General features: G+C 43.7%; 48 protein-coding genes and 3 pseudogenes (1 of these 51 running past the window's edge). 8 read left to right on the forward strand and 43 right to left on the reverse strand.

Features of this window, described 5'->3' with window-relative positions:
* The 3 genes and pseudogenes from BN2425_RS11620 to BN2425_RS11630 all read right to left on the reverse strand — a co-directional run.
* Nucleotides 1-141: pseudogene (locus tag BN2425_RS11620) on the reverse strand (IS5/IS1182 family transposase); the annotation flags it as partial.
* A gap of 166 nt (nt 142-307) precedes the next feature.
* Nucleotides 308-1,366, reverse strand: coding sequence for a PrsW family intramembrane metalloprotease (locus BN2425_RS11625; RefSeq protein WP_042459359.1), 1,059 nt, complete (start codon nt 1,364-1,366; stop codon nt 308-310).
* A gap of 88 nt (nt 1,367-1,454) precedes the next feature.
* Nucleotides 1,455-2,336 (reverse strand): LysR family transcriptional regulator, encoded by an 882-nt coding sequence (locus BN2425_RS11630; RefSeq protein ID WP_042459361.1) that lies wholly within the window; start codon nt 2,334-2,336, stop codon nt 1,455-1,457.
* Between the two features lie 128 nt (nt 2,337-2,464).
* Between BN2425_RS11630 and BN2425_RS11635 the strand changes: the two genes are divergently transcribed.
* Nucleotides 2,465-3,526 carry a YeiH family protein gene (locus tag BN2425_RS11635; RefSeq protein WP_042459365.1) on the forward strand — a complete coding sequence of 354 codons (1,062 nt, stop codon included), beginning with the start codon at nt 2,465-2,467 and terminating at the stop codon, nt 3,524-3,526.
* Between the two features lie 155 nt (nt 3,527-3,681).
* Here the strand turns inward: BN2425_RS11635 and BN2425_RS11640 are convergent.
* The 3 genes and pseudogenes from BN2425_RS11640 to BN2425_RS23065 all read right to left on the reverse strand — a co-directional run.
* Nucleotides 3,682-3,804 (reverse strand): annotated as a pseudogene (locus tag BN2425_RS11640) (SdpI family protein); the annotation flags it as partial.
* A gap of 13 nt (nt 3,805-3,817) precedes the next feature.
* The gene (locus BN2425_RS11645; protein WP_081798055.1) at nt 3,818-3,955 is read right to left on the reverse strand and encodes a DUF1648 domain-containing protein; all 138 of its coding nucleotides are present in this window, start codon (nt 3,953-3,955) and stop codon (nt 3,818-3,820) included.
* A 51-nt stretch (nt 3,956-4,006) separates the two neighbouring features.
* Nucleotides 4,007-4,188, reverse strand: a pseudogene (locus BN2425_RS23065) (metalloregulator ArsR/SmtB family transcription factor); the annotation flags it as partial.
* Between the two features lie 202 nt (nt 4,189-4,390).
* Here BN2425_RS23065 and BN2425_RS11655 point away from each other — a divergent pair.
* The gene (locus BN2425_RS11655) at nt 4,391-5,761 is read left to right on the forward strand and encodes an amino acid permease (RefSeq protein ID WP_042459368.1); all 1,371 of its coding nucleotides are present in this window, start codon (nt 4,391-4,393) and stop codon (nt 5,759-5,761) included.
* 28 nt (nt 5,762-5,789) lie between these two features.
* On the opposite strand, the gene BN2425_RS11660 is transcribed toward BN2425_RS11655, so the two are convergent.
* The 20 genes from BN2425_RS11660 to BN2425_RS11755 form a co-directional block, all read right to left on the reverse strand.
* Nucleotides 5,790-6,488 carry a hypothetical protein gene (locus BN2425_RS11660; protein WP_042459371.1) on the reverse strand — a complete coding sequence of 233 codons (699 nt, stop codon included), beginning with the start codon at nt 6,486-6,488 and terminating at the stop codon, nt 5,790-5,792.
* Nucleotides 6,488-7,237, reverse strand: a complete 750-nt coding sequence (locus tag BN2425_RS11665) for a hypothetical protein (RefSeq protein WP_042459373.1) — start codon at nt 7,235-7,237, stop codon at nt 6,488-6,490. The genes BN2425_RS11660 and BN2425_RS11665 overlap by 1 nt, the downstream gene beginning before the upstream one ends.
* Nucleotides 7,200-8,120: an ABC transporter ATP-binding protein gene (locus tag BN2425_RS11670; RefSeq protein ID WP_042459375.1), complete on the reverse strand. Its 921-nt coding sequence runs from the start codon at nt 8,118-8,120 to the stop codon at nt 7,200-7,202. Before BN2425_RS11670 ends, BN2425_RS11665 begins: the two co-directional genes overlap by 38 nt.
* Nucleotides 8,117-8,497 carry a GntR family transcriptional regulator gene (locus BN2425_RS11675; RefSeq protein ID WP_042459378.1) on the reverse strand — a complete coding sequence of 127 codons (381 nt, stop codon included), beginning with the start codon at nt 8,495-8,497 and terminating at the stop codon, nt 8,117-8,119. Before BN2425_RS11675 ends, BN2425_RS11670 begins: the two co-directional genes overlap by 4 nt.
* 160 nt (nt 8,498-8,657) lie before the next feature.
* A complete protein-coding gene (locus tag BN2425_RS11680) occupies nt 8,658-10,355 on the reverse strand; it encodes a putative bifunctional diguanylate cyclase/phosphodiesterase (protein WP_042459381.1) in 1,698 nt (565 codons plus the stop codon).
* Nucleotides 10,356-10,594: 239 nt separating this feature from the next.
* Entirely contained in the window at nt 10,595-11,836 is a 1,242-nt protein-coding gene (locus BN2425_RS11685) for an ATP-binding protein (RefSeq protein WP_042459384.1), read from the reverse strand.
* Between the two features lie 142 nt (nt 11,837-11,978).
* On the reverse strand, nt 11,979-12,464 hold the full coding sequence (locus BN2425_RS11690) for a DUF456 domain-containing protein (RefSeq protein WP_042459388.1): 486 nt from the start codon (nt 12,462-12,464) through the stop codon (nt 11,979-11,981).
* Between the two features lie 113 nt (nt 12,465-12,577).
* Nucleotides 12,578-13,426, reverse strand: coding sequence for a MurR/RpiR family transcriptional regulator (locus tag BN2425_RS11695; RefSeq protein ID WP_081798056.1), 849 nt, complete (start codon nt 13,424-13,426; stop codon nt 12,578-12,580).
* Nucleotides 13,427-13,476: 50 nt separating this feature from the next.
* Nucleotides 13,477-14,424: a GNAT family N-acetyltransferase gene (locus BN2425_RS11700; protein ID WP_042459393.1), complete on the reverse strand. Its 948-nt coding sequence runs from the start codon at nt 14,422-14,424 to the stop codon at nt 13,477-13,479.
* A gap of 37 nt (nt 14,425-14,461) precedes the next feature.
* The gene (locus tag BN2425_RS11705) at nt 14,462-15,613 is read right to left on the reverse strand and encodes an exo-beta-N-acetylmuramidase NamZ family protein (protein WP_042459395.1); all 1,152 of its coding nucleotides are present in this window, start codon (nt 15,611-15,613) and stop codon (nt 14,462-14,464) included.
* Between the two features lie 172 nt (nt 15,614-15,785).
* Complete coding sequence (locus tag BN2425_RS11710) at nt 15,786-16,742, reverse strand: carbohydrate ABC transporter permease (RefSeq protein WP_042459399.1); 957 nt, start codon at nt 16,740-16,742, stop codon at nt 15,786-15,788.
* A gap of 12 nt (nt 16,743-16,754) precedes the next feature.
* Nucleotides 16,755-17,684: a carbohydrate ABC transporter permease gene (locus tag BN2425_RS11715; RefSeq protein WP_081798057.1), complete on the reverse strand. Its 930-nt coding sequence runs from the start codon at nt 17,682-17,684 to the stop codon at nt 16,755-16,757.
* 73 nt (nt 17,685-17,757) lie between these two features.
* The gene (locus BN2425_RS11720; RefSeq protein ID WP_042459401.1) at nt 17,758-19,086 is read right to left on the reverse strand and encodes an extracellular solute-binding protein; all 1,329 of its coding nucleotides are present in this window, start codon (nt 19,084-19,086) and stop codon (nt 17,758-17,760) included.
* Between the two features lie 108 nt (nt 19,087-19,194).
* A complete protein-coding gene (locus tag BN2425_RS11725) occupies nt 19,195-20,361 on the reverse strand; it encodes an anhydro-N-acetylmuramic acid kinase (protein ID WP_235714618.1) in 1,167 nt (388 codons plus the stop codon).
* A 69-nt stretch (nt 20,362-20,430) separates the two neighbouring features.
* Nucleotides 20,431-22,026 carry a beta-N-acetylhexosaminidase gene (gene nagZ, locus BN2425_RS11730; protein ID WP_042459405.1) on the reverse strand — a complete coding sequence of 532 codons (1,596 nt, stop codon included), beginning with the start codon at nt 22,024-22,026 and terminating at the stop codon, nt 20,431-20,433.
* A 15-nt stretch (nt 22,027-22,041) separates the two neighbouring features.
* Entirely contained in the window at nt 22,042-22,758 is a 717-nt protein-coding gene (locus tag BN2425_RS11735; RefSeq protein WP_042459408.1) for a PIG-L deacetylase family protein, read from the reverse strand.
* A 17-nt stretch (nt 22,759-22,775) separates the two neighbouring features.
* Nucleotides 22,776-23,825 carry a serine hydrolase domain-containing protein gene (locus tag BN2425_RS11740; protein ID WP_042459411.1) on the reverse strand — a complete coding sequence of 350 codons (1,050 nt, stop codon included), beginning with the start codon at nt 23,823-23,825 and terminating at the stop codon, nt 22,776-22,778.
* A 6-nt stretch (nt 23,826-23,831) separates the two neighbouring features.
* A complete protein-coding gene (gene murQ / locus BN2425_RS11745) occupies nt 23,832-24,740 on the reverse strand; it encodes an N-acetylmuramic acid 6-phosphate etherase (protein ID WP_042459493.1) in 909 nt (302 codons plus the stop codon).
* A 66-nt stretch (nt 24,741-24,806) separates the two neighbouring features.
* On the reverse strand, nt 24,807-25,760 hold the full coding sequence (locus BN2425_RS11750) for a GNAT family N-acetyltransferase (RefSeq protein ID WP_042459414.1): 954 nt from the start codon (nt 25,758-25,760) through the stop codon (nt 24,807-24,809).
* 120 nt (nt 25,761-25,880) lie between these two features.
* Complete coding sequence (locus BN2425_RS11755) at nt 25,881-26,846, reverse strand: N-acetylglucosamine kinase (RefSeq protein ID WP_074433055.1); 966 nt, start codon at nt 26,844-26,846, stop codon at nt 25,881-25,883.
* 297 nt (nt 26,847-27,143) lie between these two features.
* On the opposite strand from BN2425_RS11755, the gene BN2425_RS11760 reads away from it, so the two are divergent.
* The 3 genes from BN2425_RS11760 to BN2425_RS11770 all read left to right on the forward strand — a co-directional run bounded on the left by BN2425_RS11760 (nt 27,144) and on the right by BN2425_RS11770 (nt 31,965).
* The gene (locus BN2425_RS11760) at nt 27,144-28,928 is read left to right on the forward strand and encodes a SpoIID/LytB domain-containing protein (protein ID WP_052352846.1); all 1,785 of its coding nucleotides are present in this window, start codon (nt 27,144-27,146) and stop codon (nt 28,926-28,928) included.
* A gap of 299 nt (nt 28,929-29,227) precedes the next feature.
* On the forward strand, nt 29,228-30,640 hold the full coding sequence (glcD, locus tag BN2425_RS11765; RefSeq protein WP_042459420.1) for a glycolate oxidase subunit GlcD: 1,413 nt from the start codon (nt 29,228-29,230) through the stop codon (nt 30,638-30,640).
* Nucleotides 30,637-31,965 carry a (Fe-S)-binding protein gene (locus BN2425_RS11770; RefSeq protein ID WP_042459423.1) on the forward strand — a complete coding sequence of 443 codons (1,329 nt, stop codon included), beginning with the start codon at nt 30,637-30,639 and terminating at the stop codon, nt 31,963-31,965. The genes glcD and BN2425_RS11770 overlap by 4 nt, the downstream gene beginning before the upstream one ends.
* 78 nt (nt 31,966-32,043) lie before the next feature.
* On the opposite strand, the gene BN2425_RS11775 is transcribed toward BN2425_RS11770, so the two are convergent.
* From BN2425_RS11775 to BN2425_RS22515, 10 genes are all read right to left on the reverse strand, one after another.
* Nucleotides 32,044-33,519 carry an aldehyde dehydrogenase family protein gene (locus BN2425_RS11775; RefSeq protein WP_154663497.1) on the reverse strand — a complete coding sequence of 492 codons (1,476 nt, stop codon included), beginning with the start codon at nt 33,517-33,519 and terminating at the stop codon, nt 32,044-32,046.
* 82 nt (nt 33,520-33,601) lie between these two features.
* On the reverse strand, nt 33,602-35,164 hold the full coding sequence (locus tag BN2425_RS11780; protein WP_042459426.1) for a class I adenylate-forming enzyme family protein: 1,563 nt from the start codon (nt 35,162-35,164) through the stop codon (nt 33,602-33,604).
* Nucleotides 35,165-35,210: 46 nt separating this feature from the next.
* Nucleotides 35,211-36,347, reverse strand: a complete 1,137-nt coding sequence (locus BN2425_RS11785) for an acyl-CoA dehydrogenase family protein (RefSeq protein WP_042459429.1) — start codon at nt 36,345-36,347, stop codon at nt 35,211-35,213.
* Between the two features lie 21 nt (nt 36,348-36,368).
* A complete protein-coding gene (locus BN2425_RS11790; RefSeq protein ID WP_042459432.1) occupies nt 36,369-37,562 on the reverse strand; it encodes an acyl-CoA dehydrogenase family protein in 1,194 nt (397 codons plus the stop codon).
* Nucleotides 37,563-37,590: 28 nt separating this feature from the next.
* Complete coding sequence (locus tag BN2425_RS11795; protein ID WP_042459435.1) at nt 37,591-38,010, reverse strand: Zn-ribbon domain-containing OB-fold protein; 420 nt, start codon at nt 38,008-38,010, stop codon at nt 37,591-37,593.
* A 12-nt stretch (nt 38,011-38,022) separates the two neighbouring features.
* Nucleotides 38,023-39,186 carry a thiolase C-terminal domain-containing protein gene (locus tag BN2425_RS11800; RefSeq protein ID WP_042459438.1) on the reverse strand — a complete coding sequence of 388 codons (1,164 nt, stop codon included), beginning with the start codon at nt 39,184-39,186 and terminating at the stop codon, nt 38,023-38,025.
* Between the two features lie 37 nt (nt 39,187-39,223).
* Nucleotides 39,224-39,640: a MaoC/PaaZ C-terminal domain-containing protein gene (locus BN2425_RS11805; RefSeq protein ID WP_042459441.1), complete on the reverse strand. Its 417-nt coding sequence runs from the start codon at nt 39,638-39,640 to the stop codon at nt 39,224-39,226.
* 16 nt (nt 39,641-39,656) lie between these two features.
* Nucleotides 39,657-40,100 carry a MaoC family dehydratase N-terminal domain-containing protein gene (locus tag BN2425_RS11810; protein WP_195891930.1) on the reverse strand — a complete coding sequence of 148 codons (444 nt, stop codon included), beginning with the start codon at nt 40,098-40,100 and terminating at the stop codon, nt 39,657-39,659.
* A gap of 226 nt (nt 40,101-40,326) precedes the next feature.
* On the reverse strand, nt 40,327-42,066 hold the full coding sequence (locus tag BN2425_RS11815; protein ID WP_154663498.1) for a helix-turn-helix domain-containing protein: 1,740 nt from the start codon (nt 42,064-42,066) through the stop codon (nt 40,327-40,329).
* Nucleotides 42,063-42,380 carry a hypothetical protein gene (locus tag BN2425_RS22515; protein WP_154663499.1) on the reverse strand — a complete coding sequence of 106 codons (318 nt, stop codon included), beginning with the start codon at nt 42,378-42,380 and terminating at the stop codon, nt 42,063-42,065. Before BN2425_RS22515 ends, BN2425_RS11815 begins: the two co-directional genes overlap by 4 nt.
* Nucleotides 42,381-42,796: 416 nt before the next feature.
* Here BN2425_RS22515 and BN2425_RS11820 point away from each other — a divergent pair, with 416 nt between their 5' ends.
* Genes BN2425_RS11820 through BN2425_RS11830 form a run of 3 tightly spaced genes read left to right on the forward strand, consistent with a single transcriptional unit; the run spans nt 42,797 to nt 45,403 of the window.
* A complete protein-coding gene (locus BN2425_RS11820) occupies nt 42,797-44,086 on the forward strand; it encodes a hypothetical protein (RefSeq protein ID WP_052352847.1) in 1,290 nt (429 codons plus the stop codon).
* 9 nt (nt 44,087-44,095) lie between these two features.
* Nucleotides 44,096-44,869 carry a hypothetical protein gene (locus BN2425_RS11825; protein ID WP_052352848.1) on the forward strand — a complete coding sequence of 258 codons (774 nt, stop codon included), beginning with the start codon at nt 44,096-44,098 and terminating at the stop codon, nt 44,867-44,869.
* A 15-nt stretch (nt 44,870-44,884) separates the two neighbouring features.
* Complete coding sequence (locus BN2425_RS11830; RefSeq protein WP_042459449.1) at nt 44,885-45,403, forward strand: DUF5381 family protein; 519 nt, start codon at nt 44,885-44,887, stop codon at nt 45,401-45,403.
* A gap of 128 nt (nt 45,404-45,531) precedes the next feature.
* On the opposite strand, the gene BN2425_RS11835 is transcribed toward BN2425_RS11830, so the two are convergent.
* The 7 genes from BN2425_RS11835 to BN2425_RS11865 all read right to left on the reverse strand — a co-directional run.
* The gene (locus tag BN2425_RS11835; protein WP_042459451.1) at nt 45,532-46,926 is read right to left on the reverse strand and encodes a C40 family peptidase; all 1,395 of its coding nucleotides are present in this window, start codon (nt 46,924-46,926) and stop codon (nt 45,532-45,534) included.
* A 446-nt stretch (nt 46,927-47,372) separates the two neighbouring features.
* Complete coding sequence (locus BN2425_RS11840) at nt 47,373-49,619, reverse strand: FAD-dependent oxidoreductase (protein WP_042459454.1); 2,247 nt, start codon at nt 49,617-49,619, stop codon at nt 47,373-47,375.
* A gap of 257 nt (nt 49,620-49,876) precedes the next feature.
* Complete coding sequence (locus tag BN2425_RS11845) at nt 49,877-53,431, reverse strand: metallophosphoesterase (RefSeq protein WP_052352849.1); 3,555 nt, start codon at nt 53,429-53,431, stop codon at nt 49,877-49,879.
* A 114-nt stretch (nt 53,432-53,545) separates the two neighbouring features.
* Entirely contained in the window at nt 53,546-55,186 is a 1,641-nt protein-coding gene (locus BN2425_RS11850) for a type 2 periplasmic-binding domain-containing protein (protein ID WP_042459457.1), read from the reverse strand.
* 34 nt (nt 55,187-55,220) lie between these two features.
* The gene (locus BN2425_RS11855) at nt 55,221-56,129 is read right to left on the reverse strand and encodes a carbohydrate ABC transporter permease (RefSeq protein ID WP_042459459.1); all 909 of its coding nucleotides are present in this window, start codon (nt 56,127-56,129) and stop codon (nt 55,221-55,223) included.
* Nucleotides 56,130-56,140: 11 nt separating this feature from the next.
* Nucleotides 56,141-57,127 (reverse strand): ABC transporter permease, encoded by a 987-nt coding sequence (locus BN2425_RS11860; RefSeq protein WP_042459462.1) that lies wholly within the window; start codon nt 57,125-57,127, stop codon nt 56,141-56,143.
* Between the two features lie 56 nt (nt 57,128-57,183).
* A protein-coding gene (locus BN2425_RS11865) for an MBL fold metallo-hydrolase (protein WP_052352850.1) crosses the window boundary here: on the reverse strand, nt 57,184-57,671 show its 3' portion. Its footprint extends 397 nt past the window's final position; the window shows 488 of its 885 coding nt (coding positions 398-885); its start codon lies off the right edge, out of view; its stop codon occupies nt 57,184-57,186.

Genomic DNA, 57,671 nt, shown 5'->3' on the forward strand with positions numbered 1-57,671 from the left:
CTCTTCCCAGACATGCCGTTGAATGAGCTTCTGATGATTTTGGCTTTGAGTACATTGAGATAGAAGTGGGCAATCCTTACACTTTGCAGGATTGGAAAAGTACTGCCGATAACCTTCCTTAGTAGTTGTCCTATATTTAATCCAAAAATGGCATAAAAATTGACCCCAAAGGGGTCGGTTGGAATAAAAATCTATGGTAAAAAGGGTCATAATTAGAAAAAGGCACCCAAATGGGGACATTCGGAAGGCCTTTTGTCTACAATCTGAACTCCTCATTTCAATGAGGAGTTCTCATGTCTATGCTCGATTAAGCCGTTAATTTTCGATTCCCAATCTCCTTTAGCCCCGCACGGATGAGCAAGAAAACGACTACCCATGATGCAAGCGTTAAAAATATATGGCCAAACGGAAACATTCCTTTGATTGGCGTGTCCCATAAAGCATGCATCACCACAACCAGGGCAAAAACACGCCAAAATTTAAAGCGGAATAAAAATTTAAGGTTAAACGGCTGTTCCCCTTGAACTCGGCAGAAAGCCGCACCGGTCAAGGCTGCCCAGGCGACATGTCCACCGGGAGCAAAAAAGCCTCGCCACAGGATGGTATTAAAGAGATTTTGGCCGTCCCCGGACAACAGCGACCTTAATGCATATCCAGCCGTTTCAAATGCGGCAAAGCCTGCACCAACAGCAGCGCCAATTAAAAGCCCGTTCAAGATATACTTGTATTTTCGATATCTGACAAAGATAATGACTGTTATTGCTTTCGCCAGTTCCTCGGCAATTCCAATCGTGACCGGGTTGATAATATTTCGAAGAATGTCAAAAAACAAGAGCGCGGCTAGCATCGAGAGAATCCCGCCGACCAGCACATAATAAATCACCCGATAAAAGGCAATATTTTGCGGAGCATTCATCTCCCAGAAAAAGATCAACGTCGTAAATGGAACCGCAAAAGCGCCAACAATAATCAGTCCCGGTATAAAATTAATGTTGTGGAAATAGCTAACGCCTATGTAAAAACCAGCAAAGGCAAGCAGCGCGATGATAAACACTCTGGCAAACAGCCAAGGCTTTGGCCAGGTGTCTTTGACTTCTGTAATTCTCGGCGTCGTTAATGCCGTGCCTACAATAAACAGCCGCTCTGCCTCCAGTTCACTATGATTTCGGAACACACGCGAAAATACATTTTGAAATTTAGGCTCAATTGACCGTTCCAGCTTAGGAACCGCATCCACATAATGGGCGAATTCATAAAAAAAACTGGTGTCATCCTCAGGCGTATTCGTTTTAATAAACTTTTCGCCACAGCTTAAACAGAACTTCACCCCATCTGGATTCGAATAAACACATTGTGGGCATTTCAACAAAGTTCACCCCTCTATACCTTCATACAAAGAGTATGCCCCACTTTTGGATAAAGATGTAAAGTACAGGATGACCATCCCGTGCGTTTCATGTCAAATAAAGCTTCAGTGTTTGAATGAACTGCTGCACGGCCTTTGTTTCAAAAGAGGAGTGCCTCAATATCGTAAAATTTCGTTTATACGGCAGCCCGTTTGCCGGGATGATTCCCATATCACCATTACGCAGCTCTTTTTTAATTGCCCAGATGGACAGCAAACTGACCCCAAGGCCTGCCTCAACCGATTCCTTGATAATCTGCGTGCTGCCAAACTCCATGATTTTTTCGGGAGTAAGCTGTAAGTCTCGAAATAAGGTATCTGCTGCTTCCCTTGTCCCTGAACCTTTTTCACGCAGAACCCAGGTTTCATGCTCTAATTCCTGCAAGCTCACAGTTCCGGACCTTTTTACCAACGGATGATGCCCAGACGCCACAATCACCATGTTATCTTCAGACACAACCTCGGCATGATGCACCTTTCCGTGCAAATTTCCTTCCACAATACCGATGTCTAATTGATAGGTTTGTACCAAATCCGCAATCTCCTTTGTATTGTGGATTTGGATAGTCGGAGTAATCTCTGGATACTGCTGTAGCAGTCGGGCAATGATGTGCGGCAGAACATATTCACCAAACGTGTAGCTGGCTCCAATGGAAATTGGACCGCTTATTTTGTTCGTTATGTCATCAACCAAGTCTTGCATTCTGGAATAGAGTGACAGAATTTCTTTCGCATGATGATAGACAATTTCCCCTGCTTTATTGAGACGGACATATTTGTTGCTTCGTTCCAAAAGCCTTGTCCCGATGGTCTCCTCCAGAACCTTAATATAATGGCTGACCGCAGGCTGCGTCATGTGAAGCTCCTCAGCTGCCTTTGAAAAATTACCTAGCTCCACTACTTTTACGAACACTCTCAAATGTTGTTCCATCCACTTCCCCCTCTGGCTAGGCAAATTCATATATCAATTTACTTATTATCAATATTTTATATTATTATTTTTCTTATACATAGAAAAAGAGTAATCTAGAAGTACAAATTTTGCAATGAGGTGATGAGATGGAGAGCAACACATCAAAAGACCTGCCGCTTTCAGAGGGTGGAAAGCAGCTTTCAGGCACGCCCAAATCAACAGCTGCAGCCCGTTCATGGTTAGGGGGAGTGATGTTTACGCTTGTGTTGGCGGCAGGAGGATTTGTCCTGTCTGCTGTCCCTGGTTTTAACCGGGTCGGACCGATGGCCTGCTCCATCATCCTAGCCATCCTGTACCGTCATTTTTGGAGGTATCCTCAAGCTATACAATCAGGTATTCAATTTTCGGCGAAACACTTTTTACGGTTTGCCATTGTCCTATACGGGTTAAAGTTAGATATCCATCTCATTCTAGCATCTGGTCCAGTGCTAATCCTCCGGGATGCAGGTGTTATTATCTTTTCCCTTATGGCCACAGTCTGGCTGGGCAGAAAGGTAAAAGCAGACCGTATGATCTCGTTGCTTCTTGGAGTCGGTACGGGGGTATGCGGGGCAGCGGCGATTGCGGCGGTGGCACCAATTGTCAAAGCAAAGGAGGAAGACACTGCCATTAGCGTCGGAATCATCGCCTTGGTTGGAACTATCTTTTCAATTGTTTATACGGTCATCCGTCCGGTTCTTCCTTTGTCTGTCACTGAATACGGCATATGGAGCGGGAGCAGTCTTCACGAAATTGCTCACGCTGCGTTAGCGGGTGCCGTTGCAGGTATGGATGGTCTGACAATGGCCCTGCTGGCAAAGCTGGGGCGGGTCTTGCTGCTGGTCCCTCTATGTTTTGGCTTCATGTATTGGATGAAGCGGAAAAATAAGAACCATACTGTGGATACCAAGGTGGAATTCCCCTGGTTCCTCGTTGGCTTTATGATAATGAGCTTGTTTGGCAGTTTTGCATTAGGACGGTGGATTCCTGTCTCACCCATGATGATGGATGGACTGTCGCAGGCTACTACCTACATTCTTTCTTCTGCAATGGTTGGGCTGGGATTAAACGTAAACCTCCGACACTTACGAACAAAAGCACTCCGCCCTCTGGTAGCCATGCTTGTTACTTCAATTTTACTTTCCATTCTTACATTCTTACTTGTATAAAGCATGGGAATGTTTTTGTGCCTAAAAAAATAAATGTCCAAGGTCATTTCCTTTTCATTCAAATTTTGATAAAGAAATAGTAGGAAGATAAAACAATGGATGAAAAGCTGATCACAATAATGCCATTACGTAATATGCTTGGATGACGGCAGTCCTACTGGGACAAATAACAACAGTATGCCTGTTATAACAAAGATTTCCCCGCCTAACCGATGTGTTTTTTTCCATACTTCTTCACTGGCCAGAGTCCAAGGTGTACTGATGCCGACAAAGTAATTTTAATTTACGGACTTAAGTTTCGAAATAGTGGTCGGGAACCTCTTTGTAATTCCAGTGCTCCGCCACCTGATTCGGTAAATAAGGATATACTATCACCGTTCCAATGATGGTCAATAGTAGTAATGCCAAACCAAACCACTGCTTTTTCATTTCGTTTCTCCCTCCTCATCCATCGTCAGAAAATCTATAAATTAATCACTGCTGCCCCTTTTTCTCAGAGTCCACCAAACCTGCCTGCTTCAATAAATTCATAGTGTGAAATACTGGGCTTTGACATACTGAAATGGTCGGCAATTTCGCCGGCAGACAAAATCTTGTTTCTTTAACAAGTGGAGAATCTTTCTTCTGCTGGGATCAGCCAACACCTTAAAAGCATCATTGATAGCACTCTCCCTTTTCTTCTGAAAATGTTTTCCTTTGTTATTTAGATAATTATCTAAATATAGAATATTTTAACCCAAAAATATTGTCACCTCCCTCAATAAAAAAGGTGAAGCACGAGAACCGTCCCCCTGTTTCAACCTTTTTCGGAAACTATGCTATAATCGTGGGGGTCAAAAAGAGCTTTTCAAGGAGTATATCAGCATGAAAAACAACAATGAGTCAACAGAACTGCAGCGTGGTTTGGAGAATCGGCATATCACGTTAATGTCGCTTGGTGCTGCAATTGGAGTCGGCTTATTTCTCGGTTCGGCTTCGACCATTCATACAGCGGGCCCCGGAATCCTCGTGGCCTATGTGTTGAGCGGCATCGTCATTTTTATCATTATGAGGGCACTCGGGGAAATGGCGATTGAAGAACCCGTCGCAGGTTCCTTCACCCAATATGCCCACGATTATATCGGACCACTGGCCGGATTCCTGACGGGATGGAATTACTGGTTTCTTTGGGTCGTCACATGTATGGCTGAAATCACCGCCGTCGGCATCTATATGGGGTATTGGTTCCCTGACGTTCCACAGTGGATATGGGCGCTTGCCGCTTTACTACTGATGAGCATGATTAACATCCTAAGTGTCAAGGCTTTTGGGGAATTAGAGTTTTGGTTTGCTCTCACTAAAATTGTCACCATTTTATCAATGATTGTCGTCGGTGCGCTTTTAATCCTAGGTTTATGGAGCGGGATAGAGGCGACAGGGATTTCGAACCTTTGGGAGCATGGCGGCTTTTTCCCGAACGGACCAAAAGGGGTTGTATTATCCATACCTATGGTTGTGTTTGCCTACTTGGGGATTGAAATGATTGGGGTTACCGCAGGAGAAGTTAAAAATCCGGAGAAAACACTAGCACGGGCAATTGACACGGTGTTTTGGCGAATTTTGCTTTTTTATGTAGCATCCTTATTTGTCATTATGAGCATCTACCCGTGGGCCGAAATTGGCACAAAAGGCAGCCCGTTTGTGCTTACTTTTGAAAAAATCGGCATCAAAAGTGCAGCGGGGATTTTAAATTTTGTGGTGTTAACGGCAGCACTGTCGTCCTGTAACAGCGGTATTTTCAGCTCCGCCCGGATGCTGTACTCGCTTGCCCAGCAGGGTGAAGCACCCCAGAGATTGGGGAAAGTCACGAAGTCAGGGGTACCGGGAGCTGCGATAATCGTAACAGCTGCTGCATTGTTGATTGGTGTTGGGCTCAATTACCTGGTTCCAGCCAAGGTGTTTACCTGGGTGACCAGCATCGCCACGTTTGGAGCGATATGGACCTGGGGAGTGATACTCATCTCCCAGCTTCGCTACCGGAAAACTTTAAAACCTGAAAACATCCAACAGATTAAGTACAAGCTGCCGTTATTCCCATACACCTCCTACTTCGCCCTAGCCAGCCTTGTACTCATAGTGGGCCTCATGGTCTACAACCCAGACACCCGGATTGCCTGCATAATCGGCCCACTATGGCTCATCCTCCTCACAGCCATATACCGAGCGAAGCGCAGGGATGGTTCTCGTGCTTTATAAAATGAAGCACGAGAACCGTCCCCCTGTTTCACTCCACATAATGGACGTCAAGGTTTTCTGATATCAAGTCAAGGTTTTGTGGAATGGAGAGGTATAGGATGTTGGCGCCTCCTATGGAATAGGAGGAATAACCTGTACTGGAGCCCTCTTTGAATTGTTTGACTGAAAAGACACTGGTATAGGCGGAGAATTTTAGTTTGCCTGTCATTGGTTTGAGTATGAAAAGGGTGTCGCCTGACAGTTTCAGCTTCGGCCGGTCGAGCAGCTTTGTGATATCATAACCATCCATGCTGTATTTGGACCGATAGTAGGCGGCCTCAATTTTCCCGTCCTGATTGGCTTTTCTTTTCACCATAACTGGCATTATCATATTGTCATCTTGAAAAGTCAAATTCAGCCGCTGCTCCGTATAATCAAAGTTCCACTTCTTCTCTATAAACTCCGCATCTACCTCTTCGAATTTGCCGTCCTTAGCCATTCCATATAACCGTTGGCTATCCTTTTCAATATCTTGGTCTTTCACACGTTTCACTTCTACCGACCCCTGCGAAGGAAGCAGGATGCTGACCATCGTGGAAATGACTAACACCGCCAAATAGCCCACAAACAACCTCTTGATCCGCTTTTGGTAGGAATAGGTTCCCCGTTTCCCCCCACTTCCATTGATCCCCTTTGTAATGATTAACGTTAATCCAACAATTACAACAGCCAGTATTAAAAGGCTCATCAGGAGCGGACCTCCAATCGGTTGGACAAACCAGCCGAAACTAAAAACAGCACGCCGGCGGTCACCATTACTTTTACTGTAAATAGAAGAATAGAATGCTCTGAATGGTAAAATTTAAACACTTCTGCAAACACCCCGGCCCTTCCGTCCGCCAAATCCAAGAACAAACTTCCCAGAAAGGCTGCCGGAAGCAGCACTACGAAAGATTTATGGACCTGCACCAAGGTTCCTGCCAAATACCCCAACATACAGAAAAGCAGGATATACAGGAATGCCGAAAACATGCCCAACAGGACTTCCACTGGATCCTTCAATACGGGTGTATTGTTGATAAAATAATCGCTGCCAAACAGGTTCACAACGATGCTCAGTAAATAAAAAGACAGGATAGCGGTAATCGCTCCTATTAAACTTGCCGTCAACAAAAATAGCATATTTGATAGATTGCTTGTGAATCGATTGGTGACAAATAGAAAATCATCGTTACGGTAAGCCCTCGTGGTAATCAGAACGGCACTAATAAAGCCCCACAGCATAGTAAAAACCACTACCAAATCCGCCGAATAATAACGGATCTCCATATCCACCATGCCCCCACTTGTTCCCATCGTGGCCACTCCCGATAACGAAAATAGAACGGCAATCAATTGCAGGAAAAGAAGAGAAAAGAAAACTTGGATATATGCCTGCAATTTATAGATGTATTGCTTTTTAATGACCTCCGTCATCGTCATGCTGGCCAAAGACATCATCAATCCCCCCTGTTGATTTGCTCGTTAAATAAACACATAGGTCGCTTGTTGTGACCGGCGATAACTCGATCCCCACTTCACGGGAAAGCTGCCGTTCCTTAGCCGAGAAATCATTTTTCACAACCGTAAGCATCTGGTCATCGCCGACTTTTTTTGAATAAATGATTTGCTTGTCGTTCGTCCATTCCTTTACAACCGGCGCCTTTCCTTGAACGGTCATCGCCCAATCCTGCAGCTCAGCAACGGGCATATGAAGCAGCTGCTTGCCTTCTTTTAGAACCAAAATCTCCTCCAATAAATCCTCGATTTCATCCAAATAGTGGCTTGATAAGATGATGGTTCGGGGATGTTCGATATAGTCCTTCAACAGCGCACGATAGAAATCTTTTCGGACGGCGGCATCCATTCCGGTTGTTGGTTCATCAAACAAGGTTAACGGACAGCGGGCCGATAAACCGAGAATCATGTTAAAAGTGCTTTTCATGCCTTTGGACAGGCCATGATAATATTGGAATGGATGAAAGGAAAAGTAATTAAATAGACGATTGGCTAGTTCATGGTTCCAGTTGGGGTAAAAACTTCCTGTTGTCTGTAGGATTTCTTTTAGGGTTAGAGCGGTTGGCAGATTGACTTGGTCATGGAGAAAAATGATGTTCGCCGATACCGTTAAGTTGTTGAAAGGCTCCAGGGAAAACACCTTGACCTCCCCCGATGTTTGTCGCAAATGGCCGGCGATTATTTTTAACAGAGTGGTTTTTCCAGCCCCATTACGTCCAATCAGACCGGTTATTTTATTTTCCTCGATGGTGCAGCAAAGGTTGTCGAGCGCCTTTACCCTTCCATAAGACTTGGTTATTTCCTTACATTCAATCACATTCATTCTTCTGTCCCCCCTGTCATGGCTCCCTTAATCATCTCGATTAGTTCCTCTTTGCTCACATCGAGACGTCTGGCTTCTGCCGCTAATTCCTCGACTAAACCCGTTAAGGTTTGTGTTCTTCGTTTGGTCAGAATGATTGATTTTGCTTCATCTGAAACAAACATTCCAAGCCCCCGCTTTTTATAAAGGACATTTTCTTCTGCGAGTATATTTAACCCCTTAGCTGCGGTTGCCGGGTTGATATTAAATATTTCTGCAAGTTGGTACTGGGAATAGATTTTTTGTCCACTATCAAAATGGCCATTCAATATCTCGTTTTCTAGCCACTCCGCTAACTGAACATAAATCGGCTTCGATCCGTCCAGATTCAGAACCAAGGCAGGTCCTCCTTCCTTACCAACATAGTGCATTACTGTTGTAATGTAGTATATAATAAATGGTAATATCAGTCAATACTGGAAATAAAATAAAACAAAGGGACGGTTCCCTTGCTTCACTTTCCCTTTCGAAATGAAGCAGGAGAACCGTCCCCCGAGTTCATCCCCCTAATTCATAAAGTCGTTGAATGGCGTCTGCCGTTACTGGCATACTCCAGTAATAGCCTTGGCCTTCATCGCAATATTGTTGGAGGAGGTAATTTAGTTGTTTTTCGTTTTCTATACCTTCAGCTAACACATTGAGCTTTAGGTGTTTCCCCATACTGATAATGGTGTTTACTATAATTTCATCATCGATATCAATGTCATCTATAAACGACTTATCAATTTTTAAGGTGTCAATGGATAAACGTTTTAAATAGTTCAGGGAGGAATAGCCAGTTCCAAAGTCATCTATGGCTACTTTTATTCCCAGTCTTTTTAATTCAGTCAGGATTTTAGATGAAACTTCTACATTTAGCAGTGTTCCCTCTGTGATTTCAAATTCTAACAATTGAGGCTCTATTTGTGTTTCATTTAGAATTTGCTTGATGTCGTTCAAAAAGTCGTCAGCTGTAAATTGAATCGGAGATACATTTACGGAAACCCGCTGTAAATACACTCCGTTTTCCTGCCATCGTTTTAGTTGTTTGCAGACTGTTTTAAGAACCCAATTACCTATCGGAATAATTAATCCCTTTTCCTCCAGCAATGGAATAAATTCAGACGGAGAAACAGGGCCCACTTGTGGATTATTCCATCGCAGCAAAGCCTCAGCTCCTACCATCCTATGACTCCTCAAATCAATCAAAGGCTGATAGAGGATATAGAACTGGTTCTCAGTTAGTCCATGTTTAATTTCTTCCTCTAGCAAATAATATCTTTTCATTTGTGTATTTTGGTTAGGGGTAATAAATTCATACGTATTTCCCCCCAGTTTTTTGGCATGATACATGGCAGTATCTGCTTGTTGAATCAGTGTTTCCAAAAGATGACAAATATCATCTTTTGTTCCTTTTAAACGCTCTTTACTTATGCCAATACTTGTTGTCGTGATAATGATCTTGTCGTTAACATAGAACGGTAGAGAAACCTGCTCTTGAATTTTTACGACTACTTTAATAATATCCTCTTTGTCGTAAAGACCATTTAAGATGATAATAAATTCGTCCCCACCTTGGCGTGAAATGAAATCTGATCTTCTAAGACATAGTTTCAGCCGCCTGGCAGTTTCTTTTAGTACTAAGTCCCCAATTTGGTGGCCAAAGTTGTCATTAATTGATTTAAAGTTGTCGATATCCAAAAATAAAACTGTCAACTGGTTATGGCATTGAATAACATGCTCTGTAATCCATTTTTGGAGTAAATTGCGGTTTGGCAATAGAGTAAGTGAATCATAATATGCCATCAGCTTAATTTTCTCTTCATATTCTATCCTTTTCGTAATATCATGGCGGATGGCAATATACTGGTAAGGTTTCCGGTTTTCATTGAGGAAAGGAACAATGGTGGTATCTACCCAATAGTAAGTCCCATCTTTTGCTCTATTTCTAATTTCGCCTTTCCACACCTTGCCATTGCCAATCGTCCGCCACATGTCTTGAAAAAACTTTCTGCTATGATAACCTGAGTTGACGATATTTTGGTTGCTCCCAACTAACTCTTCTTTACTATATTTAGAAATTTCACAAAATTTGTCGTTCGCAAACTGAATCATTCCTTTGTTGTCTGTAATCGCAACAATTGAAGACTCATTTAGAGCTAATTCTATATCCCTTAATCTTTTTTGTGCCTTATCCAGTTCCACTTCCATTTTCATCAGCAGAATCCCCTTAAGCAACATTTCCATCATCTTTATTATATTAAAAGATGCACACTTTGTTTGTGATATAAGTCACTCGAAACTGTGAGCGTCATCCCACACTCGGCCGTTTTGGACAAAAAAAAAGCACAACTAGCTGTTATTAGCTTGTTATGCCATCCACACGGAGAATACACTGATTTAATTGAGGGTTCATCCTGCTGTTTAAAACGAAGCACGAGAACCGTCCCTCCGCTTCACTTTCTTAAAGGCAAGACAAACCGAAATAGGGTCCCGGTACCTTCTTCGCTTTCGACGTAGATTTTTCCTTCCATGGCTCTAATGATGCTGTAGACGACCATCATTCCGAGGCCAGTGCCTTTTGAGCCTTTAGTAGAGTAATAGGGCTCGCCTAGTCTTTGTACTTGTTCTTTGGACATGCCGATTCCTGTATCTTTTATGGTTATGCTAATAGAGGATTCTGTGGTTTGGGTTTCGATTAGAATGAAACCGCCGTGCGGCATGGATTCTATCGAATTTTTTATGACATTGATGAAGCATTGATGGAATTTTTGTCGGTCGCCATAGACATAGGAGCTGACAGCCAAATTCGTGATAATCTTTGCAGAGTGTTTATTGGCTGTCGGTTTTAGTATTTTGACAACCTGCTGCAATTCTCGATTTACATCAATTGACTCGATTTTATCCAAAGTTGGTTTTGAAAAAGTCAAGTAATCCTGAATGACCCGCTCGGCAGATTCAAGTTCTCCTCGTATAATCGATAAATATTCCTGCCTTTTGACCGGAGTGAGATTATGCTCTTGTAATAGTTGAACAAAACCAATCGCAGCGGTTAACGGGTTGCGGATTTCATGAGAGATTGCGGCTCCCATCTGCTCAACCGCATGCAGCTTCTCCGTTTGAACCAGTTCTTGCCTCATTTGTGCATTCTTACTTACAAACTCTACAGCATAGGAAATCATCCCAAGGCCCATAGAGGGAATCACTAGATAGGCAAAATAGGCATCCAGTCTGTTTTCTGGAGGGCTGACAATTTCTATAAAAATAATTGTGAGTATGTTTAAAAGAATTCCTGCCATAAGGGTTAACAACCACCGCCGTCTTGGGGATTGTGCCCAAAACCATGGATGGAGCTTCCATAAAAAAAAAGCGAGTGATAGGTATAAGAGCGTATTAAGTAGAAAACCGGCATCCAAACCGTAAAAGCCACGGATAACAATAACTGAAATGCAAAGTAAGGGACCTATTCCAAAATAGAGTCCGCCTATTAGTATAGGAATGGACCTTAAATCCAAATAGATATAGTTATCTTTATGATAAGAAAATACAAGACACGACGCTAACAGGGCCAGGAACCATAAATAGAGCCAAAACTTAGAAATCGCCTTCCCCTGTTTTTTCTCAACCCAAATTAAACTAAAAAACAAAATAATCATCAATAGCGATAGATTAAAGAAAAAATGTTTGGTAATTTCCATTGGGCACCCCTAACAAGTTGGACTAAAGGCAGAAGAGGAAAATCATATTAATCTAATTTTGGAATATTTTAAAAAATATGTCAATTAAAAATATCACAGGACGATTTTTGGCGATTTATACCAAGAACCGTCCTTTTGCACTTCATATAATAACATCTGCCACAAATACACCGATCATAATCAGTTGAATGACCGCTTTGGCCAATGTTCCACTTAAAAAGGCAATGAGTGTGGCGAATGCTACCTTTAATGCTTCTTGGAAGGGTTTCTTTTGCAGCCATTCAATGAGAAAAACCAAGACAAACGGCACAATAATGACGCCAAACGGAGGAATCACAAAGCTGCCCACGATCAGGCCAATAGTCGCGGCACGCATCCCCCATTTAGAGCCTCCTGCTTTATCCACAAAATGCAGATTTGCCAAATAATCAGCCAGAAACAATAAAACCGTCAACAGTACCAGCATCGTCCACGTAACCCAAGACAGCTCATTGGAATCAATTCCAAACTGATACACCAACACCCCTGCCCAAATCACCAACACTGACGGGATAATCGGGTAAACCAAACCAACAAAACTAAAGATAAAACACGCAATTACAACAACCCATAATAGTACATTAACCACTACATTCACCTCCACATACCATTATAACCAATTAGAAGCAGAGGGACGGTTCTCCTGCCCCACCCTACTTTTATTAAGCAGCGGAATTGATGCAGGAGAACCGTCCCCGTGTTTTACTTTTGTTTCGGTTTGATGTTATCTCTTAGGATGTCGATCATTTCTCTTGTTTGGTCCAGGTGTTTGATGGTTTCTTCGTATGCTTGTGATGCTACGCACATGAAGAGGATGTCGATGACGTGAAGCTGAGCAATTCGGGAAGAGGTTGCGCCGCTTCGGAAGGTTGGTTCTCTTGTGGCGGATGTGTATAGCTTGATGTCAGCCTGTTCCGATACTAGTGAAGAACCATATTTCGTCAAGCTGATAGTATGGGCACCTTTTTTATTGGCCAGTTCGAGAATTTTCGCGACCTCAAAGGTTTTTCCGGAGAATGAGATTCCCACTACGACGTCATTTTTGTTGGCGTTCGCAACTAATGTGGCGGCCATGTGGAAATCTGGAAACGCGGTAGCCTTTTTATCAATCCGCAGAAACTTTTGCTGTGCATCCTGGGCGATGATGCTGGAGGCTCCAACACCGAAAAAGTGAATGGTTTCCGCGTTTTGGCATAACTTCACGGCCCGTTCCAGCTCTTCATAGTCTAGTAGCTCCGCTGTTTCGCGAATCGTTTGAACACTATTGCTGGTCATTTTTTCAATAATCGATACAGCGGACTCGTTTGGCTCAATGTCACGGAACCCGACCGCCCTATTTTTTTGCAAATCTCCGGCAATACGAAGCTTGAGATCCTGAAAGCCTTTTAACCCAAGTGACTTGCACAGTCGGATTACGGCGGCACTGCTGGTTGAGCTTCGCTTCCCCAGTTCACTCGCGGTTAAAGAAATGGCTTCTTGTGGATGCTCTAGGATATATAATGCTATTTTTTCTTCAGATGGAGGAAGTTTCGGATGCATTTCTGATAGCATCACGAGTCCTCCTGTCATAAATGACATAGTCATCAACTCTCTTAGTTGGTTTAGATCGTTTTTTTCATTACATGAAACCGGCGTGTGATTTCAAATCCGGTGTTTTTGTAAAGGTATCCGGCAGAGCTTTTCTCGCCTGTCCAAAGAAACCAAGCGCCATGCAGCCCTTCAGAGCGCATCTTTTTCAAGCACTCATGCAATAAGATTTTCCCCAGACCCTTTCCTTGTTCATCAGGGTCCACGCCAAATGGGCCAAATCGGTCCGGTATTCCTTCATATCCACCATAGATGCAAAAGCCAACCAGCTTGCGGCCGCTTCTGGCAACCAAAATGCGATCCATCGGAAGGCCTTGCAGTACCCCTTCACGGATGGCACGGCCCCAATCTGGATTAAATTGAAGGTTGGCGAATTGGATCACTTCGTACAGATCCTGATCTTGAGCAGTTGCAAAAGAATACCCTTCCTGCTCGCGTTGTTTTTTCAGTTTGATTACCGCCTCGGAAGGAGCATAGCCAACCAGGCTGCGGTCCATCGCAACAGGCGAATACTGTTTTTCAAAACCTTGACTTAAAAGAAAGGCAAAGCCTTCTGGATAGGTTTGTTCATCGATTCCAGGCAAAATATAGTTGGGTGCATAGGAGGCAAAAAAGACATGTTTTCGGCCTTCGGAAGCAAGAAAATCAACGGCTGCCTTCATTAACGCTTCCCCTACTCTAGACCCTCGATAGTCTGGATGGACAAAAAAGAACGGAATCCAGCCATTTTCTGGTTCTAGGTCTGTACCGAACATCGGCAGCAGCCTTCTTACAGCATACACACAGCCAACCAATCTGTCATCTTCTACGGCCAAGCGCAGCCCTTTTGGATCAAAGTTGGCATCCAACAACACGAGATTGCGGAATCGCTTGGAAGTAATCGGGTCCTTTGTAAGAGTTTCGTTCCAAAGGTCGACTATTTTTCGTTCATCACCAGATTCATAATAACGATAGAATACCACAATTACTCGCCCCTTTTGAAATTCTGTGGATTGGTTTTTATTTATACAAAAGATACGGATTTCTGCGAATGTTGAAAGCCTCGGTCTGTTCCGCACAGTGGTCTAAAAATGCCTGGGTTTGACCGTTCCTGATTTGATCTCTTAACTGTTTGCTGCCAGCCAGCAGATCAAACATGTATCTTGGGTTTTCGCCGTACTGGACGAACTGGAAGTCATTCTGATACATGTTCGCAATCATTTCAATTAAGGTCAATCCGGTTTTTAAGGAATGGACCTTTCTCCGGTCAACCACGTGAATCTGCACCCCTTCGCAAGCCGCGTCCTTGTGTTTGGAGTAGGTTGGGACAAACGTGATGGGGCGTGCCACAACACCGGGCAATTGCTTTTCATTGAACGCCTTTGCCAAACGATAGCCATCGATAAAGGGGGCCCCGACATATTCAAACGGTCTTGTTGTTCCACGTCCTTCCGATAGATTCGTCCCTTCCACTAAACATGTACCTGGATACAAAGCAGCCATATCGATGCTTGTCGTATTCGGGGAGGGCGGCACCCAAAACAATCCTGTTTCATCATAATATTGTTCCCGGTTCCAGCCCTCCATTGGAATGACCGCAAGATTGCAGTTAAGTCCGAATTCATGCTTGTATAGCAGAGACAGTTCCCCGACTGTCATGCCATGCCTGTTAGGGATTGGATACAGTCCGACGAATGACCGAACGTCTTCTTCCACCAAATTTCCTTCCACGGCTGTTCCGGAAATCGGGTTGGGGCGGTCAAGGACAACAAACTTTTTCCCGTGTTCGGCACAGGCCTCCATCATATAGGCCATGGTGTAGATATACGTGTAATACCTGGCGCCAATGTCCTGCAGGTCAAAAAAGACGACATCAACGGGATCCAACATGTCTTTGCTCGGCTTCTTGGATGTTCCGTATAGACTATAAACGGGCACGTTTGTATAGGGGTCGACAAACGAATCGACTCCTTCGCCTTCTTTGGCACTGCCGCGGATTCCGTGTTCCGGTCCATACAATGCGGTCAAATGTAGGTCGGGATGCTCGTGGAATAGGTCGATTGCCGGGATGAGCTTATGATTGACTCCCGTCATGTTCGTGACAAGACCGAGTCTTTTTCCTTTGTACTCTGAGACATTTTTTTCAAAAAATACATCTAGACCAATTTTCATTTAGTATTCCTCTTTTCACAAACAGCGAACTTTGGATGATCCAGGCTTAACTACCTTCGCATGCTTTACTAACCGGCATGGGCGTTAGGCAGCTCCTCTAACTACCTTAGTAAGCTATTTCAAGCCGGGCCAGGCATTAGAAGACCTCCTATTAATTACCTTATCTATTGAATTATTCTTTCACGCCGCCCAAGGTCAAGCCTTTGACAAAGTGACGCTGGAATAAAATAAACACAATAATCATTGGTATGGAAGCGATCGCAGCCCCGCTCATCAACAGCTTAAAGCTTGCCAGGTTCGCATCCTGCAAGGTCTTTAAACCAACCGGCAGCGTGTAAAGATTCGCATCATTCAAAACAATGATTGGCCATAGGAACGAGTTCCAAACGTTCATAAAGGTGAAAATGCCGAGCGCGGCCAGGCCTGGTCTCGCTAATGGCAAAACGATACTCCAATAGGTTTTCCATTCACCGGCGCCGTCAATTTTAGCAGCATCCAACAGCTCATCCGGAACCGAATACATAAACTGCCGCATTAGAAACACACCAAATACCATCGACAAGTCAGGAAAAATCAGCGCCCAATGGGTATCCATAATGCCTAAGTTTTTCACCATCATGAACATTGGAACTAGAGTTACTTGCCCGGGAATCATCATCGTTCCTACGATCGCGTAAAAAATCAGGTTCTTTCCCGGAAACTGTTTCTTGGCGAGCACATACCCTGCCATCGAGTCAAATAACAATATCCCCAACGTTACCACGACGGAAATATAGCCACTATTTAAGAACCAGCGGCCAATGTTGTTCTTTTGGAACAAGGTCGTAAAGCCGGAAAAAGTATCCTTCACAATTGCATCCATGATTTCCCTGTGTTGGGCGGCCGCCTTGTCATCCCCGGCCTTTTCAGCATCACGGGCTTTGCCCCAGTGCTCGAAATATTCCGGGACACCCATCGGATACATTTTCGGCGGATTGGAGTCGACATAGGAAACCGATTGTTTCAAGTCTTCATCCTGGTATTTGCTTAATTGTAAGGATGTAGAAAATACCCAATACAACGGCATGAGGGAAACGATAGAAAAAACTAATAATGCTACATAGATGATGGTTTTGTTTAATTTCGCCATGGTGTTTCCCTCCTAATCGTCGTACCGAAGCACACGGAATTGAATAATCGAGAATATTAAAATAATCGCGAACAGGACAATCGACTGCGCCGAGGCATAACCGAATTCAAAATCACGGAAGCCTGTTTTATAAATTAAGTGGACAAGTGTTTCCGTCGCCGAACCTGGTCCACCGCCCGTCATCATGATGATTTGGGTAAATACCTGGAACGAGCCAATCGTGCTTAACAATACCAAATAAAGGGTGGTTGGCTTCAACAACGGGATGGTGATACGCAGCCATTTTTGAAACCCGTTCGCTCCGTCAATAGTGGCCGCTTCGTATAATGAGTGTGAAATCGAGCCCATCGCAGCGAGGTATAAAATGATTCCAACCCCAAATGGAATCAAACATTGCATGATGATCAACGACCAAAGCGCGGTTGAGGATTGTCCCAGCCAGTTAACCGGATCCATTCCAAACAATCCCAGCACATAGTTGAACAATCCGAAATCTTGGTTATACATCCAGCGCCAAACCATTGCCACAATAACCATGGAGGTAACGGTTGGCAGATAAAAAGCTCCTCGGAAGAAGCTCTGTGACCATTTGCCAAGGGGATGAATGAGAGAAGCAATAATGAGTGCACTTATGACATTAAATGGTACCGTTACGACGGTAAAAAGAAACGTGTTCTTTAACGCATCGTAAAAGGCACTGCTTTGAAAAACCTTCACGTAGTTTTCAAAACCGACCCACTCGCTTCCAAAAATTTTGTATTCCTGGAAGGATGATACGAATGCCCATACCACTGGTATCATAATAAATGCCACAAACAGGATTAGTTTTGGAAGTAAAAAGAGGTAGGCGGCATAGTTCTTTTTGATTTGGGTCCATACAGAAGTTTTTCTTGCCAAATCTACTGGTTTGGCTGCATTGGTTACCTGTTGAACGGGTTTCAAGTTAACTCCCCCAATCTTGATTGAAACTTGGCAGCCCCTGCATTACTCGCAAGGGCCCCAAGCCTGTTACTGCTTATTTCAGCAGCTCATCTACTTTCTTTTGAGCCTCATCCATCGCTTGTTTGGCGGTTTTTTCACCGTTAAATACAAGCTGTAGTTCTGTTTGGATGGCTTCATCAATTTTTTTCCATTCAGGATGGCGTGGAAGCATCACAACTTGTGAAGACATTTCCTGGGCACGTGCCATTTGTGGATTGTCTTTGTATGGATCTTTGTCAGCTGTGCTGATACGTGCTGGGAAGGTACCATATTTGGTGGCCATCTCGAATTGTTCATCCGTTGTATTGATAAACTTCATGAATTCGCCAACCATCATCTTCTTGCCAGCATCTTCCTGGTGGAACATCGTCCAGCCGCCTACACCGCCAATGGTAACTGGTTTGCCGGATTTTCCAGTTGGGTAGTTAGCAACAGCGAAATTGGTAGGGTACTTACCTTGTGCAGCACCAATTGCCCATGTTGCCCAAGGCTGCATAGCAACTGTTCTTTGCTGGGCATTGGCCCATGCTTGGAACGTGCCGCCAACATCAGCGCCGCCTGAAGATTCAGGAGAAACTTTATCTTTTAGTTTTAAATCAGCCAGGCGTTGTATCGCGTCAACTGCTTTCGGGTCATTAAAGGTAAATTTCTTCATATCCTTGCTTAATGGACTTCCGCCATCGATATAGAAGAATGGCCATGCTTCATAATAACCAGGCAGGATGTAGGTAGAGAAACCATATACATCGGTTTTGCCGTCGCCATCGCGGTCAAACGTCAATTTCTCAGCTGTATCCAAGAATTCATCCCAAGTCCATTCACCATTTTTCGGCGGTTCTACGTTACGCTCTTTAAATAGGTCAAGGTTCAACAGCATGGTGTGAACGGTCATGGAGTTAGGGATACCATATAGCTTGCCGTCATATTTGTAGGCATCAAGTGCATTTGGATAGAAATCTTTTAATTCTTCTTTTGTATAAAGATCATCAACCGATTCAAGAACGCCTTGGTCGATTTGGTCGATTGAAACCGCACTTCCGCTAATATCTACTGGTGCGATATCAGGCCAGGATTTTCCGGCAATGGATACGCCAAGTTTGTTTGGAAGTTCCGCCCATGGAACTTGGACAAGCTCGACCTTAACCCCTTTATGTTCTGCTTCGAATTCCTTGATTTTTGCTTCCATCCAGTGGAATTTATTATCTTTATCATCTGGCCAGCGCGGACCATCCCAAACGGTGATGGTGCCTGTCCAATCCTTGCCGCTATCAGTCTCTTTTGAAGCTTCTTTGTCACCAGAACATGCTGCTAGAGTTCCGACACTTAAACCAGCCGCAAGAACAAGGCTAAGCATTTTCTTCATTGGATTTTCCCCCTTAATGATTGTAAAATAAGTTCATTTTTCATTATCAAGCAACCATACACCGCTATCTTTCCGGCCCTCGCCCCCTTTCAATGTCCATCCTATCTTTTAATAGGCAATTTTCCCCATGATGACTGGATGTCTCGCCCCTGTAGCTGACGGCAGATTATTGAACCGTTTCATGAAACATTGATAACCGAGCAGGGCAAACACAGCGGCTTCCTTCGCGTCGCCTGAAATGCCAAGGTCATCAGTGCTGCCTATTTTGATCGCATCGGGCAGCTGGCTTCTCAACCGGTTCATCAAAGTCCGATTATGCCACCCCCCGCCGCTTACAAAAACTTCTTTAATGTGATGGCTTTCTATTAATCTGGCAATATCGGAAGCAAGCGTCCGTGCTGTTAACTCCGTGATGGTGGCTAATTTATCAGCAGCAGGACAGCTTGATTGTTCCCACAAGGTTTGGGCATACTCGATTCCAAACAGCTCCCTGCCCGTGCTTTTTGGGGGCGTTTGTTTGTAATAATCATGTGCTAGCAGTTCCGCGAGCCAGACTTCATCCACTGTTCCACTTGCCGCAATGGAACCATTTGCGTCAAAGGTTTGCTTTCCATCCGTAGCCCAGCCGGCAAAGGCGTCGATAATCATATTGCCTGGCCCTGTGTCAAACGCAAGAACGGGCTTTTCGCTATCTGCCGGCGGCAATACGGTGATATTGGCGATTCCACCGATATTCACCAATACCCGACCAAAGTCTTTTTTTCGAAAAAGCAGATTGTCGGCGTAGGGTACTAGCGGCGCACCCTGGCCGCCCGCAGCCATGTCCCTCGTGCGAAAATCGCCAACGGTCATGACACCGGTGCGTTCTGCAATCATGCCAATGTCGCCGATTTGCAGCGTCGAGGCAACAGAATGTCCGGCGATTTCCACTTTTTCAGGCTGATGGAAAATTGTTTGGCCATGGGAACTGATAAGATCGATATCGTCGAATGTGAGGTTAGCCTCGGAAACTACTTTTCTAGCAGCATCAGCGAACAGTTTACCGAGCAGCATGTTCATCGCTGATATCTCTTCGATTCGTGCGCGATTGGGATCGCACAGGCCTAATATTTTTCCTCTCATCCTATCTGTATAGGGCAGTGTGGTGAAATGCACCAGCTTCAGTTGCGGGGCGCCTGCTTCCTCTGTAACCGAAACCACAGCTGCATCGATTCCATCTAACGAAGTTCCGGACATCAGACCGACAACCATTTTTCCGCCAAGATTCTTATTCAATTTTCCTACCTCCCGCTTCAGAGTTCCCACCAAAAAGCGACATTTTTCTAGAATTTTCTAAAAATTCTATCACAGTGAAATGGTTACTGGCAACCGTCCTTTTACCTGTTCCTGCCCATAGATGGCTTTAGCGGCCATCTTTAGTGCCGGATACGAAAACTCGTAGGTGCAAATATACGCAGAGATATCTGGTAAATAGGTCAAATCATAAGGGCTCCTCGTGGCCACTACCACAATTGGCACACCTGTTTCGTACAGCTTTTCTACCAGCTTGGATTGAGCATCGCCCGGTTTCGCAGTTAACGTGCCAATGATGATGACGTCATAATCCTTTGCTGCCACTGCTGCCCTGTCGATTTCTTCTTCTGTCGCCGGATTGGATAACTCCAACACTTGTGCCTCCCGATCGATTTCCTTGATTGCTTCGCCAAGGTGCATCGACGAGTAGCGCTTATCCTCAACTTGCATGGTGTATTTATTTTCTGAATAAACCACAAGAACTTTTTGACTTCCGCCATTCTGCAATGGCAATAGACTCTTGTTCTTCACCAACGTGACGCCCTGTTTATAAACCTCGGCTGCCAGTTGTTCATGCTCCCTGCAGCCGACAACAGTTGGAACGGGCGCATCTTTTTCAAGGTTCAACCCTTGCCAATGAAGGTATTGCTCTTTCAATCTCTTAACTCGCGCAAAAGCAGCATCAATCACTGCTTCGTCGATTTCTCCGGCTTCCACAGCAGCGACAATTTTATCGATGGTATCTTTTTGCAGGTGATGCTGATGGGAAACCATGACCAGGTCCACACCCGCTTTAATCGCTGCCACACCACCCGCTGCGGTTCCAATTGTATTGGCAATTGCATTCATTTCCATGCAATCCGTTGTGACAACACCATTAAAGCCTAGCTGTTCACGGAGAAGTCCGGTGATTACTTTTTTCGACAATGTCGCCGGCACGCCTGGTTCGTCTTCAATCGCTGGAAAATACACATGGGCGGACATAATCGTATCAGCACCAGCTTTTATGCTTTCGACAAATGGTTTTAACTCGATCTCCTGCAGCCGTTCCATCTTGTGGGTAATGACTGGCAGATCCAGGTGGGAATCCACATTTGTGTCGCCATGCCCTGGAAAGTGCTTTAACGTGGTAATGACTCCAGCATCCTGCATGCCTTTGACAGCCATTTGACCAAACAAACTCACCTGTTCAGGCGACTCACCATATGACCGGACCCCGATGACCGGATTTTCAGGGTTATTGTTAACGTCTACTACCGGCGCCAGGTTCCAATTAATGCCCAAGGCTTTTAGCTCTTTTCCGGTAGCCAAGCCAATCTGATAGGCGTTTTCCGGCTGGCCGGTTGCCCCCAAGAGCATCGCGCCTGGAAAAATCGTTGCCCCTTCACCAAGCCGGCGGACCACCCCGTTTTCCTGATCGATGCAAATCAACAGCGGCTGTTCATGCCCCGCTTCCTTTGCTTCCCTTTGAAGCTCGCTCGTCAGATTCAAAATGTCTTGAGGAGTCCCTATGTTGCGGCCAAACAGGATAATTCCCCCGACATGGTGCTCTCTAATTAGTTCTTTTATTTCTTCGGAAGCTGCTGTTCCTTTAAACCCCGCAACTAACAGCTGACCGACTTTTTTGCGCAACTCGCTGCTATTCAAGATTTGGTGCCTCCTTTATAAATCAAACCCTGGAATGCTTGGTCCTCTTCTGATATTCGCTCCTGTCGGAAACTTCAACGTTTGGGCATAAGAGGTCCGATTGAGACAGCCTCGCATCGTGCCGAGTGCCTTATAATAGTCGTAATAACGGAAATCCTTTGAGTTCATGATGAACCAATATTGCGATAATGCTTCTAGGTACGTATCAAATTCATCGGTCACGTCCACATAAATATCAGGAATGTACCCCTCCATGTCCTCCCAGTTCTCGCTATGGAACATTCTTGTTAACGAATGCGGCGGAAGCCCTTCCAAGTCAAAGCCTGGAAGCGCACCCTTTAACCATGCCGCTTGAACAATTTTTGGACATAGTGCGTGGTCGGGATGCATGCTATTTTCCCAATGAGTAATGACGACATTCGGTTTTAGCCTTCTGAACAAGGTGGCCACACGAGAGATCGTTTCATCGTCTTCCTTTAATTCCGCGTCCTTATAATCAAGAGTAATGCTCTTTGCGCCCAGTACTGCTGCCGCTTTTTCAGCTTCCTTTATCTTTTGCTCGCGATACGCTTCGACAGATACCCCGGCCGGCGTGCCCTTTTCTCCAGCTGTTAAATGCAATAAAGTAACTTCATGTCCCGCTTTGGCATATTTATGGGCAATCGCGCCGGCTTGCAGCTCGACGTCGCCGCAATGGGCCCCAACGAGCATAAGGTGAATCTTCTCACTCATGTCTACTTCCCCCTTGGTCAATTAAAATGTGACCGGATGATGTTGTGTAATCTCGGCCGCAGCCGCAGAATAGGATCTTTTCTTCCAAAATGGACCCGATTGGTCAGTAAGATGACATGCAGCTGAATCTCCGGGTCAAACCATATGCTCGTGCCGGTAAAACCTGTATGACCGTAGGACGATTCCGAAAACAGATCGCCGCAGCTTGAATTCTGGGGACTTTTTAAAATCCAGCCTAAGCCCCTGAATTCCTGACTAAATGGGGAATAATTCTTTCGGGCAATCCTTAGTGATCCCTTGGATAAAATCCGCTGTCCGTTAAAAACTCCCTCGTTTTCAATCATCGAAGCATAGTTGGCCAAATCATGGACGGTTGAGAATAAACCGGCATGCCCGCTGATTCCGCCCATACTTTCGGTATTTTCATCATGGACAATGCCGAGCTTATAATCGTTTAGCTTGTCACTGTACTCAGTGGCAGCATATCTTGAGCGTTCGAATGATGGGCGAAACCCTGTTTCAGCCATGTCCAGCTTGTCGAACAGTTCTCTTTTAACAAATTCCTCAAACGGTTCACCCGTAACGATTTCCATCAATTTGTATAGCGTAATAAATCCGAGGTCACTATAAGTCATTTTCTCGCCGATGCCCGCCACAAGCTGATCGTCATAAATCCTCTCAAGAATTTGTTCGGTGTTTAAATTTTCACGAAAGTATTCATAGTGGGAAGCAAGGCCTGACGTGTGGGTCAATAAGTGTTTAATGGTGATTTCCGACTTGCCATTTTTTCCGAACTCTGGCAAGAAGCGGGCCACTTTATCATCAAGATGCCATTTCCCCAATTCCATTAACTTCAACACCATCGGCATGGTGGCAACCAGTTTTGTCAAGGAAGCCAAATCAAAAACAGTATCTGCCTGCATTGGCTCCTTAGACGGGTAAATGGCTCGATAGCCGACCGCTTCTTGCACCAAGCTTTGTCCTTGATGGGACACAGAAATCACTGCCCCAGGAATATGCTCTTGTTCGACTTCATTTTGAAGAAAATCAAGAATTTGCTCTTTCATGCAGGGTTACTTCCCTTCTTTTGCTAGTTCCACAGCCTGCCGGGTAAAACCATTTGCTTGCTGTATGGCGTCATTTGCCTTTTCTACGGAAACCCCCGCCATGATCATGACGATGGCCGGTTTTACTTTTTGATTGGTTTTATTGAGGGTCTCCTCTGCTTCTTCATAGGAAACACCGGTAATTTCCATAACAATCCGTTTGGCTCTTTCGACTAACTTTATATTACTTGCATGCAAATCTACCATAAGGTTGTCATATATCTTGCCAAGCTTTATCATCGTGGTCGTTGACAGCATGTTTAAAATCATCTTTTGGGCTGTTGCTGATTTTAACCTTGTGGAGCCTGAAAGAACTTCCGGCCCGACTACGACTTCCATTTTATGGTCAGCATGTTTGCTGATCTCTGCATTTTGGTTACAAGCTAACGAGATAGTGACGGCGCCAAGCTTTCGGGCATACTCTAATGCCCCAATGACATAGGGGGTTCTTCCACTTGCGGCAATTCCAACCACCACATCGGATGAGGTAAAGCCCCTGCTTTCCAGATCCTTTGCTCCCTGTTCCAGATCATCTTCTGCCCCTTCAACGGCAATAAACATCGCTTGTTCTCCTCCGGCAATGATCGCCTGCACCTGCTCCGGAGGGGTACAAAAGGTCGGAGGGCATTCCGCCGCATCCAGCACGCCAAGTCTGCCGCTCGTACCCGCACCAACATAAAATAGTCGGCCCTTTCTTTGGAGTGCCCCAACAATTGCTTCAATGGCTGCTTCGATTTGTGGCAAAGCCACTCCAACAGCAGCTGCAACCGTACTGTCTTCATGATTCATAAGCTGTATAATTTCAAGCGTTGAAAGCTGATCAATATTGCGTGACCGTTCATTTCGCTGCTCAGTTGTTAACGTCGTAATGTTCACATTCAAATTTCGACACACCTTTCCAATATACTTTATAACGGTAAAAGCTCTTGCTCTTAGAAAGGATTACAAGTCTTTATAAAAAGGCTGATACTCTTTCCATACTTGAAAGCCCAGCCTGCCATAAAATTCGGTTAATCCGGTCCAATCAATGACGATTATATGGATACCTCTTTCCCTCAAAAAGGATACAGCTGCTTCCACGATTGCTAATCCATAGCCATTTTTCCGCTCGGCCCGGTCGATTCCAAGCGGGCCAATTCCGCCTAGCGGTTCCTTAAACAGAGGCGCCCAGTATACATTTTGGGCGATAAAGGGAGAATTGAGATCGTTGATTCGGCAGAATCCAATGATGTTCCCCGCCTTTTTTATCACCACAAACTCTCTTCCATTGCCGCCCCGTTTAAAATAATGAAAGGCTTCATATTCCCATCTTCCAGGAAAGCAGCGGCGCAAGAAGGAAAGCAAGGTTTCCTTTTCTTCCACTCGAAGAAGTGAAATTTTTATATCGTCTAACTCGTTTCTAAAGCTTTTTTCGTGCGGCATATAATGATGAATTAGGTCTGATTCTTTTTCACCAGAATGATAGCCTTTGTGTTCAAACCAGCTTCTAGTACGCTCGTATTCGATTGGCACTCCAGGAAAGTAATGATATGGGTCACGTCCTAACAGCACCCTCTTGCAGTTGTGTTCCCTAAGGGCAGATTCGGCTTCTCTTAATAAAGCGCTTCCAATCCCCCTTCTGCGAAAGGAGGAACGGACCAGTAATACCTGAATCCAGCCTGTCTCTTGATCTATTGATATATTTATTTTTTCTCTCCAACATTTTGAAACGATGAAGCCTGCCACCTGGTCCTCATCGTTGATCGCAATCAACGACCCTTCTGGCAGGATGTTTTCATCCTCAAAGCTGTTTTGTTTAAAAAGTTCCCCTGTCATGGGAAATTGCGAACCAATCTCGGAGTTCCATAGGCTTACTAATTGTGGTAACCTTTGTATATCCCACGGTATATATCTCATCCAGGCAACCCCTTTTTCCAAATAGCTCCTAAGGTCCTATTAGATATTTTCATTATATCAAGCCACTGGTTAAATTGAAATAAAAAGTCATAAACTATTTGGTAACTTTGTACTATCATTTCAAACTTCTTTCATATTTTCTACAAAACTATTATCAATTTCTTGATGGATACTGGCGAATCCTGCAATGACGGCGCCCCCGACAGGAGCCATTCCCGGCTTGTTAAACTGGACATGGACGTTTTGTTCTTGCAGCTTTAATTGGATAATCGGCACGAGTAAATCCGCTCGGTTAAACACCCCACCAACGATGACCACAGGAATCGGTTCAGATACATTTTTAAATAGGGATCTACTTAAACCTATAATCGATTGGGCTAATTTGCTGCCGGTTCGCTCGATAATTTGTTTGGCGACTTTGTCGTTTTGATCTGCCGCGGCTGAAACATATTGACTAAGCGGTGCAATGACCATTCTGGATTTTCCAGCTTCATAGATGAATCTGACGAGCTCTGGCGGTTGATGAACTTGGAAGTGTTTAAGGATCATTTGTGTCAGAAGAGTATTTGGTCCTCTGCCATCGTATGCCTTAAATACACTGTTAAGGGCAGCCCTTCCCATGTCGTAGCCACTGCCTTCATCATCAATTAAGTAGCCCCATCCTCCTGCTCTTTTCCGTTCGCCCTTAGCATTTATGCCAAAAGTGATCGAACCAGTACCGGCTATTTGCACAATTCCCGGTACGCCTAATGTGCCTGAGTACAAGGCGTTCACCGCATCATTGTCGATGATAATCCTTGCACGAGCGGGGATGAATTTTTCCAGGATGGTTTTCATGGCCTCCTTCTCCTCAGGTCGATCGGCCCCGGACATTCCTGCAAAAACTGCCTGCAGCATTGAAAATACCTGATTGTTTTGGTTCTTTAGAGAAGTAAATAATGCTGACAGTTCTTTTTCCACCTCTTGGATTTCAACACCATTTTGGTTGGTCGCGCCGACGGTTGCACTCGCATAAACCTTTCCGAAACGATCTGCAATCACGCCTTTTGTCTTCGTTCCACCACCGTCAATTCCAAGTACATACATGCACGAAACAGCCCCCATGAACCATTCTTTATTTCACACTTTCATTATACATGGGGTTGAAATATTATTTCAATTATTTTTTTATAAAATAAAATTAAATTTCATTTATTTTTGAAATAAAATTTCATAGGTCTTTAGTTCTAACTAAAATATTGTGTTGACTATCCTGATTTTGGTTACCTATAATTTAATTGTCAGGAATGATAGTTTAGTAGAAAGGTGGGTAGGTAGGAGAATGTATTTAGCACTTTTTTCACAGAAAGCGCTAACATTAATAAAATTACTAGGGGGGTAAATATGGCTGCCAAAAGATTTGTTAGTATGTTGTCGATTGCATTTATTGTTTCGGCTCTCTTCTTTAGCTTTTTCTCCAGCAATTCAACTGTATCTGCCGCAAAACCACAACTGAACTTTACTGAAAAAATTATGGCCAAGGATGCCTCGGCATCCACCTTAGAATTAGAGTATCAAGGAACTTTAAAGCTTGCGGAGGACTACACGATCCAACAATGGGTTGATGGTAAGCAATATCCAAAGACGCTTCAGGATGTAAGAGTTGGCGCTGAAAATGTGACCGTTAAGGTGAATCCTAACCGCGAAATCACCAAAATCGTGATTAATGGAGTTACTCCTATTGATAACATGAGAGTTGGAATTATGACAACCGGTTTTGGCACAATGGAACATGACCAAATCAAGTTAAGTTCACCAGCGGGGTTAACCATTGTGGACAAGCTTGCCAATGTCACGTATGAGGAACCTGCTAATGAAGTGATTACCTTCAAATCAGCAGATGGCACGGTTTCTGTTGTGAAGGCAGATGGGTCTGAAATTTATTCTACAAAAAATAGAGTTTATGTCTCTACCAAAGACTCTAGCAAAATTAAAGTCGCCAATATAAGTAGAGCACAAGGTGTCCCTGAGTATAGAGGCACTTTTGAAGTTACTTCTGTTATGGGAAATAAGCTGCATTTAATTAACGACGTTGATTTAGAAGAATACCTCTATCAAGTAGTACCTAGCGAAATGCCATCTTCCTTTGGCCTTAATGCTTTAAAGGCACAAGCGGTTGCGGCAAGAACCTATGCATTGGGTGATTACCTAGGGGACCGTTTCGCCAAAGACGGTTATTTCGTTCTTGATAGTGTCATGAGCCAGGTGTATAACAATTCAGCTGAAAATGCGCTTACCACTCAAGCGGTTCAAGAAACAGCAGGTAAAATTATGTTTGGAACTGATGGCAGCTTAGTAGATGCAAGATACTATTCTACTTCTGGGGGATTCGGCGCTTCCAGACACCAGGTTTGGTCTGATGGGGATGGTTCGTTCCCTGGACAACCGGCTGCTTACCTGTTAGCAAAGAGCTATACGTTTGATCCAACTGATTCATCAAAAATGCTGCAAATCGATGTACACAATGAGGAGCAGGTTCTTAATTTTTACAAAAACTTGTCATACAGAGGCTATGATGATACTTCCTTATATTTCAGATGGAAGATAGGTCTTACCAAGCAAGAGTTAGCAAACACGATTAATAAAAACATTGGCTCTAGATATAGCGCTGATCCAAAATTCGTTCTAACCCAAAATGAAGCCGGCGAGTTTGTAAGCAAACCAATTCCTGCAGAGGGTATCGGCGAATTTAAAAACATGTACGTAGCCAAGCGTGGTGATGGCGGTAATATTATGGAGCTTGTCATCGAAGGTTCCACGGGCACCTATAAAATTGTAAAAGAATACAATATCCGCTTTACGATTCGCCCTCAAGCAACATTCACTGGTGGACCAAATGTGATTGTATATCGCGCCAAAGGCGGAAGCACCAACTATACAGATACGTCATTAGTCAACTATTCTATCCTGCCATCAGCCTTCTTCAGCTTTGAGATTAATGACCAAACTGGAGTTACTTTCTATGGCGGAGGTAATGGGCATGGTGTTGGCATGAGCCAATACGGAGCTTCCCAGCTTGGCTTAGCAGGTTGGACCTTTGAGCAAATCTTAACATCTTACTATTCAAATATGAATCTTGTAGATGTTTCCGTGGTTGGGGCACCTGAACCAAAAGGCAATAGCAAATAAGTTCTGTATAAGCAGGGGCAGCCAGTTGCTGGGTGCCCCTGTTTACTAGTTTTGCTTACCGGCGTTTTAGCCTAGTTTACCGGCAAAGTTCACAATTCCACCGGCACTTTTCGGGGATTTACTGGCGGACCGACCCCTGGTATCGACCATTTTGGCCAACTTACCGGCACTTGGTATTATATTTTAAAAGAATTACATATTTTTTAAAAATTTCCCATACATAGCAGGCATGGACCTGTCTTTTTTATTATCATAGATTCATAGAACATCATTTACTGTTCAAACGGGAGGAAACCATCATGCTTTCCAATGAAGTAAAACAAAAACTGATCAACATCGTAACCGAGGAAAACTTCGCCGATTCCAAAACAGAACGGTTAGTCTACTCGTATGATGCCACACCCAACTTTCAATCATTGCCGGATGCTGTCGTCAGCCCAAGGAACACAATCGAAGTTTCCGAGATTGTAAAACTCTGCAACGAACACAAAGTACCGATTGTTCCGCGCGGCTCGGGGACCAACCTTTGTGCCGGCACCTGCCCCACCCAGGGCGGAATCGTCCTTCTTTTTAAACATATGAATAAAATCCTCGAAATCGATGAGGAAAATTTAACCGTGACCGTTCAACCCGGACTGATTACGCTGGATTTAATCAATGCTGTCGAGGAAAAAGGGCTGTTCTATCCGCCTGACCCTAGCTCAATGAAAATCTCAACCATCGGCGGCAACATCAACGAAAACTCTGGGGGTCTGCGCGGCCTTAAGTATGGAGTGACCCGCGATTATGTCATTGCCCTGGAAGCCGTACTCCCGAATGGCGATCTCATCCGCACTGGCGGGAAGCTGGCAAAAGATGTGGCCGGCTATGATTTGACTCGCCTCTTAGTTGGCTCGGAAGGGACGCTCGGCATCATCACGGAGGCCACACTGAAGCTGATTCCGATACCAGAAGCGCGGAAAACCATGTTGGTTCACTACCATGACCTGGCAGCTGCCGCTAAATCTGTTTCCAAGATTATTGCCAATAAGATTATTCCGGCAACCCTCGAGTTCCTAGATCAGCCGACATTAAAGGTGGTCGAGGATTTTGCCCGAATCGGCTTGCCCACTGATGTGGAAGCAGTTCTCCTCATTGAGCAGGACGGCCCCCTTGAAGTGGTTGAACGGGATATCAAAAAAATTGCGGAAATCTGCCAACAGGAACAGGCTGTTTCTGTAAAAATTGCTGCATCGGAGACGGAAGCGGATGCGTTACGGACCGCACGGCGCGCCGCCCTTTCCGCTGTCGCCCGGTTGGCGCCGACGACTATCCTTGAGGATGCGACGGTCCCTCGTTCAGAAATAGCCAACATGGTCAAAGCGATCAATGAAATCACCGAAAAATATCAGCTGACGATTTGCACGTTTGGACATGCCGGTGATGGCAACCTCCACCCCACTTGCGCCACCGATTCAAGGAACCATGAAGAAATGGAACGAGTGGAGAAAGCATTTGCGGAAATTTTTGAAAAAGCGATTGAACTGGGCGGCACGATTACCGGTGAACACGGGGTTGGCGAGATGAAAGCCCCTTATCTTGAATGGAAGCTGAAAAAAGAAGGAATTGCTGCTATGAAGGCGATTAAACAAGCATTTGACCCTAACAATATCATGAATCCCGGCAAGGTATTTGCCAAGGAAACAAGAAAACGCGTGGTGGTGGCAAGATGACAACCGTAGAAGAACAAGCAAAAATCCAGGAACAATTCAAAGCACGGATGGACGAAAATGAGCTATTAAACTGCATGCGCTGCGGCTTTTGCCTGCCTTCCTGCCCAACCTATATTGAATCGGGTTTTAAAGAGTCTCACTCCCCCCGCGGCCGGATTGCCTTAATGAAGGCCGTGGTTGATGGCTTGTTTGAACCGGATGATGACTTTGAACGTTCACTTGACCTCTGCCTCGGCTGCCGAGCCTGTGAACCCGTTTGCCCTTCCGGCGTAAACTATGGTCACTTGCTGGAAGAAGCCCGGGATATCATCAATCAAAATAAGAAGCATTCTTTGCCAGCAAGGGTAGTCCGAAAAACTGTTTTTGAAGGGCTATTCCCGCACCAAAACCGGATGAGGAGTTTAACAGGACTGCTTGGTTTTTACCAACGTTCCGGCCTGCAGACTTTCGCAAGAAGGATTCACTTTTTGGGACTGCTGCCTGAGAATCTCGCCACCATGGAAAAAGTGCTTCCTAAAGTGCCAACCATGAAGGAAATGAAAAATCGTCCTGAGCATCTGCCAGCGCTAGGCCAGCAGGTACACCGGGTAGCGTTTTTCAGCGGCTGTTTAATGGATACCATGTTTTTGAAGACCAACGATGCGACCATGAAGCTGCTGCAATTAGCCGGCTGTGAAATTGTCAATCCGCCAAGCCAAACCTGCTGCGGGGCATTGCATGGCCACAGCGGTGAGAAGTCCTCCGCCAAGGAACTGGCAAAAAGAAATATCGCCGCATTCGAGGACTTGCAGGTAGATTTTATCATTACCAATGCCGGGGGCTGTGGAGCCTTTTTAATCGAATATGACCATTTATTGAAAGACGACGTGGAATGGAAGGATCGGGCAAAGAGGTTCACAGAGAAAATTAAGGATATTTCGGAGATATTAGTGGCGGTTGGGTTCCATGAGAAGGTGAAACTGGAGCTTCCGCCACAAGTCATTACCTACCAGGATTCCTGCCATCTTAAAAATGTCATGAAAACAGAGTCAGCTCCAAGAATCCTGCTGCAATCCATCCAAGGCGTGAAATACCAGGAAATGAAGGACGCCGGACGCTGCTGCGGCTCCGCTGGGATCTACAATATCATCGAATCAGAAAGCTCGATGGTTATGTTGGACTACAAAATGACCCAAGTGAGAGCCACTCAAGCCACCGCCATCGTCACCGCCAACCCCGGCTGCCTGCTCCAAATGCAGCTCGGAATCGAAAAAGAAGGCCTCAGCTCAAAGATGAGAGGAGTGCATATCGTGGACCTATTGCTGGAGGCAGTGAAGCAAGGGTGAAGCAAGGGTTCATGAAGTACAGGGGCGGTTCCTGCGGCTCTTTAGGCCCATCAGAACCGTCCCCCTGGTCCCAGTTACTTATCCAATTTCGATGACACAAGCTTTTTCGCGGGTATTTTCTAAGATAGAGTCCTTGCCAAAGCCGCTTTCTTTAAATCCACCAAATGGCAGCTCGACTCCAACCCTGCGGTAGGTATTCACCCAAACAGTACCGGATTCCAAGGCGCTTATCATTCGCTGTGCACGTGCAAGGTTGGTGGTCCATACTCCTGCTCCAAGACCATAGGCTGTATCATTGGCGATTTCAATCGCCTCTTCTTCTGTCTCAAATGGAATCACAACAGCCACCGGTCCGAATATTTCCTCCTGGCAAACGCGATAGGAGTTTTTATCTACCTGAATTAACGTTGGTTCCACCCAGTATCCTTTGGAGTACTGTGGTTGTCCCGGCAGCAGAATTTCCCCTCCGCGTCTGCCGCCAAAGATAATCTTTCCACCTTCCTTAACCCCCAAATCTAAATAGGAGCAGACCTTCTCATATTGCGGCAAGTTGGCTATTGGCCCCATTGTAGTGGTAAAGTCCAAGGTATCTCCCAGTTTAAGCGGTTCTAAGGTTTTCGCTTTCATCAAGGTTAACATTTCATCAAATATAGATTTTTGGATTAAAATTCTTGAACCAGCCACACATAGTTGCCCTGCATTACCGGTAAAGATTCCATTCGTCGTAACTCCTTCTGCTGCTTTTTCAAGGTCCGCATCCTCAAAAACTATGTTTGGGGATTTGCCGCCTAATTCCAGTGTTAATGGTTTCGGGTCTCTTGCGGTCGATTGTATAATTGACCTAGCTGTTCTTCCTGAACCGGTCAAACTAACACGATTAATTCCCTTGTGCGCCACAAGGCAATCCCCAATTTCATTGCCTAATCCGGAAATAACATTTAGTACACCAGGAGGCAAAATTTCCGCCAGAATCTCTCCATAGCGGAGCGGCCCCACAGCAGCCAATTCCGAAGGTTTAATAATGACAGTATTACCAGCTGCCAAGGCATAGGCTGCCTTGACGGTGAAGGTAAACAATGGAGCATTCCATGGAATAATGCCAAGCACAACGCCTAACGGTTCACGGATGGTATAGCCGAAGGAAGTAGGGCCTAGCGGAACCGTTTCCCCCTTACAGGCAACAGTTGCGGCACCAGCCGCATCATACCAAATTTGTTTCAAAACGGGGATTAATCCATAAATGGATTCCCGGATCACCCAGCCAGTATCCATCGTTTCCATTTCCGCGAGTTCTTGACCATACTTATCGATGATATTTCCGATTTTCCTTAAATATTCCGCACGTTCCCCTGCCGAAAGTCCAGTCCAAGCCGGAAAAGCCCTGCGTGCAGCGGCAACCACTGATTCTACATCTTCCTTCGAACTTAATGGAATCCTTGCCCAAACATCACCCGTTGCAGGATTAATGGCATCCATTGTCCGCTCATCAGATGACGACACCAATTTTCCGTTTATAAGATTTTGATACTGTTTGATTTCCTTCGTAACCTCCACAATCCTTCACCCTTTCTATCATTTGAATGAGTAACAAAAGAAGAGGGTCGCCTACATTCTGAGCAACCCCATCTGTTATAGACTAAGAGATCCTTGAATCCATTTTTTGAAGTTCATCCCTTAAATTCCGTTTTAAGATTTTCCCTACTCCGTTTCGAGGCAAACTTTCCACAAACAAAACCCGTCTCGGAGATTTATATTTTGCGAGTTTTTCTTGTGTATAACGGATGATTTCCTCCTCCGTTACCTCTTTCCCAGGTTTTTTCACGACACAGGCGACCACCTCTTCGCCCATCCTTTCATCCGGCAAGCCAATGACGGCAACATCTGATACCGCCTCATGTTTACTTAAAATCTCTTCTATGTCCCGCGGATAAATGTTAAACCCGCCGCGAATGATTAAATCTTTCTTACGGTCTACGATATAAATGTAATCCTCGTCATCCATCATCGCTAAATCACCGGTGTATAACCAACCATCTCTAATCGCCTTTTCCGTTTCCTCCGGCAAGCCATAATAACCTGGAGTGATAGCTTCCCCTTGAACGATAATTTCACCAATTTCTCCTTTGGGAAGTTCCTTACCGTCTTGGTCGACAATCTTTACATTTACATAAGGATACGGCGTCCCTGCAGAGCCTCGTTTAACGGGCACACCTTCTCGATGTCCTGAAACACCGCCAGTAGCTGTTTCAGAAAGTCCATATGCCTCCAGTATTTCCGCTTGGTACCTTTTTTCAAAGGTCTCGATGACCGATAGCGGCAAATTGGCTGAACCGCAATTCACACTTTCCAGGCTGGAAAGATCATATCGGTCGGGAATGGGACTAAACGCCAAATCGTGAACCATGGTCGGCACCACGGCAAATTGTTTGACTTTAAACTTTTCAATCGTTTCACAGACTTTTTCCAGGTCATATTTTGAAAAAATTACAATCGAATCCCCGAACATGAGATTGGTGATCATGACACCAAAGCCATAAATATGGGCTAAAGGTAAGACACCAATGGTAGTTCCACGTTCAGTGTTGCCCTGGTTCACTTTCATTCGATACAAGTGCTCTGGTCCGACTGTAAGATTTCTATGGGTAAGCATGACCCCTTTTGGTCTTCCAGTAGTTCCCGATGTATAGAGAATGACGGCAACATCTTCTTCATTTGCGCTTTCAAATTGCTCTTCCCCGATATCAATCGTTTCGAGGGCGGAATATAGCTCAATAATCTCATGACCATGATAGGCGTCCTTGTCTTCTATTTCATCAATAACGAAGTATTTAATAGTGTAGTTTAAACTTTGGGCAGCAGTAATCAGTTTTGGTAAAACTTGAGCAGAGGTAAACACAGCCTTTGCCTGAGAGTCGTTCATAATATAGTGCATTTCATTCGAATTTAAAACATACATAACGGGGATGACAATGTTGCGAGATCGAAGGATGCCCTGGAAAGAAAAAATCACTTCGGGATTATTTTGCATACTAACAATGACTCTTTCACCATCAAAAATTCCGTGACTTTTTAAGAGAATCGCGATTTTCTTGGCGAAGCTGTCAACTTCAAGGTTGGTGTAGACTTTTTCATTGTGAAATAGAAAGGGATACTCCCCATACTGTTGCTTTGTGTGGTGGATCAAATCTGTCAGCAGCATAACATTCCTCCTCCATTCAAATCATCTTTATAGATTCATAGAACTTTTACCAATTTAAGGCCACTGCAGCTTTTTCCCGATAATGCTGAATACTGCCCAGATAATTTTCATAGTACCGCGCCCGCTTTAAATAAAGCTGGCAATCAAGTTCCTCCGTGAATCCAATTCCGCCATGGATTTGGATGCTATGAGAGGCTATGCGAATATAAGCTTCCGTTGTAAAAGCACGGGCGCTGAAAATAGCCGCTTCCCGATCCGCCGCATTTGTTTCAAGTGCCCAGGTGGCGTAGTAGCTTAACGACCTGGCCGTTTCTAAATCTGTTTTCATATCGGCGATTCGGTGTTTGATTGCTTGGAACCGGCCAATCGGCTGACCAAATTGAACGCGAATTTTTGCATACTCTGCCGTCATTTCAACTAGACGGTCCATCCCGCCAATCATCAGTGAACACAGGGCTGCATTGATATGGAGCAAACCCTCCTGTAAAATGGACCAGCCTTGATTGATTTCCCCTAATACGCAGTCAGTCGAAACAATAACTTTTTCAAACGTGACTTCAGCTAACATCCGGGTTTCATCAAAGCTTTTTTGCTTACGAGTTTTCACCTTGATTTCATCCCTGTCCACTAGGACTAAGGATAACCCTTCCCCATCTGTTCCGTCTGAAGTCCGTACAAGTAACAAATACGTATCAGCAGTTTCCCCTTCAGGGACTGACGATTTTGTTCCATTAATGACAAGTGAGGTTCCTTCGATTGAAGCAGAAGTCTGTACTTCATTGGGATGATAGCCTCCCTTTGGCTCTAACCAGGCCAGTGTCACCGTTCTTGAACCTGTTGCGATCTGCGGCAAATACTTTTGCCTTTGCTGTTCTGTCCCGTACTTTTCGATTAAAGGAACCGAAAATGCAAGCGTTTCCAAATAGATCCCAGGTAAATGGGCGCGCCCTAATTCCTCGAGAACTGGAACCAAATCTAGGGATCCCAGTTCAGCCCCTTCATATTTCTCCGGAATGGTAATGGCCGTACAGCCTAGCCCCGCTAGACCCGCAAGTGCTTTCTCTAATGATGATCCGTCTCCCCTGATAAAATCACGGGCAATTTGGGTTGATCCATTTCCATCTAGAAATTTTCGGACAGAGCTTCGAAACATTTCCTGTTCTTGACTCAATGAAAAATCCATTTTTCCCGCACCTCCTCTTTATTAACGTCCCATATCCTTCGGTAAGCCGAGGATTCTTTCGGCAATCGTATTTCTTTGAATTTCACTTGTTCCGCCGCCAATCGTCATTCCAAATGAATACAGGTAATTTTTCTGCCAAGATGAATCCATGATCGCATCTTCTTTCCACAATACGCCCTGGTGTCCATGCAAGGTAAGGGCGTAAGAGAACATTTCTTTGGTCAATTCACTTACGAGGAGTTTATCCATTGAACCTTCCGCGCCAGGATAACCTCTCTTAAGCGTTGTTGTTAAATTGCGATAATAGTTTAATTGTGCTCCGCGGTTACGTGTATAAAGGTCAACCATCTTCTGGCGGACTAATGGGTCTTTAATTAAAGGACTTCCATTTTCTTGGAGCTCTTTTGCCAGTTCTACAAAATCCCCAAATTGCTGTTCCAACGTAAACAGCTGTGCCCCAATCCCTGTCCGCTCGTGCATGAGCAGGGTAATCATGACCTTCCAGCCTTCGTCGATCTCGCCAACAATATCTGCATCATAGGCAACGGCGTCATTGAAATACACTTCATTAAAATCATGTTCCCCATCCATTTGGATGATTGGTCTTGTTTCTACACCAGGCTGGTGCATATCAACTAAAAATACCGTGATCCCTTTTTGCCTTTTCTCATGATTAGAGGTTCTTGCAAGCAAGAAACATTTGTCTGCCAAATGGCCAAAACTTGTCCATACCTTTTGGCCATTAATGATCCAGCGTTCTCCATCCTTCACTGCCGTTGTTTTGATGGCAGTAAGGTCTGAACCTGCGTTGGGCTCCGAATATCCTTGACACCACACTTCTTCCCCGGTGAGCATTTTCTCGATGTATTTATGTTTTTGTTCCTCTGTTCCTATTTGAATCAAGGTAGGACCAACCATATGGATGCCAACGTAATTAATCAGGGGAGGTGCTTTTACCCGAACCATTTCCTGCTGATAGATAATTTCTTCCATTAAGGTTGCGTCACGTCCGCCGTATTGTTTGGGCCAAGCAATAGCCGCCCATCCACCTTCATATAACTTTTTCTGCCAATTTCTTAAAAACTGTGAATACTCCCGATTGTCTTCAGGTAGGGCTGTTTTCCCCTCTAACCAGCCCTCAGGTAAATTTTGCTCCAGCCACTCCCTTAGTACAGATCGAAATTTTTCTTCTTTTTTTGTAAAAGAAAAATCCATACAGTCCTATCCTCCTCTTGGATTCTTTTTATAAAACTGCTTTCCACTGTGGAAGTGCTCTGTCTTCCGTGATATCAACCCAAACCATTTGAACAGGCATCCCGATGTTTACAGCTTCTGGTCTGCATTCAAGAATATTTCCAATAATCCGTACACTTGGTGCCTTCTCCAGCTCAATGATCGCGATGATATGCGGAATTTCATCCTGAAAACCGGGTAAAAAAGGCCGGTAAGAAACAACGTAGGAATAGACTGTCCCTTTAATATCACTGCCAAGGTTTTCCCAACTAAGCTCCGTACTGCCGCACTTTGCGCAGCTTGGACCTGGTGGATGGGCATATTCCCCGCAGCATTCACACTTTTGCAAGCTAAGTTCATGGCAATCTGCCGCATCCCAATATGGATGGTTATCATGATTTTTTAACGGAATTGGTCGTTGATAACTCATAAAAATTCCCTCCTAGTTTTTCAGAATCATGGCACCGGCCATATCCGGACCAGCCCAGCCAGTACAAATTCCAATTTCACAATTTTCTACTTGACGATCTGTTCCTTGGTACTCATGGCGGATTTGCCTTACGATTTCAAGGACATTATTCATGCCATGTGTATAGCCTTCGGATAACATGCCTCCCGCGGTATTGGAAGGAAGTCTGCCTCCCATTTTCAAGTGTCCGTCTGCGACAAAATCACCTACTTCGCCTCTCGGTGCAAATCCATATGCCTCAAGCTGACGCAGGACAACCCAGCTATAGCAGTCATAAATGGAGGCCACCTGGATATCTTCTGGTTTCACTCCCGCCATTTTGAAGACTTCAGGGGCCACATAATCCGATGCCACTTGGGATAAATCGGACCAATAATGGGTGTGGGGGTGACATTGCCGCCCCGAAATTCCCATAATATAAACAGGTCTTGACTTACAATCCTTTGCTCTTTCAGCAGAAGTAACGATTATGGCATTCGCCTCATCTGATTCAAGACAAAAATCATGTTTGTTAAACGGGTACACTAGATCAGGAGTGTTCAAATATTCTTCCATCGTTAGCGGTTTGCCATTGAAAAAGGCCTTCGGATTTCGCTGTGCATGTTCATAAAAGCTGACACATACATGGCCCAGATGCTCTTTGGTGATGCCTGTCTCATGCATATGCCTAGTGGCAAATAAGCCGAACCACTGACCAGGACCTCCTGCCCCGTAAGGAATAATAAAGCTTCCACCGTCAATTGCGTTTTGAAGCAGATTCATATCCCAGCCGCCGCCGCCCATTCTTACACCAGAACGGCCATTCATGGAACGGTAAATGAGTACGGTATTTAACATTCCAGCTTCAATCAATCCAATGGCATCGGCAATTAACATCTCTGTACTGCTGCCGCCGCCGGTAATATCCTTGACATACTTCGGTCTGACCCCTAAATAAGTGGCCAACTGATGGGAAGTACAGGAATCATTTTCATGGTAGCTCATGAATCCATCGATTTCCTTCGCACTTATTCCAGCATCAGCAATGGCAGCACGAGCAGCGTCCAAAGCTAGGTGCAGCGGACTTCTCCCCGAGTTTTTTGACCGTTCACTTTCTCCTACACCAACAATGGCATAACGGTTCGATATATTCCCCATGTAAAAAACCTCCTATCATTCTATTAAGCAACCATTTTCAGTAAAATTTTAAAACCGCTTGGCCAGAACCAACTGTTTCTTCTGAAGACTTTGCAGCTGTTAATGACAAGCTGACATACTTTTTGCCTGCCTCTTCATATAACTCTTTAACCACTGCGGAACAGGTAATCACATCGCCTGGCCGGGTCATTGCCCCAAAACGCATTCGGAATCTGGTTGTTTCAGCATTGGTTCCTGCAAGCTTCATTACATATTCTCCTAAAAATCCCATGACTAGCATACCGTGGGCAATCACCCCGTTCATGCCAATGCTTTTGGCAAACTCATCGTCTGTATGAAGTGGATTAAAATCACCTGATGCCCCGGCATATTGAACTAATTGCACCTTGGTAACCGGTTCTTTTGTCAACGGTTCAAGCACTTGCCCTTCCTTAAGTTCTTTATATTCCAACATGATGAAGGTCCTCCTTTCATCTGGGCAACGGTCGATAAACAATGTTCATTCGGCTAATGACGACCATTTCTCCCGCTTCATCCTTCATTTCCGTGTCAATGACCAAAAACTGCATCGTACCGCTTTTGCCTTCTTTTTCGTATAGATCTGTCACTTTCATTTGGCAGGACAAACGGTCTCCCGGGCGAATGGGCTTGTAATAAATAAACTCTTGTTCACCATGCAGCATGCGGCGCTCATCTAGTGTAAGCGGCAAGCCGCCTCCCTCTGAACTGATCGCTACTGGAAACGTTGGAGGTGCGATTAACCCACCATAAAACGTATTTTCAGCATAATTCTGATCAGTATATAAAGGATTCCGGTCACCTATCGCATGGGCAAACTGGCGGATATGACGTTTTTCTACTTCAAAACTGAAAACCTCCCCACTAACACCGACGATACTTTGATCGAGATTCACCATTATCACTTCCCATTCGGTTAATTATTTGCTGAATATTTGTTATATTCATAATTTTAGTTATGCCGGACCATAGAGACAATGTAGGTTTTTATAAAAAAAGCGCTTATTTATTGTAAGGAATTCCAATGTCCAACATGCCTTAGGCATGCTACTAGCAGCAGATATTAAAAGTTACAAGCAAACGAAAACAGGAGAGGGGGGGCCCTTCTCCTGTTTTAACTTTCTAGTATTCGGTTGATACTCTTAAATAGCAGGCAAGCTGAAGACGAAGGACATTTTCGGTATTTTCAAAGGATAACTGTAAAATCTCCTCAATTTTTTTCAAGCGGTGATAGAGCGTATTGATATGAATATGCAATTTCTTGGCAGTTTGGGCAGCCGATCGATTACACTCAAAATAGGTCAATAACGTCTGTTCCAACATATTATTCCCTTGATTGGAGCGAAGCGGTTCAAACACGTCCTTTACGTAACGGTTGAGTTCATCTCCATTTTGATTGATAAACAGCCGATTGACACCAATCTCGGAATACTCGATCACCCCAGACAACTTACGGGATTTTAAGTAGGAAAGAGCATTTTTTGCTTCCTTATAGGATTTGTCAATAGAAGGAAGTCCATTATAAAGTGACCCTATTCCCACACCTAATTCAATGTGATTATTCTTTGTCCAATCCCCTAATAATTTACTAAGCATTTTCTTTATCACCGCAAAGTGGGACGGTTTTGATACCCCAGCCAGTAAGGTTACTTCATTGTTATAACCAAACACCGTTTGGATATAGGGGGATAGTTCCGTTTTAATTTGAGCAATCAATCGATGAACATGTGCTTCGAGAACTTGCGGCTCTGTAAAATCATAAAACTGAAAAATAACAGAAACCAAATCCGAGTTTTCTTCGATTCCCAGCTCTCTTGCTTTCAGTTGGAGCAGTTCCATATCTTTTATTTGGAGAATTTCATTAAATAATTCCCTCTTCTTTTTATAATAGAATTCTACTAAATTTTGCTTTTTCACTAATTCTAGGGCAAGTATTGAATGGCCTTGCTCTAGTGTTATTTGGTCGAGCTGGCTGAGCTGTCTTTGGGCCCGGATGATCAAGCAGCCGAGAATGACATTTCCCGTGCGAATTGGGTATAGATAATGACTTCCATACTGTGATTCACTTACATTATAATGGATGTTTTCACCCAGTGCTGCCAAGTAATCACATAACTCCTTGTAGGCTTTATGATCAGGGAGCCCTTTTGTTTCAGGTATACTCTCATTTTCAATCAAATCTATGAAAAAGATTGGCAAATTAATCATCCGCCTCAATTCCTGAATCACCTTTTTTGCTCCCATATTTTGAAGGGAAAGATTCGTAAGGGTGGTATGAATGTCATCCCTTTTGACCAATAACTCATTTTGTTTTTTAAGATCAGTAAAAAGTCGTGCATTCCTCATTGCAATCCCGAGCTGTGAGGTAAAACCCTGAAGTAATTGTAAGTCTTGTTCGGTCAGCAACGTTTTCGTCTTAATCTGGCATAAGATCATCACACATTCTACCCGTTCATCGATGATAATGGGTGCTGTCACCATGGATTTCACATTTCTAGGGAAATCAAGGTTAAAATCCCAATGCCGGCTATTTTCAATGGAAGTTCTCCAAATGTCATCATTCATCTCTGACAAATCGGTAAATAATTTTGGAACCTTCAATTTAAAGGTATAACCCACGAAACCTTCATCCACGCCAAACTGCATCTTCCGGATCCCTGGTACCACATTACCGACAGATGCCTTACATACATAGCGATTAAGGCCTGGGTCATAAAACCATAATGTTCCTAAATCCGCATGAGGGATGACATCCATCGTATTGGCAAGAATGGTGGAGTGTAAATCCTCTATATCCAGTACCGAGGTCGTATGACGGATGCTTTCCACAATTTTATCAATTTTATATTCGCTTGTTTTCAAGGCATAGTTGGCATAACAAGGATACAGTAAATGAAAGAGTAATTGAAAATCATTAGAATTGATGGTAATGGGTTGAAATAGCAAACGATGATTTGGTAATTACCTGGATAGTTGAAAGATAGGTAGGTTTTATTGTCTTGAATCGATTGAGACAGTTCTAAAGAGGAGATTTGTTGTGTAAGTTCCCCGCTGCCCTCGATACTTGTATCAATAATAATGAAATTGGGCATTCCTGGTGCAGTTAACCAAATTTGATAAGCGGTTTGTATACCTATTTGTCTCAGAAATGATTGGAAGAAGGTTCGATTAAACATTTCGCCCTGCTTACTAGATAATCGGCAAGCAGGATGTCACACCCTTTCATAAGTATTGAAAAAAGGAGTACTATAATTCCATATTTTTATATTATAATGGCCTTCCTTGTAATAGCAAGAATACTTTCTAAAAATTCAATTTATATCGTTGTTTGGGTTCCAAAGGGAAGTCTCCCCTGCAAGAAACCCATTACGATCAGTTTTGAAGGCAGTATACACTGGAAAGTTTCCTCTTGTCATTCGGGAAAAACACAATAGCCTGTTTCAGGGTCCTTTTTCCTAATAAACTAGGACAATAGCATTATATGGAAATAGGAATATTGCTGGTTAGAGTTTATTCTTCTATAATCTGATTATTGGTAAATTATTTTAATTTGGTCGTTCTCAATCTTTTTTGATAAAGGGTGTGAAATTTATTGTCCTCGAAAATTATTATACATACGGATGTTGTGAAGCAATCAATTTCCGAATTAGACAAAGGCGTCGCCAGGTTACTTGATGCCCAGAGAGAGGCAGCTGGAGTAAGACATGGTCTCGACCCGAGAGTATTAAGACGAAATGCGATTAGTTCGAGATTAAACGCAGTAAGTGCCTCAATTGGGGAGGTTGAAAACAAAGTAAATCAACTGAAATCCTTTGTATCCAGCTCAGTGAGCCAATATAAAGCAGTTGAGTCCCGTTTGAATCAATCGGCGGATGCCCTTGAGGAAGAATTAACAAAGCTCGTAAACAATCATACTGCCAGTAACACATATGAGCTTTATAACAACACGGTCGGCCGGTTGCAGGATTTTTTACATGCGATGCAATATTCTGCTGGAGCTGGTGTTCTTCATCTATTAGGATTTACATTTCCCAAGGTGGATAATTTATTATACCGCTTTGAGCTGGCAGATGAAGTCATGATTGGAAAAGCAAAAATACCGGTTGGGAAAGCGATTAGGGGAATTGAAAATTCAAAGCTTAACTTTTTAGCGAGGGTTTTGGCAAAGCCCAAGACCCTACTAGGTTTTTATAAGGATAAATCATTGGCGGATTTGGTTTATAAACGATTTACGCACCTTTTTCCTAAAGATTTAGTCAATCTAAGCAACAATATGGCATTGTTTAAGAAAGACCTTTCTCGGTCTGCCACCAGCATTAAAAGCACACTAAATGCTGTCAAAACCCACGCAGGATCGATCGTAAAGTCATCCTTGAAGGTCGGCAAGGCCAACGCATTAGCCGCTTTTGTGATCACGGCAGGAACAGAGGCAGTCGGTGCCGGGATCAAAATAACTGAAAACTACTCCATCTATCGCGGAAATGTTGAAAAACTGAAGGAAGAAAACGCCAAGGTTGTTGGACGCGCGGTTTACAAGACCGGGGTCGTAACCGCAACCTCAGTTGGAGGAGCGGTGATTGGCGGCGCTATCGGAAGTATTGCCGGGCCAATCGGTACCGTAGCGGGAGCAAGTATTGGCGGCTTCATTGGCAGCTGGGCTGGGGATAAGATTTGTGATAAGACACCAGCTTTCGTGGATAAAGCCGCACTGCATTTTAAAAATGGCATTTACAAGGGAACAGAGGCCATCGCTTCGGGAGTGGAAAAAGTGAAGGATGGGTATCACGCGGTGAAGGATGGATACAATGCCGTAAAAGACCACGCTGCCAATCTATTAAATAGCTCGAAAAAGTTCCTTGGAGGATTGTCGTTTGGCCATTAGGAGGAAATCATGAATCAACTATCATTATCTATTGAAGAATTAATTTATTGCTTTTACTCGGAAGGGTTTTTTGAGCAGGGCAATGCGCTCAAGCAGGTCTATTTTGGCGATTTAGATGACGAGAAAATGGACCTTCTCTTGCAAATCACCTGCAGGTCCTTACTTGCGAAAAATGTATTATCCTATAAAGATCATAAATTCACCCTGATTCCGGAGCTGTCTGAGGTGATTTCAATCCTTAATTTTTCCGAACTGTCGATAAAAGGCTCACGGCACTCTGCAGCTGCAGAGGAAGAATCTTTATCCTTTCATTTTGGAAAAAATCGTATTATCCAACATGTCCTGCAATATGACGAACAGGTACATACCTTTACGTCTGTCGAGTTAGATGAGGTATCCCGCATTCTTGGGGAATTTTATCATGTGGGGACGGAACCTGTTTTAAGTGACTCCTCCTGTTCACTGACCCAGGAAGAGTTTGAGGAGCTTCTTTCCATTTTGGAAGATAATAACAAACAATTTGACCGCCCAACGTTTCACGGTGAAAAAGAACTTTTTTACAGGATATTAAAGGAAACCAACGGGCTGCTTAATACGCTTTTGTTCCTAGAATTTAATGACCAGAAGGAACCGGTAGCCAAAAACGTGGTGATGTTCACCAATAAACAAGAACAAAATTGGCAGATTGAAAAAACGGATGGCCTTTTTAATGTGAAACCATGTAATCAATCCATGATTCAGCGATTACTGGAAGAGAATGTAATGGTCTACCAAAAACGATAGAAAAGGAACCTTCTTATGGAAAATAATATAAAAGTAACAAACGGGAAAGTGGAGATTGTGTTTTTGCCAATTTGGGCAGGATGTATGGTGTTTGGGACAGGTTTAATGACACTAGCGGGGTTATTTATTCTCTTCTATATCGTACCGGATTCTAGTATCGCAAGAGCTTTTGCCGGAATTATCATCGGCATTCCAGCCACCCTATTTTTTGCCACGAAATTATTACAACTTCTTTCTGCGATTTTAGCTGGAAAAACATTAATCGCCATTGAAAACGGAGTCGTAATAGGCAGGAAAAACCAAGTAGCCATCCAAGACATTAAGGACATCTATTGGAGTGGACTTTCCTTCAAGATACTAAATATCCATACCACCAACAATAAACGAATCAAACTTAACACCTACAACTTGTTGTCGGAGGACGTCATTGAACACGCCATAGAAACCTACATCATTCCTCAGGCCACACCTGAACTAAAGAACAACTGGGAAAAGCGGGTGAAGCAGGGGGACGGTTCTCCTGCATCAAAATAAAATACAGCAACCGCTCTTTTAGCCCTTTTGGGAGGAAGATGAAAGAAATCGCTGCACATAACATAAAAAGGCACAACGAGCATTTTACAGCTTGTTGTGCCTTTTTGCGTGCCTCTGCTCCATGGTTTTTAGTAAGGAGATTTGGCGCCTAGGTATCTAGTTTTCCAATAGGTTGATGTCATATCGGAGATGACAACGCCTGTAGATGCTGCGCTAATGAATTTGTTGTTTCCAAGGTAGATTCCTACATGGGATGGTCCGACTTTGTAAGTTTGAAAGAAAACTAGGTCGCCCACACTTGGTGAACTTACCGGTGTGGTTGCATCCCATTGGGTTGCTGCTGTTCGTGGCAGACTGATTCCCACTTTATCAAATACATATTTGGTATAGCCACTGCAATCAAAACCGTCTGGCGTGTTTCCTGCCCATTTATATGGAGAACCGATATATTTCTGGGCTTCTGCTATCACATCGTTCACAACAGAAGCTGATGATGCTGCTGCAGGTTTTTGGGCTGCCTCAGTTGCTGGTGCAGGGCTTTGAGCAGCTTCAACTGGTGCAGCTGGCGTTTTAGCAGCTTCGGTTGAACCAGAAGTTTCCGGTGCTGGCTCTGTTGTTTTTGTGTTGGATGGTGCAGGTGTAGCTGCCTGTGCCTGTGTACTAGGTGCAGCCGCCGGTTTTTCGGCTGGTGTGGCCGCTGATGCTGCAGTACTAGATTGAGCTGGTGCTGGTTCCGTTGTTGGCACACTGGATTCAGCTGGTGTCGCATTTGGTGCCGCTGGTGCTGGGTTTGTTGTGGTTTCACCTGAAGCAGCCGGTGCATTGGCCTCTACTGTATTTTGAACTGCAGGGGCTGTTACCTCTGTTTTTGCTTCTGACACTTCCCCTGTTGTGGCACCTGAAGCGGCCGGGGTTGTTGCATCAGAAGTTACAGTCGTATCTCCACTATCTGCAACATTGGTTTCCGGAGTGCTTGCTGCTGTTGTAGCAGAAGCAGTTTGTTCAGAATCCGACACAACGTTGCTGCTTACATTTAACGATTTTCCAGCATATATAGTATCAGAGGTTAATTGATTCATAGATTTAAGTTGAGATACAGTTAGATTAAACCGCGCCCCAATTTCAGAAAGAGTATCGCCCTTCTGAATCGTATAAGAAGAAGGACTTAAGTCTGATTCTGCCATTTTCAATTGTTGTCCTACTTGTAGGTAACCAGAAGTTATCCCATTCAAGCGTCTTAATTCACTTACGGTTGTCCCATTCTCTTTGGCAATCTTCCAAAGACTATCCCCTTTTTTAACAGTATAAGTAAGGGAAAGTTTTTGATTGACATAGATGGTATCGGTTTTAAGAGCATTCCACTCTTTTAATTGATTAATAGACAAATGACTGGTTTGAGCAATTTTCCAAAGGCTGTCTCCTGGATGAACCGTGTATGTGGGTTCTTCTGCACTGGCTGTGGCTCCAAAAGCAGTAAGGACAAGCCCAGCCGCGGCTGCTGCTGTTACTACATTTTTCTTCACTTCTTATATTTCCTACCTTTCCTTAATTTACTACAATAGACATATTAATGCTTTTTTCGACAAAAGAACATCCGCCAAAAGTGGTAGTTTGATAGGAATCTATTAAAGTAAATGATGAAAAAGTAGAACTTTAGTTAAAGATAAAAATGTCTAAATGGGAATCTGGCTTACTTCTTTGCACATTAACGCTTTAGCAGAGTGGGGGACTGTCCCCCACTCTGCTAAAGTACTGCATTGCTGCAAGAATAAAGTTGGTGACCCGGCCTATTATCTATACAGTGAATTATTTCATGGTGAAAAAAATATCCAGCTACCGGAAAAATATTTTCTGGTAACTGGATACCTCCTATTAATCTTATATAGTTTTATAAAATTCTATACATACTAGCTAAAATTGAATATACTTTTTTGGGTAAGTGCCCCCATGTTTCAATTAAGGGAGACACTTATTTTAAACGAATGGCCACGACTTCTGCAAAGGATGAGCCATTCGTGGCTTCAATCACTAATCTAATGGCTTCCGTTTCAATGGGCTGTTCTAGTTGAAATTGTCTTCTTCGGGTATGATTTTCTTTTTCTGTGACAATCACCTGCCATTGGTCATTGATAAGGGCCTCGATTCTAAAATCCTTCACCAATTCTGGGAAGGCCTCGAATGGAGTTCGTTTGTCATGCAGGTTATTTAAATCTTCGTTCACATCATTATTAAAGACCACTTGTATTTCAGAAACAGCTCGTGTTTCAGGCAGCTTCAGTTCTAGCCATTCTTCTTTCCCTTCTTCCAATTTAGCGGAAGACCACATATTTGGGCCGCCATATGGGCGAAGAAAGCCGTTTAATACCTGCTCTGGTCTAAAAGCACTCGTTTCATCATGCAACCGAATACAGAAATGATCACGGCCGATTGGCTTTTGGCTCCATTGGACAATTAACTGTTCATTGTTGATGGCTTGAAGCAGTCGCGATATATTGGCCGATTTTTCACGTATAAATCCAAGTGTCCCTGTTTGTGGCGCTGCAGACTGGTGAACAGCTACAACCGGATTCTCCCGAATAATGATAAAGGCATTTTGCGGTTTATTAGGCTTCCATGGGAGTTCCGCTGTTACCCATTGCTTTTCCCCTTTTGGAACAGCTACCTTATCACTCACCTGCAGGACATTGGGAATGTAATTTTCTAAACGTCCCGTATCCCACAACTCAACCTTGATCTCCGTCTCCTCTGACGAATCTACTAAAATATCAACTTTCGTGATACTCGGATTAACTGGCATGATGAGGCCAATATCATTCGTTAATGGCATGGCCTGCTTAGACGCCGGCAACGAAATTTCTGTAAGATAACTTGAAGCCTCCACTGTTGCTCCCGTTGTTAAGTCCTGTTCATATGGAATACCTAGAATGGCAGCATCGTTCCAAAGGAGTTTCTGCTGTAACTCGGCCATATGATTTTGATAGATCTCTCGAGGGGTAACTCCTTTTTCTACAGCCAATGCAGCACCTGCACCCACTGCTTCGCCCATGACAGAACAAGTACCCATGACCCGGGTTGCACCAAAGGCAACATGTGTAGCACTAATATTTCTTCCAGCAAACATTAAATTGTTGACGTTCTTAGAGTATAAGCTTCTAAATGGGATTTGGAAATTGCCATCCGTGCAGAATAATTTTGAAATATACTCGCTGGCGTACATTCCCTCTGGTGGATGAAGGTCAATGGACCAGCCTCCAAAGCCGATATTATCTTCAAACGTACTCTGGTTTACTAAATCATTCTGCGTTAATATATAATCCCCTACAAACCGGCGGTATTCGCGTTTTCCTGGAACGCTGCCCACCCACTCAAGTGTCATATTCTCTGCATCGAACTCACCTGAATTTTTGATAAAGTCCCAAATCCCGTAAATGACAGACCATAATTCGTCCCGTATATGTTCATTATCATAAAGTGTATCTAAATGCGCCTCTCCGCCCCATTCGATCCACCAATAGTAACAGCCATTGTCACCTGCTTTAAAAACACGCTTCATAGGAATCGGTGTTTTAGTAATATCCTGGGCAAAGCTAGGTGCAACAAATTTGACAGGATGGCCAACATCCTTCGTATAAAAGAACATCGTACTACCTAACGTGATATTATCTGAGACCTCAGGTGCCCACTCTTCATGAAACTCATCAAATGATTCACGGCCTATACGATATTTAGCCCCTGCCAGAAAACCAACAAATCCATCCCCAGAGCAATCCAAAAACATAGGACTCTCAAATCGAATCTTGCGTTCAGATCCCATCATGAAGCCGGTCACCGAATGAATCTGCCGGTTATCTTCATCACCATCTGCTTCCACCTCATACACATTTGTATTTAAGAAAAGCTGAATATTCGGTTCACGGCGGACTGCTTCCAATACGACTAGGTCCCAGTAGTATGGATTCCCATCCGGATTTAAGAATTGATTTTCTGTTAACATCTCGCCAATAATCCCTGTTTCGCGGGCATAACGGTTTACCCCTAAGCCCGTGGCCCCTAACACCCATACGCGGATTTCACTACTGGAATTTCCGCCAAGAACAGGTCTGTTTTGAACAAGTGCAACCTTTTTTCCCAATCTTGCAGCGGAAATGGCTGCAGAAACTCCAGCTAATCCTCCACCTACAACTGTAATATCCGATCGAACCGTTTCGTGTCTCATCCTAACGCTCCCCTATAGTTTTATTGCACATAGCCAACATGTACGGAAAATTAAGTTGATCGATAGGATTTCCTTACCTCCATCAACATTAATTTATTTCATTATAGACAGCATATTTAACTAATAACATGCACTATATTAGTCATATTTCATATATTCTCTTTCATAAAAATTGAATAAGGTAATCCGTTAGCTGATAAGTAATTAAATAGAAAAAAACGGTTTGCTTGTGACAAACCGTTTTAATCATCCTCGCTTTATTCAGAAGCGGTTGTAAAGCTTTGGAGATCAGTCATCACCCAACCGTCGTATCGATCTTCTGCGACCGCATACCAATAGTAGGTTTGACCTCCTTTTAAGCCCTTCCATTGAAACTCCGCATTTTGTCCACTCTTAACATGTTTCACACTGCCTATTTTCTTATTTTTATAGACACGAATGTTAATAGAATCGGTTGCTACCTGCTTAGTAGTAGGCGTTAAATCCAAATCAAGGGTATATTCCCCTTTACCAGGCAGCACATGATTGGGATCATAATCATCCAAATACGGTGAATACGTCTGAACGTTTACTTTGTTGCCCTCAGGATTAAATTGGAGCAATTTCATATAGCCGGAACCACCGTCAGCTGCACCTTGATAATCAGAGAGAATTTGATAGACGTTGCGGTCAGGGATTTTATCCCCATTATCATCAATGGCACTTGTCAATATCCCGCTTCCCGTATAATGCCCTGATAAAACCATGGCAACATTTTTATTGGGAACAACGACCTCATCAAAAATCTGCTTGCCATTGGCTGGCTCCAATTGACCATTGCTGTGCAAATATTTATGGAAGTTCAAGATGGCTGTTCGATTTGGATAGGCGGCCAATACCTGATTCATCCACTCAATATCCTCTTTCAGCCAATTCGGGTTCGGGTCGCCATCTCCCCAGCCCATATACACCATAATATAATCCTTGCCATTCGCGGAAATTAAATCATAATGGCCGCGATTATTTTTATAACTGCCGCCGTAGTAAGACTTACCTTCAAATCTGGCTTGACCGAAGTATTTATAAAAGTTGGAGTAATCAAAATTTAGAATATACCCTTGTCCCATATCATGATTGCCCGCAAGAACGCCATATGGAATATTATAAAGATCAAAGGTGCGCAAATACTCATCTGCTAATTTCCACTGAGTTTCCTCAAAAGTTCGATTAACAATATCGCCAGTATGAATTACGTACTTAATATCTCTATCATCGATATTGTCTTTAATCCAATCGATTTGGGACTTGAGAATATGCGGAGAAGCTTCTACATTATATTGGGTGTCGGTGATCCAAGCAAAGGTATAATCATTAGCTTTTGATAATGAAAAGGACTTAAAGGACGGAACATTCACATAATCCTGATCCTGAATCATAAAATTCACTTTATCACCAAGAACATAATCTTGAATCGGAACATCTCCTGTTAATGTTGATAGGTCCCCTTTTTGGGTCATTGTATCATCAATAACTGTCCATGCATGCTTTTGATGATTCCACGCCATCAGCGTCAGCCTATGCCCATTCAACGTTTTCCCTTCCCAATGCAATTGGATTTTATCCCTTTTATCCACATGTGAATCAATCGCTGCTTCCAAACGAAGATATGGGAATTGATTAGACTCTGACGTAAAGACATCTTGGTCACCATTTAGAATCTTTTCGTATTCCTCCTGAGTCAGCTCCCTTTCGCCCTCAGGAACCAATTTTTGAGCTGGGGCACTGGCTGTCTCTCCCACAAACACTTTTACTTGTTCACGATTAGTAACCTGGTATTGCTCCCCTTGATAAAAAGTAACATCCATCTCATCATTGGTTGGGTCCGAAACTTTTACGTTTAATCCCACATTTTGATTAGTAACAACTGTTCCATCGACTGGCGATTGAATTTCAGATATGACGGGTGTTTCTTCCACCGTGGTAAAACTAATCGCTTGTTCACTTTTATTCCCGGCACCATCTACAGTCCTGATTTGTAAGAAATGATCCCCTGATGTCAGCTTTGCAGAGGATGTCTTATAAGGTACTTCAATGGGTTCTCCATCTAACAAAACTGTTTTGTTTTGGATACCAGAAAGCTTTTCAGTAAATTGCGCCTGAATTGTGAAATCTCCCTTGTATTGCTTGCCGGCTTCGATATTCGTTTCAATGATCGGTCCGTGATTATCCACCGTGATAGTAGACTCGGCAGACTTCCCATCTTTCGTTTCCACTTTGATGACGTGTTCTCCATCGGTCACTTGGCTCGTATCCCATTGATACCCTATAGCATCCATCTTTTCTTGAGGTATATTAAAGGAGAACTCCCGTAAAGGTGGATTGGTACCACCAATTCGGTACTCTTTACTCGGATTTGGGTAGTTGGAATCCCTTAGGATCGTGCCATCGCCAAGGAGCAGGCGAAAGTCCTTTACAATGAAGGTATTTAATTTACCTTCAGGCACATCGTCAGCGTAATACGTCTTATGATAATCTCCTGAACGGATTTCAACCTTATTTGCGCCTGCTGTTAAGCCTTTGGATAGAGGGACATTGATTAACCCGCTAGGAGCCTCATTCATGAGAAATAGCATTTCCTTTCCCATCGTGACAGAATTATTGTATCCCTTATCCATGGCGTCCCCTTGAAACAGGAAATAAGCTGTGTCTCCTATTGTTGGATAACCTTCCACCGGTACTCCATCAATCGACAATTGAATTTCATCCGGCTGCAGGTCTCTGGCAGCCCCTTTTATGAACTGACTCCCGCTGATCATTTGTTGGTCCGTGACATTTAAAAATGGTTGGTTGTCCCGTCTGATTTCTGTTTGATATGTCTCACTTGTTACTGAAAATTCGTTATTGGAAGCAGCCATATAATACTGAATTTGCTTGCTGCCTAGTACTCTAGCTAAATCATTGATCCGATAATGATAGAGGGAATCCTCTTCACTATAGTCAAAAGGAACTTCGGTGTAATTCTGGTCATCATCAATCTTATAATAGAGAACTAAATTCTTGATCATCTTGCCGTTTTTAGAACCCACAACAAACTCCACGCCATTTTCCGGATGATTTTGGATCTTCTGTGTCGGATTTTCGAGTTTAGGCGTCCTATCCTGCTCGAAGGGGATTAATTTTGGCGGAACTTGGTTACTGCCGACAGAACCAGGCGTTGCCGGCTGTGCTGCTGGGCCAAGCTTCACCATTTTGTTGGTCCCATCTTTAGGGTATTGATAAAATACCCCGTTATTGGCTTCGGCGTCATTCGAAGCATCGTTGAAATCAGCTGCCGCAATTTCATGACCAGATTTTGTCGCGATAACAATCGTCCGCATTCGGTCATTATTCAACGATTCGCCTTCAATCTTTTGAAGATTCACTCCTTCTTCTAAGAGGGACCCATAGTTCGCATTAAAATCGGCTGCGGTAAGCTCCAGATTTTCCGGGTTCCCAATCCAAAAGACAAAGGGTTTCCCTGGTTCGATGATCAGATTTTCTGGCAGGGGCCAAACCTTATCATCAACATTTTCCGGATACCGGTAAAGAAGGTTATAATCTTTTAAATGAATGATTTGATTAGTAGGATTGTAAATTTCCACAAATTCATATCCATCACTACCATTCACAGGTGTGGATTCAGCAACGATTTCGGTAATCAATAGATGTGGAATCTCGTTTCCTTCCCCATGGACCGTTACTAGGTTTTGAGGATAGGGCAAGACAACACTTGCCAGAACAAAGACGGAAAGTACAACAATCATAAATCGCGACCGCAACTGATAAAGCTTCATAACATCCTCCTATGGTTTTCCTAGTTCAAGTTTTTGAAAAAATATAGGAAATCTTAAAATAGAATGAGTGTCCTATCTAAGATTTCCTAAACCATTCTTGCCTCATTTAATTGTCTATTTTTTAGAATTCTTCATGTACGTGTTATAGGCATCCTGATAAACTTTCTTATACTCTTTCAATCCCATTTTATTCAGGGTTTCGACATATTGATCCCAATCTTTGTCAATATCACTTGAACCGGTAATCCATTTTGCGGCCATTTCATCGGTATATTGCATGATATCCGTTTCGTATTGACCGATTTGATTATATTGGTCATTTGTGAATAACACCTGCGGATAAATCCATTTTTTCAGGTTCGGCTTTTGCAGCTTAAACCATTCATCACTATCCGGATCCAAATGGCCTGCCTTCAGATTGGATAAATCCATCATATCCCGCATCGCCTGCGTCACGGCATATGGGAAACTGTTATATGGAGTTTCTTTTACACGCCATTCTCCCGCCGTCACGCCTTCCGGTTCAGGAACAATTTCAACTTTTCCGTTATCCAGTTTCTTGATTCGGTTCGGACCTTCACGGAGCTTTAACGACATATCAGGATCATATGCCTTGTCTACCCAGCGAATCGTAGCGGCAGGGTATTTATTGACCTTCGTGATTGCGAATATGGCAGGATCAAGTACCGGATTCAAATAGCCTCTGGCCTGGTCTCCTTTTGGACCTTTCAGCGCTGTAATCGGAGAGTCATAATCCCACTTGTACGCCGTATTGGTAATTTGGTCCGGGCTCCATGCGAAGAAAGCCCCGGCAGTTGCTTTTTCTCCGGATGACAATTTGGAAATTAACGCTGACTCATCGAGGGAGAAAACCTCCTGATCGATTAGTCCTTCTTGGTAAAGTGACCCGAGATATTTGATGACTTCCTTATATTCAGGGGAAGTTCTGACGAATTCCACCTTTTTATCTTTCACGAGGAATGTTTCGTCAAGGGTACCAAATGACCCGAACAAGAAGCCAAAACCATGCAGGCTGTCACCATAAATCCCTGTCAGAGGAATTTCATCTTTCTTTCCATTTCCATTCATATCTTGAGCTTTAAAAGCCTCAAGGGCGGCTTTGAATTCATCCGTTGTTTTTGGCATATCCATGCCGATCTGCTCCAGCCACTTCTTGTTAATCCATAAAGTATTCCCGCTTGCCCGCTTATACTCTTGCATATTGGCTTGCGGAAGCGCGTAAATATGTCCATCCGGTGCTGTAATTCCTGCCCTTACCTCAGGATTTTCATCTAAATACTTTGTAAGATTTGGAGCATACTTGTCAATCAAATCCTCGAGCGGAATAAAAATCCCCTGTGATCCGCCTTTGATGACATCAGCTGGACGAAGTTTCAGGATGACGTCTGGAAGGTCGCTGCTTGCCAGCATCAAGTTTCTTTTTTCTGCCCAATCAGAACCAGGACTAAGCTTCCAATCAATATTGACATTCGTATCCTTATTGATTTCTTTAAACGTCTCAAGGCTGTTCCAATCGGAACCCGTTCTGGCATCGTAGCTGCCTGCAATCGTCAGTGTAATCGGTTTGTCTACAATTGGCAGGCCTGTTGCATTCACATTATCCTTAGACGCTTTGTCACCACCTGCTTTGTCGCCGCTTGCTTTTTCATTTCCCCCACTTTTACACCCAGCCAAAGCTAGTGTAATGGTCAATAGCATTACCAGCATAAAAACAAGGCTTTTTTTCTTTTTCATCTCTTTTCCTCCCCTTTTTGTGGAATCTACCAGATTACCCTTTTATAGAACCAATCATGACTCCCTTTACAAAGTACCGCTGTAAAAATGGATATAAAATTAACACAGGAATACTAGATACAATAATTAATGAGTATTTAATCAGCTCTTTATATTGCTGCTGTTCGGCAATAACATCCGGGTCAATCGCACCATCTGTTACTTGTGCCGCATCTCGGCTTGCGACCAGAATACTCCGTAAGATCAGTTGCAGCGGGTATAACGCTTGATCCTGCAAATAGATAAGTGCCGGAAAATAGGAGTTCCATTCACCCACCGCGGTAAACAAAGCCATGACCGCAATGATTGGCATTGAAAGCGGAAGTACAATACTGAAGAAGAATCTTGTTGTGGAACAGCCATCTATTTTAGCGGCTTCTAGCAATTCATCTGGGATGCTCGTTTGAAAAAAGGTCCTCGTGACAATCAAATTATAAGCAGAGACTGCTGAGGGAATCACCACAGCCCATATCGTGTTCATCATATGCAGCTGTTGAATAAGTAAATAAGATGGAATTAAGCCGCCGCTAAAAAACATTGTAAAGACAATCGCAAACATGAAGAAGTTTCGGCCGACTAATTCCTTTCGTGACAAGGCATATCCAGCGGAGATGGTGAGCGAAACCCCGATCGCAACCGAAAGAACTACGTATAGCAGTGAATTTCGATAGCCCCTCCACACATCCTTATTCTCTAGTAAAATTTCATACCCTTTCAGTGTAAAACCTTTTGGCCAAAACACTACTTTTCCAGCGGTTACCGCCAAAGGATCACTTATGGAAGAGATAATAATTAAATATAGCGGGTAAAGCACAATTAAAAGAATAATCGTAAGAATCCCATAATTAAAAAAGTCAAAGAGTTTGTCGTTTTTAGTCCTTGCTACTCTAGCTAAATTCGTCACCCCTTCACCCCCTAGAACAGACTTTGTTGTTTCATCTTTTTGGCAAATTGATTCATCATAATTAACAGGATAAAGTTAATGGCGTTTTCAAAAAGACCAATGGCTGCGGCATAGCTAAACTGTGAATTCAAGATACCTGACTTATAAACATACGTTTGAATGACTTCCGATGAGCCGATATTCAAGTCGTTTTGCATTAATAGGATTTTTTGATAGCCCAATGTGACAAAGTGCCCGATTTGTAAAATCCACATAATCATGATGACTGGCATGATACCTGGTAAATCGATATGCAATACTCGCTGAAATTTACTAGCTCCATCGACAATGGCTGCTTCATGCAGGTTGGGATCAATAGAGGTAAGTGCGGCGATATAAATGATGGCGCTCCATCCAGTGGTCTGCCAAATCTCCGACCCTACATATACTGATTTAAACCATGACTCGCTTCCCATAAAATAAATCGGTTCTCCACCAAACAATTGAATGAAATTATTAACAAACCCACTGGATGGAGATAAGAAGAGCAAAATCATCCCCACAAGAACGACTACCGAAATAAAATGGGGAGCATATGTGACCGTTTGTACCAATTTCTTGAACCTGGTGTGGGTCACTTGATTCAGCATTAAGGCAAAGATGATCGGTAACGGAAAAGCAAAAATGAGTTGATACGTGTTAATTAATAGTGAATTTTTTAATAGATCCCAAAATTTGTAGGATTGGAAAAACCTCTGGAAGTGATCGAAACCTACCCAGGGACTGCCCCAAATACCATCGACCGCGATAAAATCCTTAAAGGCAATTTGCAAGCCGTACATCGGAACATATTTAAAGATGACAAAGTAGAGCAATGTTGGTAGAAGAAATAGATATAACTCCCAGCTTTTCCCCATCTTTTTAAAAATAGCCAGAGGATTCCTTTTTGTATGCGCTTTAATTTCGGGGTGGGAAGGCGTCTGGATTTCTTGCACGGGCTGTGCTTTTTCTAAATTCATATTTTCCCCTCTTTACTCATAAATTGTGTCCTCTATCTACTATATTTGGAGATGCTTCATGATGGATGAGAGGTCATTTTCTCGGTTGTGTTTGCACCTGGCCTGTTGTTTAAGGTGTCTAGAACTAATCCATCGTAAGCACATCTTACCCCCATTTTTCCGAGGATTTCACTCATTTCATCATGTGATGGGCAATGCTTATGGGTAAAATGAGTGGCACAGATGGCGGTTTGATCGGTAATGGCATTCAATGCTTTCATCTTATTAATCATGTATTCAACACCGTCTATACTTAAATGGCGTGTCTGTCCCGCTTTGAAACTGGTATTGGTTCCTACGGTACATTCAATAATTAATTGGTCCAGTTGGAGATTCTCTAGATGCGGCCATACTTCATCTTTGTAAACGGCTGTATCGGAAGCGATGAGGACTTTGGATGTGCCATCATCGATAAGATAAGTGACCGCATCACCCACCGTAGGATAGTGGGTGGCTTTAAGGGCTTTGACTTGATAGGGAGGTAAATCAATACTGTCAAATGGTA

The organism is Neobacillus dielmonensis, assembly GCF_000612665.1.
Lineage (GTDB): Bacteria > Bacillota > Bacilli > Bacillales > Cytobacillaceae > Neobacillus > Neobacillus dielmonensis.

Excerpts from the sequence above, each read along its gene's own strand:
- BN2425_RS11630 (WP_042459361.1), bottom strand. The coding sequence starts at position 2,336 with ATGGAACAACATTTGAGAGTGTTCGTAAAAGTAGTGGAGCTAGGTAAT.
- BN2425_RS11635 (WP_042459365.1), top strand. The coding sequence starts at position 2,465 with ATGGAGAGCAACACATCAAAAGACCTGCCGCTTTCAGAGGGTGGAAAG.
- BN2425_RS11645 (WP_081798055.1), bottom strand. The coding sequence starts at position 3,955 with ATGAAAAAGCAGTGGTTTGGTTTGGCATTACTACTATTGACCATCATT.
- BN2425_RS11655 (WP_042459368.1), top strand. The coding sequence starts at position 4,391 with ATGAAAAACAACAATGAGTCAACAGAACTGCAGCGTGGTTTGGAGAAT.
- BN2425_RS11660 (WP_042459371.1), bottom strand. The coding sequence starts at position 6,488 with ATGAGCCTTTTAATACTGGCTGTTGTAATTGTTGGATTAACGTTAATC.
- BN2425_RS11665 (WP_042459373.1), bottom strand. The coding sequence starts at position 7,237 with ATGTCTTTGGCCAGCATGACGATGACGGAGGTCATTAAAAAGCAATAC.
- BN2425_RS11670 (WP_042459375.1), bottom strand. The coding sequence starts at position 8,120 with ATGAATGTGATTGAATGTAAGGAAATAACCAAGTCTTATGGAAGGGTA.
- BN2425_RS11680 (WP_042459381.1), bottom strand. The coding sequence starts at position 10,355 with ATGAAAATGGAAGTGGAACTGGATAAGGCACAAAAAAGATTAAGGGAT.
- BN2425_RS11685 (WP_042459384.1), bottom strand. The coding sequence starts at position 11,836 with ATGGAAATTACCAAACATTTTTTCTTTAATCTATCGCTATTGATGATT.
- BN2425_RS11695 (WP_081798056.1), bottom strand. The coding sequence starts at position 13,426 with ATGCTATCAGAAATGCATCCGAAACTTCCTCCATCTGAAGAAAAAATA.
- BN2425_RS11705 (WP_042459395.1), bottom strand. The coding sequence starts at position 15,613 with ATGAAAATTGGTCTAGATGTATTTTTTGAAAAAAATGTCTCAGAGTAC.
- BN2425_RS11710 (WP_042459399.1), bottom strand. The coding sequence starts at position 16,742 with ATGGCGAAATTAAACAAAACCATCATCTATGTAGCATTATTAGTTTTT.
- BN2425_RS11720 (WP_042459401.1), bottom strand. The coding sequence starts at position 19,086 with ATGAAGAAAATGCTTAGCCTTGTTCTTGCGGCTGGTTTAAGTGTCGGA.
- BN2425_RS11735 (WP_042459408.1), bottom strand. The coding sequence starts at position 22,758 with ATGAGTGAGAAGATTCACCTTATGCTCGTTGGGGCCCATTGCGGCGAC.
- BN2425_RS11740 (WP_042459411.1), bottom strand. The coding sequence starts at position 23,825 with ATGAAAGAGCAAATTCTTGATTTTCTTCAAAATGAAGTCGAACAAGAG.
- BN2425_RS11750 (WP_042459414.1), bottom strand. The coding sequence starts at position 25,760 with ATGAGATATATACCGTGGGATATACAAAGGTTACCACAATTAGTAAGC.
- BN2425_RS11755 (WP_074433055.1), bottom strand. The coding sequence starts at position 26,846 with ATGTATGTACTTGGAATTGACGGTGGTGGAACGAAGACAAAAGGCGTG.
- BN2425_RS11760 (WP_052352846.1), top strand. The coding sequence starts at position 27,144 with ATGGCTGCCAAAAGATTTGTTAGTATGTTGTCGATTGCATTTATTGTT.
- glcD (WP_042459420.1), top strand. The coding sequence starts at position 29,228 with ATGCTTTCCAATGAAGTAAAACAAAAACTGATCAACATCGTAACCGAG.
- BN2425_RS11770 (WP_042459423.1), top strand. The coding sequence starts at position 30,637 with ATGACAACCGTAGAAGAACAAGCAAAAATCCAGGAACAATTCAAAGCA.
- BN2425_RS11780 (WP_042459426.1), bottom strand. The coding sequence starts at position 35,164 with ATGCTGCTGACAGATTTGATCCACCACACAAAGCAACAGTATGGGGAG.
- BN2425_RS11785 (WP_042459429.1), bottom strand. The coding sequence starts at position 36,347 with ATGGATTTTTCATTGAGTCAAGAACAGGAAATGTTTCGAAGCTCTGTC.
- BN2425_RS11790 (WP_042459432.1), bottom strand. The coding sequence starts at position 37,562 with ATGGATTTTTCTTTTACAAAAAAAGAAGAAAAATTTCGATCTGTACTA.
- BN2425_RS11795 (WP_042459435.1), bottom strand. The coding sequence starts at position 38,010 with ATGAGTTATCAACGACCAATTCCGTTAAAAAATCATGATAACCATCCA.
- BN2425_RS11800 (WP_042459438.1), bottom strand. The coding sequence starts at position 39,186 with ATGGGGAATATATCGAACCGTTATGCCATTGTTGGTGTAGGAGAAAGT.
- BN2425_RS11805 (WP_042459441.1), bottom strand. The coding sequence starts at position 39,640 with ATGTTGGAATATAAAGAACTTAAGGAAGGGCAAGTGCTTGAACCGTTG.
- BN2425_RS22515 (WP_154663499.1), bottom strand. The coding sequence starts at position 42,380 with ATGTTTAATCGAACCTTCTTCCAATCATTTCTGAGACAAATAGGTATA.
- BN2425_RS11825 (WP_052352848.1), top strand. The coding sequence starts at position 44,096 with ATGAATCAACTATCATTATCTATTGAAGAATTAATTTATTGCTTTTAC.
- BN2425_RS11830 (WP_042459449.1), top strand. The coding sequence starts at position 44,885 with ATGGAAAATAATATAAAAGTAACAAACGGGAAAGTGGAGATTGTGTTT.
- BN2425_RS11840 (WP_042459454.1), bottom strand. The coding sequence starts at position 49,619 with ATGAGACACGAAACGGTTCGATCGGATATTACAGTTGTAGGTGGAGGA.
- BN2425_RS11845 (WP_052352849.1), bottom strand. The coding sequence starts at position 53,431 with ATGAAGCTTTATCAGTTGCGGTCGCGATTTATGATTGTTGTACTTTCC.
- BN2425_RS11850 (WP_042459457.1), bottom strand. The coding sequence starts at position 55,186 with ATGAAAAAGAAAAAAAGCCTTGTTTTTATGCTGGTAATGCTATTGACC.
- BN2425_RS11860 (WP_042459462.1), bottom strand. The coding sequence starts at position 57,127 with ATGAATTTAGAAAAAGCACAGCCCGTGCAAGAAATCCAGACGCCTTCC.